Annotated in this window: 58 protein-coding genes and 1 tRNA gene (1 of these 59 only partly in view); 18 read left to right on the top strand and 41 right to left on the bottom strand. The window is 64.3% G+C overall.

Annotated features, from left to right (window positions below):
- The 3 genes in view from ABFX19_RS06435 to ABFX19_RS06425 are tightly spaced (at most 30 nt apart) and all read left to right on the top strand, a layout consistent with a single transcriptional unit that may run on beyond the window.
- A protein-coding gene (locus tag ABFX19_RS06435; protein WP_277358783.1) for a PTS fructose transporter subunit IIABC crosses the window boundary here: on the top strand, positions 1–503 show its end. The gene continues 1,540 nt to the left of window position 1, outside the view; 503 of the gene's 2,043 nt are visible here — the last part of the coding sequence; its start codon lies off the left edge, out of view; its stop codon occupies positions 501–503.
- 23 nt (positions 504–526) lie between these two features.
- Positions 527–2,245 (top strand): phosphoenolpyruvate--protein phosphotransferase, encoded by a 1,719-nt coding sequence (ptsP, locus tag ABFX19_RS06430; RefSeq protein WP_346027833.1) that lies wholly within the window; start codon positions 527–529, stop codon positions 2,243–2,245.
- A gap of 30 nt (positions 2,246–2,275) precedes the next feature.
- Positions 2,276–2,551, top strand: a complete 276-nt coding sequence (locus tag ABFX19_RS06425; protein ID WP_056545823.1) for an HPr family phosphocarrier protein — start codon at positions 2,276–2,278, stop codon at positions 2,549–2,551.
- Between the two features lie 209 nt (positions 2,552–2,760).
- On the opposite strand, the gene ABFX19_RS06420 is transcribed toward ABFX19_RS06425, so the two are convergent.
- The 3 genes from ABFX19_RS06420 to ABFX19_RS06410 all read right to left on the bottom strand — a co-directional run bounded on the left by ABFX19_RS06420 (position 2,761) and on the right by ABFX19_RS06410 (position 4,600).
- Positions 2,761–3,501 carry a hypothetical protein gene (locus ABFX19_RS06420; RefSeq protein ID WP_346027832.1) on the bottom strand — a complete coding sequence of 247 codons (741 nt, stop codon included), beginning with the start codon at positions 3,499–3,501 and terminating at the stop codon, positions 2,761–2,763.
- On the bottom strand, positions 3,498–4,232 hold the full coding sequence (locus tag ABFX19_RS06415; protein ID WP_346027831.1) for a hypothetical protein: 735 nt from the start codon (positions 4,230–4,232) through the stop codon (positions 3,498–3,500). Before ABFX19_RS06415 ends, ABFX19_RS06420 begins: the two co-directional genes overlap by 4 nt.
- Positions 4,233–4,387: 155 nt before the next feature.
- Positions 4,388–4,600, bottom strand: coding sequence for a hypothetical protein (locus ABFX19_RS06410; RefSeq protein ID WP_056545819.1), 213 nt, complete (start codon positions 4,598–4,600; stop codon positions 4,388–4,390).
- Between the two features lie 410 nt (positions 4,601–5,010).
- On the opposite strand from ABFX19_RS06410, the gene ABFX19_RS06405 reads away from it, so the two are divergent.
- Complete coding sequence (locus tag ABFX19_RS06405) at positions 5,011–5,493, top strand: tetraspanin family protein (RefSeq protein WP_277358787.1); 483 nt, start codon at positions 5,011–5,013, stop codon at positions 5,491–5,493.
- Between the two features lie 45 nt (positions 5,494–5,538).
- Here ABFX19_RS06405 and ABFX19_RS06400 read toward each other — a convergent pair whose 3' ends face one another.
- The 3 genes from ABFX19_RS06400 to ABFX19_RS06390 all read right to left on the bottom strand — a co-directional run bounded on the left by ABFX19_RS06400 (position 5,539) and on the right by ABFX19_RS06390 (position 7,708).
- Complete coding sequence (locus ABFX19_RS06400) at positions 5,539–6,807, bottom strand: endonuclease/exonuclease/phosphatase family protein (protein WP_277358788.1); 1,269 nt, start codon at positions 6,805–6,807, stop codon at positions 5,539–5,541.
- A gap of 36 nt (positions 6,808–6,843) precedes the next feature.
- On the bottom strand, positions 6,844–7,449 hold the full coding sequence (locus ABFX19_RS06395; protein ID WP_346027830.1) for a hypothetical protein: 606 nt from the start codon (positions 7,447–7,449) through the stop codon (positions 6,844–6,846).
- Positions 7,450–7,635: 186 nt separating this feature from the next.
- A tRNA-Lys gene (locus ABFX19_RS06390) sits at positions 7,636–7,708 on the bottom strand.
- A gap of 154 nt (positions 7,709–7,862) precedes the next feature.
- Between ABFX19_RS06390 and ABFX19_RS06385 the strand changes: the two genes are divergently transcribed.
- The 4 genes from ABFX19_RS06385 (at position 7,863) to ABFX19_RS06370 (ending at position 10,898) form a co-directional block, all read left to right on the top strand.
- Positions 7,863–8,510 (top strand): hypothetical protein, encoded by a 648-nt coding sequence (locus ABFX19_RS06385; RefSeq protein ID WP_277358790.1) that lies wholly within the window; start codon positions 7,863–7,865, stop codon positions 8,508–8,510.
- Between the two features lie 64 nt (positions 8,511–8,574).
- Positions 8,575–9,039, top strand: a complete 465-nt coding sequence (locus ABFX19_RS06380) for a pyridoxamine 5'-phosphate oxidase family protein (protein WP_277358791.1) — start codon at positions 8,575–8,577, stop codon at positions 9,037–9,039.
- A 230-nt stretch (positions 9,040–9,269) separates the two neighbouring features.
- A complete protein-coding gene (locus tag ABFX19_RS06375; RefSeq protein WP_204533535.1) occupies positions 9,270–9,887 on the top strand; it encodes a DUF47 domain-containing protein in 618 nt (205 codons plus the stop codon).
- On the top strand, positions 9,888–10,898 hold the full coding sequence (locus ABFX19_RS06370) for an inorganic phosphate transporter (RefSeq protein ID WP_277358792.1): 1,011 nt from the start codon (positions 9,888–9,890) through the stop codon (positions 10,896–10,898).
- Between the two features lie 21 nt (positions 10,899–10,919).
- Here the strand turns inward: ABFX19_RS06370 and pstB are convergent, their stop codons facing one another.
- The 4 genes from pstB to pstS form a co-directional block, all read right to left on the bottom strand.
- Entirely contained in the window at positions 10,920–11,699 is a 780-nt protein-coding gene (gene pstB, locus ABFX19_RS06365) for a phosphate ABC transporter ATP-binding protein PstB (RefSeq protein ID WP_056545807.1), read from the bottom strand.
- Positions 11,700–11,728: 29 nt separating this feature from the next.
- Positions 11,729–12,832, bottom strand: coding sequence for a phosphate ABC transporter permease PstA (gene pstA / locus ABFX19_RS06360; protein WP_277358793.1), 1,104 nt, complete (start codon positions 12,830–12,832; stop codon positions 11,729–11,731).
- Positions 12,832–13,764, bottom strand: coding sequence for a phosphate ABC transporter permease subunit PstC (gene pstC, locus ABFX19_RS06355; protein ID WP_277358794.1), 933 nt, complete (start codon positions 13,762–13,764; stop codon positions 12,832–12,834). Before pstC ends, pstA begins: the two co-directional genes overlap by 1 nt.
- Positions 13,765–13,913: 149 nt before the next feature.
- Positions 13,914–15,029: a phosphate ABC transporter substrate-binding protein PstS gene (gene pstS, locus ABFX19_RS06350; RefSeq protein WP_277358795.1), complete on the bottom strand. Its 1,116-nt coding sequence runs from the start codon at positions 15,027–15,029 to the stop codon at positions 13,914–13,916.
- A 246-nt stretch (positions 15,030–15,275) separates the two neighbouring features.
- Between pstS and ABFX19_RS06345 the strand changes: the two genes are divergently transcribed.
- The 4 genes from ABFX19_RS06345 to disA all read left to right on the top strand — a co-directional run bounded on the left by ABFX19_RS06345 (position 15,276) and on the right by disA (position 19,832).
- Positions 15,276–16,037 (top strand): hypothetical protein, encoded by a 762-nt coding sequence (locus tag ABFX19_RS06345; protein WP_346027829.1) that lies wholly within the window; start codon positions 15,276–15,278, stop codon positions 16,035–16,037.
- Positions 16,038–16,047: 10 nt separating this feature from the next.
- Positions 16,048–17,175, top strand: coding sequence for an FUSC family protein (locus tag ABFX19_RS06340; protein ID WP_277358797.1), 1,128 nt, complete (start codon positions 16,048–16,050; stop codon positions 17,173–17,175).
- A gap of 55 nt (positions 17,176–17,230) precedes the next feature.
- Positions 17,231–18,607 (top strand): DNA repair protein RadA, encoded by a 1,377-nt coding sequence (gene radA / locus ABFX19_RS06335; RefSeq protein WP_277358798.1) that lies wholly within the window; start codon positions 17,231–17,233, stop codon positions 18,605–18,607.
- Positions 18,608–18,755: 148 nt separating this feature from the next.
- Complete coding sequence (disA, locus tag ABFX19_RS06330) at positions 18,756–19,832, top strand: DNA integrity scanning diadenylate cyclase DisA (RefSeq protein WP_277358799.1); 1,077 nt, start codon at positions 18,756–18,758, stop codon at positions 19,830–19,832.
- A 24-nt stretch (positions 19,833–19,856) separates the two neighbouring features.
- Here the strand turns inward: disA and ABFX19_RS06325 are convergent, their stop codons facing one another.
- On the bottom strand, positions 19,857–20,537 hold the full coding sequence (locus ABFX19_RS06325; protein ID WP_277358800.1) for a hypothetical protein: 681 nt from the start codon (positions 20,535–20,537) through the stop codon (positions 19,857–19,859).
- A gap of 120 nt (positions 20,538–20,657) precedes the next feature.
- Between ABFX19_RS06325 and ABFX19_RS06320 the strand changes: the two genes are divergently transcribed.
- Positions 20,658–21,581 (top strand): HhH-GPD family protein, encoded by a 924-nt coding sequence (locus ABFX19_RS06320; RefSeq protein ID WP_346027828.1) that lies wholly within the window; start codon positions 20,658–20,660, stop codon positions 21,579–21,581.
- Positions 21,582–21,679: 98 nt separating this feature from the next.
- On the opposite strand, the gene dhaM is transcribed toward ABFX19_RS06320, so the two are convergent.
- The 24 genes from dhaM to dacB form a co-directional block, all read right to left on the bottom strand.
- Entirely contained in the window at positions 21,680–22,408 is a 729-nt protein-coding gene (dhaM, locus tag ABFX19_RS06315; RefSeq protein ID WP_277359649.1) for a dihydroxyacetone kinase phosphoryl donor subunit DhaM, read from the bottom strand.
- Positions 22,405–23,043 carry a dihydroxyacetone kinase subunit DhaL gene (gene dhaL / locus ABFX19_RS06310; protein ID WP_277359650.1) on the bottom strand — a complete coding sequence of 213 codons (639 nt, stop codon included), beginning with the start codon at positions 23,041–23,043 and terminating at the stop codon, positions 22,405–22,407. The genes dhaM and dhaL overlap by 4 nt, the downstream gene beginning before the upstream one ends.
- Positions 23,044–24,045, bottom strand: a complete 1,002-nt coding sequence (dhaK, locus tag ABFX19_RS06305; RefSeq protein WP_346027827.1) for a dihydroxyacetone kinase subunit DhaK — start codon at positions 24,043–24,045, stop codon at positions 23,044–23,046.
- Positions 24,046–24,222: 177 nt separating this feature from the next.
- Positions 24,223–24,396, bottom strand: coding sequence for a CsbD family protein (locus ABFX19_RS06300; protein WP_056545784.1), 174 nt, complete (start codon positions 24,394–24,396; stop codon positions 24,223–24,225).
- A gap of 111 nt (positions 24,397–24,507) precedes the next feature.
- A complete protein-coding gene (locus ABFX19_RS06295; RefSeq protein ID WP_277359652.1) occupies positions 24,508–25,017 on the bottom strand; it encodes an amino-acid N-acetyltransferase in 510 nt (169 codons plus the stop codon).
- Positions 25,018–25,046: 29 nt separating this feature from the next.
- Positions 25,047–27,143 (bottom strand): S9 family peptidase, encoded by a 2,097-nt coding sequence (locus ABFX19_RS06290; RefSeq protein ID WP_346027826.1) that lies wholly within the window; start codon positions 27,141–27,143, stop codon positions 25,047–25,049.
- Positions 27,144–27,263: 120 nt separating this feature from the next.
- On the bottom strand, positions 27,264–29,771 hold the full coding sequence (locus ABFX19_RS06285) for an ATP-dependent Clp protease ATP-binding subunit (protein WP_277359654.1): 2,508 nt from the start codon (positions 29,769–29,771) through the stop codon (positions 27,264–27,266).
- 107 nt (positions 29,772–29,878) lie between these two features.
- Positions 29,879–30,202 (bottom strand): histone-like nucleoid-structuring protein Lsr2, encoded by a 324-nt coding sequence (locus ABFX19_RS06280; protein ID WP_056545775.1) that lies wholly within the window; start codon positions 30,200–30,202, stop codon positions 29,879–29,881.
- Between the two features lie 94 nt (positions 30,203–30,296).
- Positions 30,297–30,482, bottom strand: coding sequence for a hypothetical protein (locus ABFX19_RS06275; protein WP_277359655.1), 186 nt, complete (start codon positions 30,480–30,482; stop codon positions 30,297–30,299).
- Positions 30,483–30,486: 4 nt separating this feature from the next.
- Entirely contained in the window at positions 30,487–31,941 is a 1,455-nt protein-coding gene (gene lysS, locus ABFX19_RS06270) for a lysine--tRNA ligase (RefSeq protein WP_346028046.1), read from the bottom strand.
- 70 nt (positions 31,942–32,011) lie between these two features.
- Positions 32,012–32,917: a pantoate--beta-alanine ligase gene (gene panC / locus ABFX19_RS06265; protein ID WP_346027825.1), complete on the bottom strand. Its 906-nt coding sequence runs from the start codon at positions 32,915–32,917 to the stop codon at positions 32,012–32,014.
- Positions 32,914–33,852, bottom strand: a complete 939-nt coding sequence (locus tag ABFX19_RS06260) for a Rossmann-like and DUF2520 domain-containing protein (RefSeq protein ID WP_346027824.1) — start codon at positions 33,850–33,852, stop codon at positions 32,914–32,916. The genes panC and ABFX19_RS06260 overlap by 4 nt, the downstream gene beginning before the upstream one ends.
- Positions 33,839–35,377 carry a PH domain-containing protein gene (locus ABFX19_RS06255; protein ID WP_346027823.1) on the bottom strand — a complete coding sequence of 513 codons (1,539 nt, stop codon included), beginning with the start codon at positions 35,375–35,377 and terminating at the stop codon, positions 33,839–33,841. Before ABFX19_RS06255 ends, ABFX19_RS06260 begins: the two co-directional genes overlap by 14 nt.
- Positions 35,374–35,886 (bottom strand): PH domain-containing protein, encoded by a 513-nt coding sequence (locus ABFX19_RS06250; RefSeq protein WP_346027822.1) that lies wholly within the window; start codon positions 35,884–35,886, stop codon positions 35,374–35,376. Before ABFX19_RS06250 ends, ABFX19_RS06255 begins: the two co-directional genes overlap by 4 nt.
- Positions 35,879–36,370, bottom strand: coding sequence for a DUF3180 domain-containing protein (locus ABFX19_RS06245; protein WP_056545763.1), 492 nt, complete (start codon positions 36,368–36,370; stop codon positions 35,879–35,881). Before ABFX19_RS06245 ends, ABFX19_RS06250 begins: the two co-directional genes overlap by 8 nt.
- Before the next feature lie 7 nt (positions 36,371–36,377).
- The gene (folK, locus tag ABFX19_RS06240; protein ID WP_277359359.1) at positions 36,378–36,872 is read right to left on the bottom strand and encodes a 2-amino-4-hydroxy-6-hydroxymethyldihydropteridine diphosphokinase; all 495 of its coding nucleotides are present in this window, start codon (positions 36,870–36,872) and stop codon (positions 36,378–36,380) included.
- On the bottom strand, positions 36,869–37,252 hold the full coding sequence (folB, locus tag ABFX19_RS06235) for a dihydroneopterin aldolase (RefSeq protein ID WP_277359360.1): 384 nt from the start codon (positions 37,250–37,252) through the stop codon (positions 36,869–36,871). Before folB ends, folK begins: the two co-directional genes overlap by 4 nt.
- A gap of 7 nt (positions 37,253–37,259) precedes the next feature.
- Positions 37,260–38,165, bottom strand: coding sequence for a dihydropteroate synthase (folP, locus tag ABFX19_RS06230; protein WP_346027821.1), 906 nt, complete (start codon positions 38,163–38,165; stop codon positions 37,260–37,262).
- 14 nt (positions 38,166–38,179) lie between these two features.
- Positions 38,180–38,797, bottom strand: coding sequence for a GTP cyclohydrolase I FolE (gene folE / locus ABFX19_RS06225; RefSeq protein ID WP_404800751.1), 618 nt, complete (start codon positions 38,795–38,797; stop codon positions 38,180–38,182).
- 36 nt (positions 38,798–38,833) lie between these two features.
- Positions 38,834–40,930, bottom strand: coding sequence for an ATP-dependent zinc metalloprotease FtsH (gene ftsH, locus ABFX19_RS06220; protein WP_277359362.1), 2,097 nt, complete (start codon positions 40,928–40,930; stop codon positions 38,834–38,836).
- 186 nt (positions 40,931–41,116) lie between these two features.
- Positions 41,117–41,668, bottom strand: a complete 552-nt coding sequence (gene hpt, locus ABFX19_RS06215) for a hypoxanthine phosphoribosyltransferase (RefSeq protein WP_277359363.1) — start codon at positions 41,666–41,668, stop codon at positions 41,117–41,119.
- A 3-nt stretch (positions 41,669–41,671) separates the two neighbouring features.
- The gene (gene tilS, locus ABFX19_RS06210; RefSeq protein ID WP_277359364.1) at positions 41,672–42,751 is read right to left on the bottom strand and encodes a tRNA lysidine(34) synthetase TilS; all 1,080 of its coding nucleotides are present in this window, start codon (positions 42,749–42,751) and stop codon (positions 41,672–41,674) included.
- Positions 42,748–43,866 carry a zinc-dependent metalloprotease gene (locus ABFX19_RS06205; RefSeq protein WP_346027820.1) on the bottom strand — a complete coding sequence of 373 codons (1,119 nt, stop codon included), beginning with the start codon at positions 43,864–43,866 and terminating at the stop codon, positions 42,748–42,750. Before ABFX19_RS06205 ends, tilS begins: the two co-directional genes overlap by 4 nt.
- A 59-nt stretch (positions 43,867–43,925) precedes the next feature.
- The gene (gene dacB, locus ABFX19_RS06200; RefSeq protein WP_346027819.1) at positions 43,926–45,353 is read right to left on the bottom strand and encodes a D-alanyl-D-alanine carboxypeptidase/D-alanyl-D-alanine endopeptidase; all 1,428 of its coding nucleotides are present in this window, start codon (positions 45,351–45,353) and stop codon (positions 43,926–43,928) included.
- Positions 45,354–45,525: 172 nt separating this feature from the next.
- On the opposite strand from dacB, the gene ABFX19_RS06195 reads away from it, so the two are divergent.
- Positions 45,526–46,092, top strand: coding sequence for an inorganic diphosphatase (locus ABFX19_RS06195; RefSeq protein WP_056546699.1), 567 nt, complete (start codon positions 45,526–45,528; stop codon positions 46,090–46,092).
- A 90-nt stretch (positions 46,093–46,182) separates the two neighbouring features.
- Positions 46,183–46,809 carry a hypothetical protein gene (locus tag ABFX19_RS06190; RefSeq protein WP_346028045.1) on the top strand — a complete coding sequence of 209 codons (627 nt, stop codon included), beginning with the start codon at positions 46,183–46,185 and terminating at the stop codon, positions 46,807–46,809.
- On the opposite strand, the gene ABFX19_RS06185 is transcribed toward ABFX19_RS06190, so the two are convergent.
- Positions 46,806–47,663 carry an HAD family hydrolase gene (locus ABFX19_RS06185; protein ID WP_277359367.1) on the bottom strand — a complete coding sequence of 286 codons (858 nt, stop codon included), beginning with the start codon at positions 47,661–47,663 and terminating at the stop codon, positions 46,806–46,808. The genes ABFX19_RS06190 and ABFX19_RS06185 overlap by 4 nt on opposite strands.
- Before the next feature lie 92 nt (positions 47,664–47,755).
- Entirely contained in the window at positions 47,756–49,021 is a 1,266-nt protein-coding gene (gene serS / locus ABFX19_RS06180) for a serine--tRNA ligase (RefSeq protein WP_346027818.1), read from the bottom strand.
- A 68-nt stretch (positions 49,022–49,089) separates the two neighbouring features.
- On the opposite strand from serS, the gene ABFX19_RS06175 reads away from it, so the two are divergent.
- The gene (locus ABFX19_RS06175; RefSeq protein WP_346027817.1) at positions 49,090–50,193 is read left to right on the top strand and encodes a diacylglycerol/lipid kinase family protein; all 1,104 of its coding nucleotides are present in this window, start codon (positions 49,090–49,092) and stop codon (positions 50,191–50,193) included.
- Positions 50,194–50,201: 8 nt separating this feature from the next.
- Here ABFX19_RS06175 and ABFX19_RS06170 read toward each other — a convergent pair whose 3' ends face one another.
- The 4 genes from ABFX19_RS06170 to ABFX19_RS06155 all read right to left on the bottom strand — a co-directional run bounded on the left by ABFX19_RS06170 (position 50,202) and on the right by ABFX19_RS06155 (position 52,945).
- The gene (locus tag ABFX19_RS06170; protein WP_277359370.1) at positions 50,202–50,585 is read right to left on the bottom strand and encodes a hypothetical protein; all 384 of its coding nucleotides are present in this window, start codon (positions 50,583–50,585) and stop codon (positions 50,202–50,204) included.
- 84 nt (positions 50,586–50,669) lie between these two features.
- Positions 50,670–51,641, bottom strand: coding sequence for a DNA topoisomerase IB (locus ABFX19_RS06165; protein ID WP_346027816.1), 972 nt, complete (start codon positions 51,639–51,641; stop codon positions 50,670–50,672).
- A 33-nt stretch (positions 51,642–51,674) separates the two neighbouring features.
- A complete protein-coding gene (gene pheA, locus ABFX19_RS06160) occupies positions 51,675–52,622 on the bottom strand; it encodes a prephenate dehydratase (protein WP_346027815.1) in 948 nt (315 codons plus the stop codon).
- Positions 52,619–52,945: a rhodanese-like domain-containing protein gene (locus tag ABFX19_RS06155; RefSeq protein WP_056545739.1), complete on the bottom strand. Its 327-nt coding sequence runs from the start codon at positions 52,943–52,945 to the stop codon at positions 52,619–52,621. Before ABFX19_RS06155 ends, pheA begins: the two co-directional genes overlap by 4 nt.
- A gap of 113 nt (positions 52,946–53,058) precedes the next feature.
- Between ABFX19_RS06155 and ABFX19_RS06150 the strand changes: the two genes are divergently transcribed.
- A complete protein-coding gene (locus ABFX19_RS06150; protein WP_346027814.1) occupies positions 53,059–54,462 on the top strand; it encodes an amidase in 1,404 nt (467 codons plus the stop codon).
- A 62-nt stretch (positions 54,463–54,524) separates the two neighbouring features.
- The coding region (locus ABFX19_RS06145; RefSeq protein WP_346027813.1) for a peptide MFS transporter at positions 54,525–55,933 on the top strand (1,409 nt) is incomplete at its 3' end.

Genomic DNA, 55,933 nt, shown 5'->3' with positions numbered 1-55,933 from the left:
GCGGTCCCATCAACAAGGTTGCCTACGCCTTCGCAGTCGCCGGCCTCGGCGCTGGAGCCATCGACAACCAGGCTCCGTGGCAGATCATGGCGGCCGTCATGGCCGCCGGTATGGTCCCGCCGCTGGCAATGGCCTTGGCCACCGTGATCGACCGCCGCCGCTTCTCCCTCGCAGAGCGCGAGAACGGAAAGGCTGCATGGCTCCTCGGCTCCGCGTTCATCTCGGAAGGCGCCATTCCGTTCGCTGCCGCTGATCCGCTGCGCGTCATTCCCGCCGGAATGCTGGGAGCCGCGGTCACCGGCGCGATGATCATGGGTACCGGAGTCACCTCCCAGGCACCGCACGGCGGAATCTTTGTATTCTTCGCAATCGGTAATGTCGTTATGTTTGTTCTATCGATTCTCGTGGGCATGGTCATCTCGGCCCTTGCCGTGGTGGCCCTGAAGCGGTTCGCCGTGCGCAAGCCGGCCCCGGCCGCCGCCTCCGAGTCGGTTGCCGCATAGTCCCTGACTGAGGAGTTGGACCATTGAGCACCTTCACCGGCGTAGGGGTAAGCCCCGGCAGGATCGTTGGACCGGTGCGGCAGATGCCGCGCCCGGTAGCTGAACCGTCCGCCCGGGAGAAATGGTCCAACACCACGGTTGATGAGGAAACGGCCAGGCTGAAGGCTGCCGCGAAAAACGTGCAGGCCGAACTTCAGCAACGCGCCGACGCCGCAACCGGTGACTCGAGGGCGGTCCTTGAGGCAACTGCCATGATGGCCGCGGACCCCATGCTTCTGAAGTCCGCGAACGCCCTCATTGTTGCCGGAACCTCTGCCGAGCGCTCGGTGTGGGAAGCCGGCTCCCAGGTGGCGGACATGCTGAGGGGCCTCGGCGGTTATATGGCCGAGCGCACCCAGGACGTCCTGGACGTCCGCTCCCGGATTGTCGCCGAGTTGCGCGGGCTGCAGGCGCCCGGTATCCCGACAGCCGACCATCCGTTCGTCCTTGCGGCGGAGGACCTCGCCCCTGCGGATACCGCCACGCTCAACCCGGAGCTTGTGATCGCCCTGATCACCAGCTCCGGGGGTCCGCAGTCACACACGGCCATCCTGGCCCGCGCGCTGGGGCTGCCCGCCGTCGTCGCCGCCCGCGGCGTTGAGACTATCGACGACGGCACTGAGGTGTTTGTCGACGGCGCCGCCGGAACCGTGCTCGCCGGCCCGGGCGATGCAGAACGGACGGCAGCGGCCATCTGGGCGGAGCAGGCACGTTCGCTCGGTAGCTACAGCGGAACCTGCACGACGAAGGACGGGCACCGGATCCCGCTGCTCGCCAATGTGGGATCGGGTGCTGACGCCCGCAAGGCGGCCGATGCTGGAGCTGAAGGCGTAGGACTACTGCGCACCGAGTTCTGCTTCCTCAACCGCGATACCGAGCCGACGGTCGAGGAGCAATCCGCGGCATACCGTGAGGTGTTCGACGCGTTCCCTGCCTGCAAGGTAGTGATCCGCACTCTTGATGCCGGCGCAGACAAGCCCCTGCCCTTCCTTACCGATGCCTCCGAACCCAACCCCGCGCTCGGTGTTCGCGGCTACCGCACCGAGCTTTCGACGCCCGGTGTGCTGGACCGCCAGCTGAAGGCAATCAGCGAAGCAGCCGACGGCGCAACAACGGACGTCTGGGTCATGGCACCCATGATTTCCACAGCGGAGGAGGCCCAGCACTTCGCTGAATCCTGTGCGGCAGCGGGATTGAAGGTGCCCGGCGTCATGGTTGAGGTTCCGTCTGCAGCGCTGACCGCAGGAGCAATCCTGCAGCGCGTGAACTTCGCGTCGATCGGAACCAATGACCTGACGCAGTACGTCATGGCAGCGGACCGCCAACTCGGGCCGCTGGCCGCCCTGAACGACCCCTGGCAGCCGGCTGTCCTCCAGCTGATCCGGCAGACGGTGGCCGGTGCCGAGACGGCGCGTGGCGGTAAACGTTCCAGCGGGGAACCCAACGGTGACAACGGGAAGTCGGTCGGAGTGTGCGGTGAGGCGGCCGCAGATCCGGCCCTCGCCGTCGTGCTGGTGGGTCTGGGCGTCACGTCGCTGTCCATGAGTTCGCGCGCACTTGCCGCCGTGGCTGCCGTGATTGGTTCAGTGTCCCTCACCGACGCACAGGGACTGGCACAACAGGCCCTGGCTGCACCCACTGCGATCGAGGCACGCACAGCGGTACGTGCCGGTTTGCCGATCCTCACAACCCTGGGCCTGTAGGCTCGCACAACAGCAAACGGAAGGAAGATCATGATCGAACGCAAAGCAACCGTAGCCAGCCGGGTTGGGCTCCACGCCCGTCCTGCCGCCATCTTCGCCGAAGCGGCGGGGGAACAATCGGCTGACATCACTATCGCCCTGGAGGGAAGCCCGGCTGACGAGGCCATGGACGCATCAAGCATCCTGTCGCTGATGAGCCTGGGCGCCGAGCACGGTGACGTTGTTGTGCTCCGCTCCGAGGACGACGGCGCCGGGGACGCCCTGGACTCGCTGGTCCGTATCCTCGAAACCGATCACGACGCCTGACAGCAGGCTTTTCCGGCGGCGGCAGCCCGGCCTGGAAACGAAATAGGTGCGTCCACCCGTTCTAATGGACGCACCTATTGCTGTGTAACCCGTTGACCCCCCACGGACACCGGGAGTTACATAATCATAATTTTGACACACCAGGATGAAAACGTGAACAGAGTTCGCGATATTGGTCGAAATAATCCGGCGAAAAGACTAACCGTGGATCAGTCGCGCCGGTGTTCATTGGCCAGGAAATTGGCGGAGCGGTTGCGTACCGAACGCCGGCGGGACAGCCAGATCATGGTGAGGCCGCTGGTGACGAGGACAATCGCGCCGAACGGCAGAATGAGGTCCGCCGCCCCGGTCCTGACTCCGGTGAACTTGAGTGCAGTGTGGGCAAGCACCATAGCGAATCCGCCCGCCATGAAGGCCGCAGCGACTCGGTGAAGGCCCCGCGCGGAGGTGTCCCGCGCACTTGCGATCGCCGGGCCCAGCAGGCATGCGCCGACATACGCCGGGTAGATTCGGCCCAGGTGGGAGTACCAGTGCACGGTTGGTTGGTCTGCGTATTCCCGCAGCCCCGTCGAGGACTCCGGAAGGTCACTGAGTCCGAACAGAATCACCGTGGCCAAAACCGTGAGTCCCAGTACAGCAGCACCTAATGGTCCACTGATCAGCCTTAACGCGCTCTCGGAGCTGAACGCTGCCGCGCCTCGAAGCCCCAGGAGCAGCATGATGGCATACAGGCTGAACCGGATGAGCAGGTTCGCAATATTGGCCCCGCCGAGCAAGCCGTCAACAAAAAGATAAATCGGCGCCAGGCTGAGGCCCACCGCCACACACAGCAGAACCAGCACAGCGAAGATGCTCCGGCCTTTACCCCGCAGGGCATCCGGGAGGCGTGTAGCCGCGAAAATGACGCACAACGCGAGCGCAAGCCACTGGATAAATGATCCTGCGCTCATCCGAGGTTCTCCCATAAGGTCTGGTCACGAGTGTTGTCCTGCTCCTGTTTACGGAGCCGCTTACCCAATCCGTCAAGCCGGTCCCGCGCTATCAGGATGAGTTTCGAATCAGGCAGGGAACTCAGCACCTGCTCACGGCCGTCATCTGCCCAGCTGCCTTCCTGCGGTGTGAGCAGCCCGGTGACAACCAGGCCGTTTGCGAGCGAAACCCCGGAAACCCTGGCCACCTCAACGCACAACTGGGTACTCAGCCGGCCGGCGCTGAGTTGCGCCGAGAGGTTTTGCGGAGCAATGCCGGTGCGCGTGGTCAGCGCCTGGCGGAGTTCACCGCCGTCGACCGCATCGAACCACGAGCGCACTGAGTAGCGATGGGGCAGTGGTGCAAGCCGGAAACTCAGCGGACTGCCCACCCAGTCTGTTTCCTCACTGCGGCCAAGGATCAGCCGCAGCAGATCCATCGGGGAAACCTGGCTGAGATATTCCTCGCCGGTGGGCGGCAGGATTCCCTCCGCGAGGTCCAGGTAGCCGTCAAACACACTCAGCGCCTGAACCGGCGGAATCCCGTAGGCGCGGGCGATGTTGATGACGGTTTCTATGGAGACTTTTCCACGGACCAGCTGCTGCGCCAGTGTGGACCGCTTGATGTCCGCCTTCCGGCAGAGGTCGGAAACCGTTGCCTCAGGTGCTATCTGGGTACGCCACAGCTGGAAAGCTTTGGCTGTGACTGCCATCATCACCCTTCAGGAACATTTCGACTGGACTTCTGACCCCTACTGTGAAGTATAGTTGGAGAGCTGGCTCCCCATTCTGCGATTCCCCCATACGCAGAACGCGGAGCCAGTTTCACTTTAATCTCTCCAGTGGCGCCTCGAGGCGGGCTGTCGCCCTACCAGCGCACCTTCTTCTCCCGCTTTCCCTGACGGTTACTGGCGTGTACTGACTTGTTCCTGCGCCCAGTGCTGTGCGCGCTGTCCAGGTCCCCGAAGGCGGGGTTCTTCCGGGCCAACGCTTCCCGCGCGCGCGGATCATCCACCAGTTTCTTTGCAGCATCTTCGGTCAGATGGACGTTGAGCGGCTGTTGATTGTCTTGCTGGGTCATGGCTCTCCTTCAGTGGCTCTGACCGGCTGGGCCACTCACCTACCGGCAATGACGACGACGGCGGCTCTTGCTGTCCGCCGGCGCTCCGCCGGTTCCGTAGGGGTCCTGTTGCGCTGATTGGCCGGTTCAGGGCGACCCTGATCCGGACTCATGCACGGGAGGAGTGGAAACAAACATGGAGACGAAGGCCTCAACACGGTCTTTTCGAATGGTTTCGTTGATATTTGGACGAGTGCGCCAGGCACGCGACCGGCACAATTACTCGAAAATTATTGTTCCCATGCACTTCAACCTACACGAGCCCCCGGAGCCTTGGCCAGAGGTGTCCCGGATTTTGGCGCGCAGACAGCGGCTACTTACCCCGACGGAGCAGAACGAGTAGATTTCCAACAAAGGGTCAGGGAGGAACAATGGGCGAAAATACGCCGAACATCGACAATCGGTACAGTTCCATCTACCAGCGGGGCGGCGGATCATCGACCACCCAGGGTGATCGCTGGCCCGCACCGAAGGAACCACCGCAGCAGCGCCGGGCAGTATCCGAGGCGCACACCGCAACCTCACCCGAGCAGCCCGCCAACGTTGTTGAAGTGATGCCGGCAGGAGCGGTCTTGCCGGACCCCGGACCGGCGCACCCGCGGTTCAATCCGTTTGTTTTGGTGCTCTGGCTGCTCGGGGCGGCCATGCTTGCCCTGGGCTTGTGGGCGGTGTTTGCACCTCTACAGGTTGATCAGACCGCAGTCAGCGGCCCGTTCCCGCAATGGATCTTCATCATCAGCCAGTCGGCGGGCGGCATCATTGTCAGCGCCAGCATTCTGCTCACGGCGGCAGGGGCACTCAGCGCGGTCTTCTGGGACCGGCGGCGCCGCCTCACCTCCAATCAACAGGGGTGACCGGCCTGACCGCGGTTCGCGGCGGTTCCTGTTGAGTCGGTCTGGTCAGCGCTTCTTGACGTCAACATCGACGTACACCAACCGGTGGTCGCTCGTGGGGAAAGGGAAAACCCCCGTGAGCTCCGCGCCGGGAGCCCCTGCGCGCGGCCAGAAGATGCCGGAGCCGCGCACCTTGAGAGTCTTGGACGGCAGCACATAATCCACCCGGAGGTTTCCCGCCTCAGCGTCCTCGAAGTCCGCCGTGTCCAAAGCCGGATTACCGCGATGCCCGGTATTCACCCGCCCCTGCAGGACTGACGCTTCGGCCGCGCCTTCCGCTGCGGGCTCCGGATCCTGGAGTTCCTTCAGCTCGAGCAACGAACTGATCGAGCCAGGGCGGGAATCGCCATCAGCCGGGTCGCTGTTGAGGTCTCCCAGCACAACGAAGTCGTCACGTCGGTCCAGTCCGCCGCGTTCGCCGTCGTCGTCGTAGATGTAGCGCGCGTTGCCGCCGCCGCGGATATAGTCCACCCAAAAGCGGATCTCGTCGCTGTTCCGTCTGCCGTTGCGGTCTTCCTCAGAGTCGAAGACCGGGGGCGTGGGGTGACTGGCGAGAACATGGACTGTCGAATCACCGATGGTCACCGGAACGTCCCAGTGCGATTTGCTGGACAGGCGGAGAGCCGCCAGTTCCTCCTCGGTGAACCAGTCCGCCGCGCCGGCGGTAGCCGGGTCATCGGGCAGGAGCGCACCCGGCATGTCCGCCCAGAGGAAATTCTGGAAGGTGCGGACATTCCTGGTGTCGATGGGGTACCTGGAGTAGAGAACCATTCCGTACTGGCCCTCGAACTGGCCGAACCCGAACGCATCGTCCGGGCCGCCCACGGTCCCGTCATTGTTCAGGTCCATCCCGCTGGGAACACCGGTGTTGGATGTGGCGGTGTAGACGTAGGGGTAGCTGACGGGGGGTTCACCGTTCTGGCTCACCTCGAGGTAGTTGGTCCTGAAGAGTTCGGCCGCCGCGTGGTCTGCGTCGTAATCGAATTCGTTGAGCAGCACCACATCAGGGTTGTTGATCTGAATCACTTCGGCGATGCGCCGCGCCTGCTCATCATGGCCGGTCGACAGGTCCTCGACGAGCTCACCCTCGGCGGACCGGTTCAGGCTTGCGTTGTAGGTGGCGAAGCGCACTTCCTGCTTGCCCTGGCCCTGCGCAGCACCGTTCGGTTCGTGAGCAGCTGTTGCCGTTGACGGCACCGCCAAGCCGGCAGCGGCGACCGCGAGCGCGACGAGAATAGCGGCCGTTCTGCGGCGCGGTGCTCGTGCTGAATCCATGGACTTCCCCTCCGGTCCCCCAGTGACCGGTCCAGCCTAACTGTCCCGGCTGGGAGGGGTCGAACGGGCTCCTGCGGCACGCTCGGCCTTCTCGAAGGCAGTCTCCAGCTCGCTGACCGCGGATTCATAAGCAGGTGCAGCTCCGTCGTCGTCAGTATCTTCCTGCTCGCGCAGCACCGCCGCGGTCCGCATCGCGCGGACCAACCCGGCAGTCTCGGGACGCTTGACGTCCGTCATGTCCGGATAGTCGATGGCGACGGCGGGATCCAGTTCATAGCTCACCCACCGCTGCAACACGGATTCATGGCGCGCCCGCAACGCTGACCGCGCCTCTTCCACGGATTGACGACGACGGCGCACAGCCCGCTCCTGCTCCCCGCGCCAGACCCAGCCGCCCGCCAACCCCATCCCGAGCATGCCTGCCAGCCCGGTCACCGCAGCTGTCTCGGGGATGAGCACCATGGCTCCCAGCATGGCGCTGAGGCACGCGAACCCGCCGGTGAAGCCGTACCAGAAGACGCCATCGCGGTCCTTGTCCGTCAGCAGCCCGCGCGAGACGGCGAAAGCGGTCAGCGCAATGAGCGCTCCGATGACGGCGACGGCTAGCGCCGTCTGAACGGGTAACGCCAATAGGCCGGGCATCGGAGTTCCTCCCGGCACTTTCCCGTGCCGCTCGATGGAAAGGATCTGCACTTCCAGTACAGGCTTCCTGTGCCCGGGAGTCAATGCTTGTTGCCTGAAAGCAACCTTGGAAAGCGGATCGGCCTTCCACGAAAAAGCGCGCCCTCACCGATACCTCGGCGGGGGCGCGCTCCTCGTACTCGCGGGTGGGCCCTGTGGGACTCGAACCCACGACCCACGGATTAAAAGTCCGATGCTCTACCAACTGAGCTAAAGGCCCACGTCACCCGGGCACGCCCGAACAACGTGTCTACTTTATCGCACCCGATCGGGCGATAAGGCAACCTGGGCCGATACGCCCTGTGCCGTGGGAGCGAACCCGCGGGTTTGGTTGGCGCCTAGCCCCCCATTAGGCGCAGGAGTATTCTCGACCCATGGACGGCGAATATGTAGACAACAGCCCTCGGCACCACAAACCCAAGCCGTTTGCGCCCGCAGATTTTGAGGTTTTCGCCGGCGGTGCAGACCCCTCGCGGGTTTCCGAAGCCGCCCACCTTGCCGCGCACGCACTGGTTCACCACGGCCGCGAGACCGATGACCCCGTGGTGACGCAACGCCTGGTGCAACTGGCTGACCAGCAGGGGCTGGAAGCCATTGCCGAGTTGTGGGCGGAAAGTCCTGCTCGTTCCCTGCCCGGCGCACTCTGGCGCCTCTACGCGCTCCGTGCCGCTACCCAGCAGAACCCGGAAAAAATCGCCGCCTTCTTCAAAGCCGGCAAGGAGGTGGCCCAGGTTTCGAAGGTTGTCGCGGGAGTCGCCGAGCCCCCCGGCGCGGACGAGGTCCAGCACATGGCGGACACCATTCTTTCCGGCGCGTTCGACGGCGAATTCGACGTAGCGCTTGAGCGCTTTGCCGCTTTCTGCCGGGTAGTGGCGCTCGGCCAAACCAACCACGCGGACGACGTCGATACCTCCAACGGCGCCCACGCCACCAAACTCACGCGCAGTTCACACCAGCTGGTCAAGACTGCGGAGGACCTGGAGCACGCTGCCGCTTCCTGGCGCCGCGGCGAGCTGGACTAGCAGCACCGTGCACTGCCGGCCACTGGCCCTGTCCTGGCGCGCGAACCCGGTCTAGGATCGCCGTATGGAAGCGAATGCTGCGGGAGTCGAAGTTTTGACCGACAGTGAATGCTGGAACTGCCTGAGGGCAGTTTCAGTGGGGCGGCTCGCCGTCGCTCTCGAAGACGGCCCTGACATTTTTCCGGTCAACTACACCACCGATCACGGAACGCTCGTATTCCGGACAGGAACCGGAACCAAGCTTGCAGCGGTGCAGGCTGATGCCCGCGTTGCGCTGGAAGCGGACGGGGTGGACTCCGAAGCGGGTGTCGCCTGGAGCGTCGTCATCCGGGGTGGGGCGGAACTGGTGAAACTCCCCGACGACGTCCTTGAGACATTCTCGCTTCCCCTCTTTCCGTGGCAGGGAGGCAGGAAAGACCAGTTTGTCCGGATCATTCCGGAGACAGTTTCAGGACGGCGATTCCCCGTAGTTGAGCCGAAGACCTGGTGGACTCCGGAGTCCAGCGCAACCCATTCGGCGCCGGAGTAGACAGTGCTCGTTGACATGCACGCGGGTCAGTAGCAGACTGAAACTGGTGTCGGACCGTGGAACCCCCGGGCTTCAACATTTAGCCGCTTCGAGCGGCCTTCCGCCGAGAGGCGCTCCCGGTTCGGCGCCACTTTTGTGCCCTCAGGGGGCCGGCCGCACAGTGCCGGCCACCTGAGTGAGGCGCAGGTAGTCTTAGGTGGCAACCGTCCGTGCGACCGTAGGTGATCCTTGTGAAGCTCCGCCTCTTTCCCCAGGAAAACGCAGGACTTGAACTGCTCTCCAGCATGGCCCAGCAACTGGTCCTCGGAGTCCGCAGCATGTCCGGCATCCTTGGTGCCGCACCCCAGGACTATGATCAGCTGGCCGAAGAGCTGCACCAGTATGAAGGCACCTCGACGGACCTGCACTTTGCCCTGCTGACCTCGATGCGCACGAGCTTCATCAACCCGCTCCCCCGTGAAGACCTCTACTCCATGTCGCGTCTGTTGAGCGAAGCCATGGAGAAGCTCGACGGCGCTGCGGAGCTCATCGCCCTCTACAAGCTGACCAAACTCAGCCGCCGCGCAACCGAGCAGCTCGAGGTGATCACCCGGCAGGCGGAACTGACCGCCGAGGCGATGCGGCAGCTCAATTCCCTCGATGACCTCGAGGACTACTGGATCGAGATCCTGCGACTGGCCAAGCGTGCCGAACGCACGCACCGGATCTGGTGCTCGGAGCTGCTCGCTGACCACAAGCCGCTGGTCTACGCGCGGCACCGTGACGTCGCCAACCAGCTCGTCGACGTCACAAAGGACATCCGCAAGGTGGCAACCCACGTCGGAGCGATCCTCGTCAAGGAATCGTAGGTGGAGGTCTTCCTCCTCGGCACCGTAGTGCTCCTCGCTGGCGGATTCGCCTTCATCAACGGGTTCCACGACGTCTCCAACTCCATTGCCACGTCGGTCCGTACCCGCGCACTGACTCCAACTGTGGCAGTCCTGCTCGCTGCGCTGTTCAACCTCGTCGGTGCCCTCATGAGCGCCAGCGTGGCGACTCTCTTCACCGGGAACAGCATCAGCCTCCCCACCGGGCAGAGCGGTCTGGGCATTTTGCTCGCCGCCCTGCTGGCAGCGTGCGCCTGGGGTATCTTCACCTGGTACCGAGGCAAGCCGTCGTCGTCCACGCATGCATTGATCGGCGGACTGATAGGGGCCGGCGGGGCGGCGGCAGTGCTCGGCGGGGAGTCCATTGCCGCGTCCGGCCGCGTATTCCTCCTGGAGATCGGACTGCCGCTGCTGCTGTCGCCGCTGATTGCCTACCTGCTCGCCTACGTGGTTGTCTTCCCTGCCACGTGGCTGCTGCGTCACAATTCCCCGCGCAAGGTCAACAACGGGAACCGGATGGCCCAGGCCGTCCTGACCGCCGCATTCGCCTTGGGCCACGGGCTGCAGGACGGTCAGCGCACCATGGCCGTGATCGTCCTGGCGCTGGTGGGAGCCGGCCTCTACTCCGGGAGCGATATTCCGCTCTGGGTCCAAGTCTTTGCCGCCGTGCTGCTGGCGGGCGGATCACTGCTTGGAGGCTGGCGCATTACACACACCCTTTCCAACCGGCTGGTACGCATTGACCCGCTCCGCGGGATGGCGGCCCAGGGGGTCAGCGCCGTCATGCTTTTTGTCGGCGCACTGTCGCTGAACATGCCGCTCTCCAGCACGCATACCATGACCTCGGCAATTGTGGGCGCCGGCGCCAACCAGCGCTACGCCACGGTTCGGGGACGCGTGGTGCGCTCGGTATTGCTGGTCTGGATTACGACGGCGCCCGCCACCGCGCTGCTCGCCGCCATCCTTTTCCTGGCGATGAGCCCGCTGCTCTAGATTGCAGGCTGAGGCAGGTCCTTATCCGAAGCGGCCGGAGACGTAGTCCTCGGTTGCCTTCTCCGAGGGCATGTTGAAGATGTTGGTGGTCTCGCCGTATTCGATCAGCTTTCCCGGCTTGCCGGTGCCCGCGATGTTGAAGAACGCCGTTTTGTCCGAAACGCGGGCTGCCTGCTGCATGTTGTGGGTAACGATGACCACGGTGTACTCGCTCTTGAGCTCGTTGATAAGGTCCTCGATAGCGAGGGTTGAGATGGGGTCCAGCGCCGAGCAGGGCTCGTCCATGAGGATGACCTCGGGAGAAACCGCGATGGCCCGCGCAATGCACAGGCGCTGCTGCTGGCCGCCGGACAGGCCGGATCCGGGACGGCCGAGGCGGTCCTTCACCTCGTTCCAGAGGTTGGCGCCGCGCAGCGACTTCTCCACCAGTGCGTCCGCGTCTGACTTCGAGATCCGCTTGTTGTTCAGCTTGACGCCGGCCAGCACGTTGTCGCGGATGGACATCGTGGGGAACGGGTTGGGCCGCTGGAAGACCATTCCGATCTGGCTGCGGACCGTCACGGGGTCCACCGCGGAGTCATACAGGTTGTCACCGTCCAGCAGCACTTCCCCCTCAACCCGCGCACCGGGAATGACCTCGTGCATGCGGTTCAGGGTGCGCAGGAAGGTGGACTTCCCGCAGCCCGACGGGCCGATGAAGGCCGTGACGGAACGTGCGTCGATGCTGATGTTCACGTCTTCCACAGCGAGGAACTTGCTGTAGTAGACGTTGAGGTCCTTGACGTCGATTCGCTTGGACAATGGAGATCCTTCTGGGTTGTGCCGGCGGGTCAGCGGCTGGTCTTGGGAGCGAAGAGGCGGGCGATGAGGCGCGCCGCGAGGTTCAGGAGCATGACCATGATGATCAGCACCAGCGCGGCCGCCCAGGCACGCTGCGTGCTGGGGTCTGTGGCCGTCGGTGAGGTGGGCGTGAGGATCTGGTAGTAGATAAAAGTGGGCAGGGTGCTCATCCAGTCACCGAAGACGTTCCAGTTGATGGAGCTGGCAAAGCCTGCCGTGACCAGAATCGGAGCGGTTTCGCCAATCACCCGGGCGATGGCCAGGGTGACACCGGAGGCGATACCTGAGATCGCCGTCGGAATAACCACACGCGTGATGGTGCGCCACTTGCGAACGCCCAGCGCGTAGGCCGCTTCACGGAGTTCATTCGGGACAATTTTGAGCATTTCCTCCGTGGAGCGCACAACAACCGGGATCATCAGCACAGACAGCGCGACGGCGGCAACAAAGCCGGTGCGCGTGCCCGGCCCGAATAGCTGGCCGAACAGTGCAGCGGCGAAGAGACCGGCCACGATGGACGGGATACCCGTCATTACGTCAACGAAGAACGTGATGGCTCGGGCAAGCTTTCCGCCCGTGGAGTATTCCACGAGGTAGACGGCGGAGAGGAGCCCGATCGGCACGGAGATGAGCGTTGCCCACAGGGTGATCTGCAGGGTGCCGACAATGGCGTGGTACGCACCTCCCAGTACCGGTGTTCCCTCTGCGACAACCTGGTTGTCAATGGCTCCGGTGACGCCGTTCATGGACGTGAACAGGAAGTTGTAGGTCAGCCCCGGGAGGCCGCGCTCCAGAACGGTCCAGATAACCGAGAGCAGCGGAAGGAGTGCGACGAGGAATGACCCGTAGATCAGGAACATGGCGAACCGGTTGCGGGCCTTGCGTGAGCCTTCGACGACGCCCGTGACAGCTGTCCCCGCACCGATGAAGATGAGCGCACTGAAGAGGGCGAAGGGAACCAGGCTGAAACCGACCAGCGCGGCCAGTGCTGCGCCAACGACGATCGACGCTGCCAGGACCACCCATAGCGTGTAGGAGGGCATCCTGCCCTTGGTCAGCTGGGAGCGGCGCGGAGTCAAGGTGGCGTTGGCCATTAGTTAGCCCCTGAAAATTCTTTGTGACGGCTGATGATCCACCGCGCCACGATGTTGACGGCAAGCGTAATGACGAAGAGGACCAGGCCGGCGGCGATGAGTTCGGCCAACCGGAGCCCGTAGGCTTCGGGGAAGTTCAGTGCGATCTCGGCCGCGATGGTCTGGTTGCCGGACTGAATGAGGCTGGCTGTCAGGGCACCGCCGGAGAGCACCAGCGCCACGGCCATGGTCTCACCCAACGCGCGGCCGAGGCCGAGCATCGCCGCGCTGATGATGCCCGGGCGGGCAAAGGGCAGGACCGCCATGGTGATCATCTCCCAGCGGGTGGCTCCCATGGCGAGCGCCGCTTCCTCGTGAAGCTTCGGCGTCTGGAGGAAGATTTCCCGGCTGAGCGAGGTGATGATCGGAAGGACCATGACAGCGAGCACAATACCGGCGGTCAGCATGGTGCGTCCCGTCTGGCTGGCGGGGCCTTCGAAAATCGGAATCCAACCGAGGTTGCGCGCCAGCCAGTCATAGGCGATGGCCAATTGCGGAGCGAGGACGGCGTATCCCCATGCGCCGTAGACCACCGAAGGTATGGCCGCGAGCAGGTCGATCACATAGCCGAGCCCCTGCGCGAACCGGCGGGGCGCGTAGTGCGAGATGAACAGCGCAACGCCGATGCCGAGCGGTGTGGCAATCAGCAGCGCGATGGCCGCGGCAATCACGGTTCCGATGACGATCGGGAAGATGTAGGTGAAAAAGCCGTCCCCGCCGGTAATTTCCGATGGCTCGGCGCCGAAAACCGGCAGAGCCTCAATGATCAGGAAGACTGCGACGCTAAAGAGCGCTGCCAGGATCAGGCAGCCTGCGGCCAGGCTCGCGCCGGAGAAAATCTTGTCTCCGGATTGACCTGCACCGCCTGCTCGTTTCAGTGCATTCGTGGACACGGGGGGACCTTTCGGCGCTGCGCGGGGACGTCTGGAACAGTGCTCACGCAACTGTCCCGCTCTTACAAGGTACCTGCAACCCTGCCGGGACGCAGACAGCCAACAGCCCCGCCAGGGCCTTCTGGGCCTGGCAGGGCGTCATTGACCTGTTAGGAGGCAACCTGAATGGAATCAATCGCTTCCATTGCCTGCTCGCGCAGGGCCTCGGAGATGGGCGCGTTGCCCGCAGAGGATTCAGCTGTGGCCTGGCCCTCTTCGCTCACTGCGTAGCTCGCGAAAGCCTTGACCAGGTCCACCGTCTCCTGATCCTGGTACGCGCTGCAGTAGATGTGGTACGAGACAAGCACGATCGGGTAGGCACCGGACTCGGTGGTGTCGCGCTTCAGTTCCAGCGACATGTCAACCTCGCTGCGTCCTTCGACCGGTTCTGCAACTTCCACTGCGCGGGAGGCTGCTTCGGCGCTGAGCGGCACGTATTCCTCGCCAACCTTGACGAGGGCCTGTCCCAGGTCTCCGACGGCGGAGGCATCGGTGTAGGTGATGGCGCCTTCCGTGGAGGAGGTGGTGGAGACGACACCGTTGGTGCCCTGGGCGTTCTCAGCGACGATTTCGGCAGGCCAGTCGCCGGAAACCTCGTAAGTCCATACGTCCGGTGCCGCGGCAGCCAGGTACTCGACGAAGTTCTCGGTGGTACCTGAATCATCTGCGCGGTGAACAACGGTGATCGGCAGGTCCGGCAGTTCAACGCCCTCGTTCTGTGAAGCGATCACCTCGTCATTCCAGTTGGTGATCTCACCGGCGAAGATTGACGCGATCGTGTTCGCGTCAAGGTTCAGTTCCTGGATTCCGGGGAGATTGAACGCCACGGCGATGGGAGAGACGTAGGCGGGGATGTTAATGGCGCCATCGGGGCCGCAGATTTCCTTGGACGCCTCGTATTCCTCGTCATCCAGGTACGCATCCGAGCCGGCGAACTGCACGCCTTCGGCAAGGAATGCCTCGCGGCCTGCACCGGAGCCGTCCGGGGAGTACTGAATGGTTGCTTCGGGGTTCAGCTCCTCGAAGCCGGTCTTCCAGGCGGTCATCGCCGCGTTCTGGGAGGATGCACCCGCACCGGTCAGGGTTCCGGAAACCGTGCTTTCGGGAGCCGCGCTTGCATCACCCTCAGTACCGGGGTTGACGGCGGCGTCGGAACCGCACGCCGTGAGGGCCAGGGCGGCCACAGAAATAACTGCCGCTGCGCGGCCAAAGCGAAGAGCCTTCACGTGAATATTGCCCCTTCCAGGGTTTGAACAGTCGGTGCTCAGATGACACCCGCGTTGTCTGTACGAGATTCGGTACTCACCACACGCTAGGCACCGCAGGTAACGAGATTGACGGGTCAAAATGAACGGAAGATGAACGCCGGTGGGACATTAGCCGTGATCCGGTTGCAAACCCTTGTGCTTTGGACGGAATGAGTTATTGAGCTGTCACCTTCGTCCTAGTGCCCAGCCGTTAGCGTTAGAGGTATGACCACGGACAGCAGCGTTGACGGCGGATACGCGAAGCACGAGGATGCCACGGCTGTGCGTCCGGGTCACCCGTTGCGGTGGCGCCGCCTGCTCATAGGGCTCGGCCTGGTGCACGCCCTGGTTGTCGGATTCAGCCTGATCTCTCCGCTGCTGACAGGTCAGGCAAGAGGTGAAACTCTCTTCAGCGTGTACTTCGACGTCAACTATGAGGGCAACTTTCCTACCTGGTGGTCCGTGGTGCAGCTGGCCGCAGCAACAACAACCCTCCTGTTCGCCGCCGTCCTCGCCAGACATCAGAGAATCAAGGGGGCCACCGCCTGGTGGATTCTGGCCGGCATGGTGTTCCTCCTGTGCCTCGACGAGGGAACCTGGCTGCATGAACGCCTCGACACCCTTGCCGGGCAGTTTGTGGACGTCGCGGACTTCACGTTCGTCTGGCTGGTGTTCGGCATACCCATCGCCGTTGTCGTGCTCGTACTGGCGACCGTCAGCGCCCGGCACCTGCCGGAAGCATCAACCCGGCTGATCGTGCTGGGAATAGTGACCCTGTTGTTTGCAGCCGTCGGGCTCGAGTTAGTGGCGGGGGAAGTCATTCGCCTCGGTGCTCCGACCGCAGTGCTGGCGGTGGTCTACCACCTCGAGGAATTCCTGGAACTGGTGGCGGGGGCGCTCTTGCTTGCAGCGCCGCTCGCGGCCGTCCGGACGCGGACTATGGGCAGGTCCACCACCTTTACCCTGATGGACCGCTCCCGGCGGTAGGGTCAGGCGTATGACCCGGCGCTCGCGACTGGACCGCGCACGTTCCTTTCTGCGCAACCGATCCCGCGTAGGCCTGCGCCGCAGCCGCTCATCCTTGCTTCCGGCCATCCAGATCACCGTCGGCGCTGTTGGGGCGTATGCGTTTGCAGAGCAGGTACTCGGCCACGATGGGCCCCTTTTTGCTGCCACCTCTTCGCTCATCGCACTAGGGTTTTCGAGGGATCCGCGGCTGCGTCGGGTGCTGGAAGTCGGTTTCGGATGCACACTCGGTATCGCTGTGGGCGATGTGCTCCTGGCGTTGCTGGGCACAGGACTCTGGCAGGCCGCCGTCGTTCTTTTTGTGTCCGTCCTGCTGGCGCGTTTCCTGGACAGCGGGACCATTTTCACCACCCAACTGGCACTGCAGTCCCTCCTGGTTGTGCTCCTGCCGGCCCCGGAAGGAGGACCGTTCACGCGAAGTGTGGACGCCGTCGTCGGCGGTGCTTTCGCACTGCTGATCACCATGGCGATGCCGCGTGATCCGCGCCGCGAGCCCAAAGGCGATGTCCGCAAGCTGCTAGGGGAGCTCTCCGCGGTGCTGCGTGAGAACGCCCGTGCGCTGTCCGCCAGCGATCCCACGCAGGCGTGGCACGCGCTGATCCGGGCACGGAACTGCCAGCCGCTGATGGACGGGCTCTCGACTTCCATGCGCGCGGCGACGGAGGTTGCGCGCCTTTCACCGGCGTACCGGCGGCACCGGGGCGAGCTGGGCGAGCTGCACGGCTCGATCAGCTATATCGATCTCGCGATCCGAAATAGCCGGGTGTTCTCCCGGCGGCTGACCTCGGTGATCAATCACGCGGCGCTCTCGGACGAAGCCGTGCAGTCGCTGGCGCAGGTGATCGAGGAAACTGCCGATGCCGTGGATGTCCTCGCGCTTGCCCTGCACTCCTCCTCCACAGCGGAGCGCGATCAACACCTACGCAGGGCGCGGGAGGATCTTGCCGCGGTGGCCACCGTCCTGCACCCCGCCCGCCTCAATGTGAAGCGGCTCGAGGGTGAGGGGCTGGTGGTTCTGTACCGGCCGCTCATCGTCGACCTCCTCGAAGCCACCGGCCTCTCCCATGAGGACGCCGCCGGGTACCTGCCCAAACTGTGAGTAGCAACAGCTGAGCCTCGACAGGACTGTCAGTTGCACCCGGTACGTTTGAACCATGGCTACAAAGACCGCGCGATCGCGCACGCAATCCCCCGCCTACCGCTGCGGTGAGTGCGGCTGGACCACCGCCAAGTGGGTGGGCCGGTGCGGCGAGTGCCAGGCGTGGGGCACGGTCGAGGAGGCAGCCGCGGCAGGCGTAGCGCGTACTACGGCGGCCACTACCGTTGCGCGCCCCGCCCTCCGGATCGCTGAGGTGGATTCCACCACGGCGTCCTACCACCCAACCGAGATCGGCGAACTCGACAGGGTGCTCGGCGGGGGATTGGTTCCGGGTGCGGTCATCCTCGTCGCCGGTGAGCCCGGGGTCGGCAAGTCCACGCTCCTGCTGGACGTCGCGGCGAGGGTCGCCCGGTTGGGACGCACGGTTCTCTACGTCACCGGTGAGGAATCAACCGCACAGGTGAAACTGCGGGCAGAACGGATCGGCGCGTTGGCGGACACGCTGTACCTCACGGCGGAATCAGACCTCAGTCAGGCATTGGGCCAGGTTGAGAAGGTGGATCCCGCTTTGCTCATCGTGGATTCGGTACAGACGCTCAGCAGTCCGGACGTGGACGGCAGTGCGGGAGGTGTCACCCAGGTGCGGGAGGTGGCGGCGTCGCTCATCAACGCTGCCAAGACCCGCGGTATGACCACGTTGCTGGTCGGCCACGTCACCAAGGACGGCTCTATCGCAGGCCCGCGGCTGCTTGAGCACCTTGTGGATGTGGTGTGCCAATTTGAGGGTGAACGGCACTCACGCCTCCGCCTGATGCGCGCGGTCAAAAACCGTTATGGCCCCACCGATGAGGTGGGTTGCTTCGACCTGACGGATACCGGGATCGTGGGACTCGCGGATCCAAGCGGGCTGTTTGTCTCCCGTACCAAGGAGCCGGTGGCGGGAACCTGCATCACCGTCACGCTCGAGGGCCGGCGTCCACTGCTGGCCGAGGTTCAGGCGCTGCTCGCCGAATCGGCAACTTCGCAGCCGCGGCGCGCCACGAGCGGTCTCGACGGCTCCCGGGTCTCCATGCTCCTTGCCGTCCTGCAGCGCCGGGCTTCGCTGCAGCTGCACAAGGATGACAGCTATGTGGCCACAGTCGGCGGCGTAAAGCTGAGCGAACCGGCAACGGACCTCTCGGTTGCCCTTGCCATTGCTTCCGCCAAGACCAACCAGGCGCTTCCCTCCCGCATGATCGCCTTCGGAGAGGTGGGGTTAGCCGGCGAGGTGCGTCCGGTGCCGGGAATTTCGCGTCGCATCCAGGAGGCCGAGCGCCTCGGGTTCACCCACGCCGTCGTACCGGAATCGCCCAACGGCCCCGGGCGCATCCCAGCCGGCTTCACCGTCAAGCAGGTCAGCACGCTCACGGAAGCCCTCGAATTGCTCTTCTAAGGCTTCCCGATGCGGTCCCAGTGCCCGCTGAACGCTGGAACGTTACGCATTTGAGTGGAAACTGGGCCGTCAGCCGATGCCGTGCTCCCATAGGATTAGGAACTGTCGGTCCGTGCATTCGCCTGCCCGGCTTCGAAGAGGGAGTGAGATGGTACGCAGTCCGGAGGACGCGCTGAAAGCAACCCTGGCGCGGGTGGCGCCGGGTACGCAGTTGCGCGACGGCCTTGAGCGGATCCTTCGCGGCCGCACCGGTGCCCTGATCGTCCTGGGGTTCGACCGCACAGTGGACTCGATCTGCTCTGGCGGCTTCGACATCGGAATCGACTTCTCCCCCACCCGGCTGCGCGAGCTCGCAAAAATGGACGGCGCTATTGTCTGTGACCGGGACGCCAGCAAGATCCTCCGCGCCGGCGTGCAACTGGTGCCGGATCACCGGATCGAAACGCAGGAGTCAGGAACACGCCACCGGACTGCCGAGCGCGTAGCCATCCAGACCGGCGTTCCCGTCATTTCCGTCAGCCAATCCATGCAGATCATCGCGCTCTACGTTGACGGCCTCCGCCATGTGTTGGAAGGGTCCGAGCCCGTGCTCGCCCGCGCCAACCAGGCGCTCGCCACCCTCGAACGGTACCGCGCACGCCTGGACCAGGTCACCGGATCACTCTCGGCACTCGAAATTGAGGCCATGGTGACTGTTCGCGACGTCGCCGTTACCCTGCAGCGCCAGGAAATGGTGCGCCGCATTTCCGAGGAAATCTCGCAGTACGTCCTCGAACTCGGCATCGACGGACGCCTCCTCTCCCTACAGGTGGAAGAGCTGACCACGGGCCTCGGCCCGGGCAGCGAGATGGTTCTTCGCGATTACTCCGGGCTCGGCGCAAGCACCATGCCGGTCGAAGACCAGTTGACGCGCCTCCAGGGTTTCAGCTCCACAGACCTCATTGATCTGGGCACCATCGCAAGCGTGCTCGGCTTCAACCCGTCCACAGACTCCCTCGATGCGGTGGTGCAGCCCAAGGGGTACCGGCTGCTTTCGGGAATCAAGGCCGTGCCTCCCACGGTCGCCAACCGGCTCGTGGACCACTTTGATGGACTGCAGAACCTCATGGCCGCCAACATCGATGACCTCATGGCGGTGGACGGGATTGGCGAACAGCGGGCACGGACTGTCCGGGAAGGCCTCTCACGGATCGCGGAGACCAGCCTCCTCGACCGCTTCATGTAGTCCGTGTAAACCTGAAGTTCATCTCTACTCAAGCGTGAAAAGAACTTCGTCGCTGGTGCGTTCACCCAGGCGGGTCCGGAACGCGTACTGGCCGGCGCCGGGCACCGCATCAACTGTTGCGCACTCGGGAGCGCTCCGGATCCGTTCCCAGGTGAAGCGCGCAGTTTCCGACTTTCCCGGCTCAATGATCACTTCCAGGTCCTCAGCGCCCTCCTGGCAGTCCCGGGACGAGAAGATCCGGTCTTCGCCGCTGGTGATCAGGAACTCCATCTGCGATGTCCCTACATTCACCGGGCAGGGAACCTCACCCGTATTGCTGACGGTGAGGGAGAGGACGGGATTCTGGTCCGGCGCATAGGTTTCGGCGTCCACGCTGCCGGTGACCTCGATGGACGCCGGATTGCACACCGGCTCAGTCGGTGTTGGTGTTGGCGTTGGGCTCGACTCCGTCGGGGAGGGGGACGAGGAGGGGGTTGCGGACGCAGTCGGGTTCGCGGCGGCGCTGGTAGGAGCCGCGGCGGCCGGCGCCGGACCCGGCTCCGAGCGGAAAAGCCCGGCAAGTGCAATCCCTGCCCAGATAAGACCTCCGACAAGCAGGAGGGCGAGCAGTGCCACCACCTGACGACGCCGTTTGTAGACCTGGGGGCTGGGTGTCCGCCGGGGACCGTTCACCCGGCTGCTGCCTGTACCTCCTGCCGAGCTCATGATTCAAGGCTAAGAGACGTGACGCCGACGCGCATGCTCACCACGCCGCGCGGCGGCCAGTTCCGCCGATGCTTTGGGTAGGGTGGATCCTGCCGATTTGTCGAACATCTGGAGTTCACCGTGGACGCCGCAGTGCTGCATGCTCGCCTGAGTGACTGGTTCGACGACGCCGCCCGGGACCTCCCCTGGCGGCTTCCCTCCCGAACCCCCTGGGGCGTTCTGGTGAGCGAGTTCATGCTTCAGCAGACTCCCGTCTCGCGTGTCCTGCCCGTATGGGAGGACTGGATGTCCCGCTGGCCTGCACCAGCTGACCTCGCTGCAGCCCCCGCGGGTGAGGCCCTCCGCCACTGGGGGCGCCTGGGTTACCCACGGCGGGCGCTGCGCCTCCACGCGGCGGCGACTGCCGTCGTCGTTCATCATGGGGGCAACGTACCCAATTCCTATGCTGAGCTCCTTGCACTGCCGGGCGTGGGCACCTACACAGCTGCCGCCGTCGCGGCGTTCGCCTTCGGTCATCGCGAGACGGTCGTCGACACGAACATCCGCCGCGTCCACGCGCGGCTTGTGGGCGGTGCCGCCCTGCCGGCGCCGGCGCTGACGGCCGCTGAGATGAAGCGGGCTGCCACACTCCTGCCCGACGACGGTCCCGCCTCGGTCCGCTGGAACGCGGCTGTGATGGAGCTCGGTGCGCTGGTCTGCACTGCGCGGACGCCCTCCTGCGAGCAGTGTCCGGTCCTCGATCGGTGCGCCTGGGTGGCGGCCGGGAAACCCGCGCCGACGTACGTACCCAAGGGCCAGTCCTGGGCAGGAACGGACCGGCAGGTACGTGGCGCGATCATGCATGTGCTGCGGCATACGGACAGCCCCGTGCCGCTTCCACTCATCCGCGAGCGCCCCGTGGACCTGGCGCACGGCACCCCCGCGGCATTTGAGAAGCTGTATGGGTTGCATGCCCCGCTTGAGCAGCTCGAGCGAGCGCTCAACGGCCTCCTCGCGGATGGCCTGGCAGAGGAGACACCACGGGGATTGCAGCTCCCAGCCTGACCTCTCCTCGGAACTTCCTGGGCCCTCCTGGCGAACTTTTGCGCACCTCTGGCGACGTCGGCCCGCCCGGAAGTCACCGTAAGTGCCCAAAAGTTCCGCTAGAGCTCGCCGAACCCTGCCTTGACCTCACCGCCGATGTACTCGATGGCCTTCTGCGCCTCTGGGCCCGTCGCCTCAGCGCGGAGTTCCTTGCCCTCGCCCAGAGCGAGCGACATGAGCAGCATCACCGACTTGCCGTCCACGCCGTTGATGGTCACTTCGGCGTCCAGGTCCGTGAGCGCCCTTGCTATGACGGCCGCGGGCCGAGCGTGCAGGCCCATCTTGTTCGGCAGGGTCCAGGCGCCCGTCACCGCCGGCTCAGCAGCTGCTTCCAGCGGAGCTGAGGGACCGGGAGCCGCCGCCCCATGGGAGACGAACGGCTCAAGTGACTCAGGGTCGATGGAAACGACAGCACGCTCGGCAGCGGAAGCGACCTCGTCCACCGTGCCGCCGGACTCCGCCTGCACGGCCGCTGCCACCGCTCCTTCGACCAGGGCGGCTTGAGGCAGGCGGATCCTCGACCGGGTATCAGGGGGGAGGAATTCAAGGGTCATTTCTGCAGTCATGACTGCAGAACCGAGGTCGGTAAGGACCACGACGCCGTCGCCCTGCTCGGCTTCCTCAAGCGCCGACTGAACCTTCTCAAGACTGGTGCCGATGCGCGACGGGGAATCACTCGTACCGCCGGCGGCGGCTATCCGGACGTTGGGGGCCATCTGCGCGGCCAGCTCAATGACCCCCTCGGCGATTTTGCTGCTGTGCGAGACGATCACCAGGCCGACCGTCACTGTTGACGCCCTGCGGTGTCAGCTGCCGCCTGAAGAATCAGGGCCGAGGACTGCGCACCGGGGTCACGATGCCCGGCACTGCGCTCACCCAGGTAACTGGCCCTGCCTTTTCTGGCGATCAGCGGCTCTGTGGCGAGGGCACCGGCCTGGGCGGCATTGGCTGCAGCCTCAAGCACCTCCACGGCCGACGCCCCGGCCGACTGCGCCGTGCCGGCAGCCTCGACGGCGGGAGTCCACGCATCGATCATGGTCTTGTCCCCCGGCTCGGCCTTGCCGCGCGCCACCACGCCGTCGCGTGCTGCAGTTAGGAAGCCAACGACGGCGGCGGGATCGATCTCAGCTGCGTCACCCAGAGCTGTGGCCGCGCGGAGGAACGCGGTACCGTACAGCGGACCGGCCGCACCGCCAACGGTGGACATCAAAGTCATGGCAGTCAGCTTGAAGACCGCGCCGGGTGTTTCCTGCCCACCGGCGTCGAGCTTTGCCACCACCGCCGCGAACCCGCGCTGCATGTTCTCGCCGTGGTCCGCGTCCCCGATCGCCCGGTCCAACTCGATCAGCGCAGTACGGTGCTCAGTGAGGACCTGTGAGCACTCCCGGATCCAGGCTTCGGCCCATTGCGCAGTCAGCGCCATCTACACTCCCCATCGCAGGGCCGGCGTCCATACCGGCGTGTCCCAGAGTTCCACCATTTCATCGTCCAGCTTCAGCACCGAAATCGACGCTCCCTGCATCTCCAGCGCCGTGATGTAGTTGCCAACCAGGGAGCGCTCAACCGAGATGCCGCGCTCGGCAAGCACCTGACGCGCGCGCCGGTACACAATGTAAAGCTCACTGGCCGGCGTGCCGCCCATGCCGTTGACGAAGAGCAGCACGCGGTCACCGTCCGTCGCTTTGAGATCGGCGAGGATCGGCTCCAGGAGGCGGTCGGTTATTCCGTCCGCATTTTCCATGGCGATCTTGTGCCGGCCAGGTTCACCGTGAATCCCGATGCCGATCTCGATTTCTTCCTCGGTCAGATCGAAGCTGGGCACGCCGGCGTGCGGCACCGTGCAGGCAGAGAGCGCAACGCCCATGGAACGCACGTTGTCATTGACGCGCTGGGCAATCCCGGTGACGCCGTCGAGGGAATCACCGCGCTCGGCTGCTGCTCCGGCGATTCGTTCCACGAGCACCGTCCCGCCGACGCCGCGGCGGCCTGCGGTGTACAGCGAATCTTCCACAGCGACGTCGTCATTGATCAGGACCGACCGGACCTCCACGCCCTCGGCCTGCGCCATTTCGGCTGCGGTCTCGAAGTTGAGGACGTCGCCGGTGTAGTTTTTGACGATGTGCAGCACTCCTGCGCCGCCGTTCACGGCAAGTGTGGCGGGAATGATCTGATCGGGAGTAGGCGAGGTAAACACCGCGCCAGGGACCGCAGCATCAAGCATCCCGCGGCCCACGAACCCTGCGTGCAAAGGTTCATGACCGCTTCCGCCGCCCGAAACCAACCCCACCTTGCCCTGGACCGGAGCGTCTCTGCGGGTGATGAACAAGGGGTCCGGATGCACCTCAACCAGATCAGCGTGGGCAGCCCCGAACCCCTCAATGGATTCAGTTACCACTGCCTGCGGGTCATTGATCAGCTTCTTCATGCGAGTCTCCTTGGACGGTGATCGACTGCTGCAAAACCGGTTCGCCCTTGAACAGTACTCTGCGGCAGGGACGGTTGCCCAGACCCTTCATGCTGAAGCACCCGGATATGACTGTGGGAAGGACCCGGACGGTCCTTCCCACAGCTGGCGGCCTGATGCCGCCTACGTTTTTACCGGCTATTTCTTGAACGCGTCCTTGATGTTCTCGCCGGCATTCTTGAGGTCGGCCTTGCTCTGGTCCTTCTGGCCCTCGGCTTCCATGTCCTTGTTGCCAGTGGCCTTGCCCAGGCCTTCCTGAACCTTGCCGCCCAATTTCTCGGCGTTGTTCTGTGTCTTGTCGTCTGCACCCATGGCGTTCCGCCTTTCGTCGACGTTCCGTCCCCCTGTCAGGAGACTCACCTGGCGTTCACATACCAAGCATCCTTAGCTTATCGGCGCAGAACGCCGCTGGCTAGCTCACCGTCAGAGCGTACGGATCATCCTGGTATTGCCGAGGGTATTGGGCTTCACGCGTGCCAGGTCCAGAAATTCCGCTACGCCTTCGTCATGCGAACGCAGGAGTTCCGAATACACAACGGGATCCACTGCCGACTGGTCCGCCATCACACGGAACCCGTGGCGGCGGAAGAAGGCCTCTTCGAAGGTGAGGCAGAAAACCCGCTGCACACCGATAGCGCGCGCTTCCTCAAGCAGCGCATTGACGACGGCGGTGCCCACGCCCCTGCCCCGCGCCGCTGCGGCGGTGGCTAGCGTACGGATCTCCGCGAGATCCTCCCACATGACGTGGAGGGCTCCGCACCCCAGCACACCGCCGTCGTCATCTTCGGCGATTTTGAACTCCTGAAGGCCCTCATAGTAGGCGACCGTTTCCTTGGCAATCAGGATGCGCTCTTCCGCGAGCGGGGCCACCAGCTGCTTGATGATGGGCACGTCGGCGGTGGTTGCCCGGCGAATATGAAAGGACTGGCTCATTCAACCCAGTGTAGGGACCCGGACGTACCTCAGATTCCCAACTCCGGGGGAAGGTCCACCTTCTCGCCCAGCAGGTGACGGGCCAGGAAGTGCTCGACGACGGAGTACCAGATCTTCGCGTGCTGCGGCTTGAGGATCCAGTGGTTCTCATCCGGGAAGTACAGGAAGCGGTGCTCAGTCTCCCCGTCCGGCCCGGCAGGCAGCTGGGACTTGGACAGGAGCTCGTACCAGAGCCGCAAACCTTCGCCGATCGGGACGCGGTAATCCTTGTCACCGTGGATCACCAGCATCGGCGTGCTGATCTTCCCGACATGCGTGTGCGGGGAGTTCTCGAGCGCCATCTCGGCCGTCATCTCCTTCTCCCAGTAGAAAGAGGCATCGGTGGTGGGCCCGAATTGGTCCAGGGCCCACAGGCTGGCGTGCGTGACGATCGCATTGAACCGGTCCGTATGCCCGGCCACCCAGTTGGCCATGTACCCGCCGAACGAACCGCCCATCGCCGCCGTGCGGCTCTCATCGATGTCCGCACGCGCCACCACGGCATCCGTTGCGGCCATGAGGTCCGTGTAGGGCGCGTCTGCCCATGCGCCCCAGCCGCGTTCGATCATCTTCTGTCCGTAACCCGTGGAGAGGGCGGGGTCCGGCAGGAGGACGGCGTATCCCTGGGCGGCCAGCAGCCACGGCGACCAGCGCCAGGTCCACGCGTTCCAGGATCCGAGCGGGCCGCCGTGGATCCAGAGCAGCAACGGCGCGGGCGCAGATGCGCCGGCTCCTTCCGGCAGGACCAGATAGGACTTCACGGCGTGCCCGTCCGCGCCGACAGCCTCCACCCGCTCCAGCGTTCCCGGCAGCGGAGGGCGCTCACTCGGCGCCGGCAGCGGCGCAACAGTGCCCGTGGCAAGCTCAATGCGCACAGCCTCCGGCGGGAACTCGTAGGAACTGCGCAGCGCGTAGGCGGCCAAACCGTCAGGCGAAATAACGACGTCGGTGTAGGCAGCAGCATCCATCGTCACCTGCCGCACCTCGCCGCTGGCGACGTCAATAACGAAAACCGGCGCCGCGCCGTCGTCGTCCGCTGTGACCACCAGTGCGCTTCCATCCGGAAGCCAGGCGGCAGGAGCAGGCCAACGGTCCCATCCGGAGGCAAGGGGCGTCAGGGAACCTCCAGCGGCAGGAAGCAGCCCGAGCTCCACGTTCGGCGGTGTATCGGGGCCGGTGCGGTGCCGGACTACCACGACGGCGGTTGAGCTGTCCGGGCTGATAGGGCCTGCGTCGTAGTCATAATCGGGGTGTTCGAGGAGAACGGAGCGCTCCCCGGTGGCAGTGTCGACGCGCACCAGCACCGACCGCTGGTCCCCGCCTCCCACGGGTACGGTCTGCCCTGTGAGCAGGAACGTACCGTCCGGACTGAGGCGCGGGCTCGCGTTCCGGAGTGCGGAGCCAATTCCGCCGGTCACATTGCGGAGCGTGACGGAGGGCTCGTCGTCGAGCGTGATCTTGCCGGCTTCACCGGGCTTACCGGGCTCACCGGGCTCAATCAGGAAGTAGCGTGGCTCGGAGGGGCCAAGATCGGCATCCCAGTGACGAACCGGGTAGCCCGTGTGCAGAATTGCGGCAACACCGGCGTCCTTGCGGGCCTTGCGGCGTTCTCCGTCGTCCGATTCATCAGTTGATCCGGCCAGCACCTCAGCAACGACGACGGCGGCGTCTGCCTCCGCTGCAGCGAGGACCGATTGCACTCCTCCCGGGCGGGTGTGCACTACCCGGGCTTCGCCGCCGGCGGCCGGAAGCTTCCAGAGCGCTGGAATCGGTTCCTCCTCCGCGTTGTCCGGGTCCGGGCGGGCGGACGTGAAAAGGAGGTCGCCGCTCCTAAGGAAGGCGGCGCCCGATTCTCCCTTCGCGCTGCGGGTGATGCGCCGGGCCGGTTGGCGGCCGGATGGGTCCAGCTCCCACAGGGCGGAGGTGTAGGCAGTGCCCTTGGAGTTGAGGGTGGCCACGGAGGTAACCAGCCGGGTGCCGTCGGCGCTTAACGAAAGCCCACTCAAACGCGGTAGGGCGACGAAACGATCCAGGTCATGGAAGGCAGTGGTGTTCGCTGGGGTGGGCGAATCTGGTACGAGTGTCATGGAACATCTTTATCATCCGATGTGCTCCAGCTCACAACCCAGGGCAGTTCCGAATGCGCTTAAAAGAACCTGCCCGTATCGGCGGACCGATACGGGCAGGTGTGCTTGAGAGTCCCCGGTTTACTCGGGAACGACCGCCTCGATTGCCGCCGGCGAATCCTCGATCTCCTTGGGAGCACCATGCCCGACGAAGGTGAATTTTGCTTCGTCACCCTCGCCCTCGACGTCCACCGAGACGAGCTCTCCGGACTTGATCTCTCCGAAGAGAATCTTTTCGGAAAGCTGGTCTTCGATCTCGCGCTGCATGGTCCTGCGCAGCGGGCGTGCACCCATTGCCGGATCATAACCGCGGGTCGCGAGCAGCACCTTGGCCGCAGGTGTGAGTTCGATGCTCATACCCTTATCTGCCATCCGCTTGCTCAGGCGGTCGAGGAACAGATCCACGATCTGGACAATCTCGTCCTGGGTCAGCTGCGGGAACACCACGGTGTCATCCACACGGTTGAGGAACTCGGGGCGGAAGTGCTGCTTCAGCTCCTCCGTTACCTTCGCCTTGATGCGGGTGTAACCCGTGTTGGTGTCAGTGCCGGACTGGAAGCCCGTCATGACGCCCTTGGAGATGTCCCGGGTGCCGAGGTTGGTGGTCATGATGATGACGGTGTTCTTGAAGTCCACCACACGGCCCTGGCTGTCAGTCAGGCGGCCATCCTCGAGGATCTGCAGCAGCGAGTTGAAGAGATCGGCGTGAGCCTTCTCCACCTCGTCGAACAGGACAACGGAGAACGGACGGCGACGGACCTTTTCGGTAAGTTGACCGCCCTCTTCATAGCCCACGTATCCGGGGGGCGCACCGAAGAGCCGGGAGACGGTGTGCTTCTCCGAGTACTCCGACATGTCCAGTGTGATCAGCGCATCTTCATCTCCGAAGAGGAACTCAGCAAGCGCCTTGGCGAGCTCGGTCTTTCCAACGCCGGTGGGACCGGCGAAGATGAACGAACCGCCCGGACGCTTCGGATCCTTCAGGCCTGCACGGGTCCGGCGGATGGCCTGGGAGATTGCCTTGATGGCGTCATCCTGGCCGATGACCCGCTTGTGCAGTTCATCTTCCATCTTGAGCAGCCGCGAGGACTCTTCTTCGGTGAGCTTGAAGACGGGGATGCCGGTGGAGTTCGCGAGAACCTCGGCGATCAGTTCCTCGTCAACCTCGGCGATGTCATCGAGACCGCCTGACTTCCAGCGGCGCTCCTTGTCCATGCGCTCGTCATGAAGCTTCTGCTCACGATCTCGCAGGCGGGCTGCACCCTCGAAGTCCTGGGCGTCGATAGCGGATTCCTTCTCCCGCTTCACGGACGCGATGCGCTCATCGATTTCCTTGAGCTCCGGCGGAGCGGTCATGCGGCGGATTCGCAGCCGCGCTCCGGCTTCATCGATGAGGTCAATGGCCTTGTCCGGCAGGAACCGATCGGAGATGTACCGCTCGGCAAGGTTGGCAGCCGATGCCAGCGCGGCATCAGTGATGGAGACACGGTGGTGTGCCTCATAGCGGTCCCGGAGCCCCTTCAGGATTTCAATGGCATGTGCCACCGAAGGCTCCTGAACCTGGATTGGCTGGAAGCGGCGCTCAAGGGCCGCGTCCTTTTCGATGTGCTTGCGGTATTCATCCAGCGTGGTGGCGCCGATGGTCTGAAGCTCTCCACGCGCCAGCATGGGCTTCAGAATGGACGCGGCGTCGATAGCGCCCTCTGCCGCGCCGGCACCAACGAGCGTGTGGATCTCATCGATGAACAGGATGATGTCGCCGCGTGTGCGGATCTCCTTCAGGACCTTCTTGAGGCGTTCCTCGAAGTCACCGCGGTAGCGGGATCCGGCAACCAGTGAGCCGAGGTCCAGGGTGTACAACTGCTTGTCCCGGATGGTCTCGGGTACATCTCCGCGGACAATCGCCTGAGCGAGGCCCTCGACGACGGCCGTCTTGCCGACGCCGGGCTCGCCGATGAGCACGGGGTTGTTCTTGGTGCGGCGGGAGAGGACCTGCATGACGCGTTCCATCTCGAGCTCGCGGCCGATGACCGGATCGAGCTTGCCCTCCCGGGCCGCCTGGGTGAGATTGCGTCCGAACTGGTCCAGTACGACGGACCCGGCAGGGGTGCCCTCCTGCTGCTGGCCACCTGATGCCACAGGTTCTTTGCCCTGGTACCCGGAAAGCAGTTGAATGACCTGCTGACGGACGCGGTTGAGGTCAGCGCCGAGCTTGACCAGAACCTGCGCGGCAACGCCCTCACCCTCACGAATGAGACCGAGCAGAATGTGCTCAGTGCCGATGTAGTTGTGGCCGAGCTGCAGTGCCTCGCGGAGAGACAGCTCCAGCACCTTCTTGGCACGCGGCGTGAAGGGGATGTGACCGGAAGGAGCCTGCTGGCCCTGCCCGATGATCTCCTGCACCTGCTCGCGCACAGCGCCGAGGGAAATGCTGAGCGACTCAAGCGCCTTTGCGGCGACACCCTCACCCTCATGAATTAGCCCAAGCAGAATGTGCTCGGTGCCGATGTAATTGTGGTTGAGCATGCGGGCCTCTTCCTGGGCCAGCACTACAACTCGACGGGCACGATCCGTAAATCTCTCAAACATGAGACACACTCCTAGCTAACGCGTAGTTCGATGCTACGTGCCCATGGATGGCTTGTGGAGCGTGTTCGCCACAGGCGAGATAGGCCAGCGGGCCCTGCTCGGAGGCGCTAGCGCTGCGCAGCCCGGTATGCCTCGATGATCTCGGAATTGACGCGCCCCCGCGAAGAGACGTTGTAACCGTTTGCCTTTGCCCATTCGCGGATCTGCGCGGCTTCCTGATTGCGGGCGGCGGGTGCGCCCTGCCGCTGTTTACCCTGGCTCTCGCGCCTGGCGGAGGAGACATAGGTGGACAGCGCACTGCGCAGTTCCTCCGCGTGCACTGAGGAAAGATCAATTTCATACTGCGATCCGTCGAGGCCGAACCTTACGGTTTCATCTGCCTCACCGCCGTCGAGGTCGTCAATCAGAATGATTTTGACTTTCTGCGCCATAACAATCTCCTCAATCGGCCTATCGAGTATTCAAGAGACATTATCGTCCGCATTAAACCCAGACGTCAAAAGAGAAAAATGATGATCAGGCTTTTTACTGCTTCCCGGGCGGCGCATCATCCGGCGACGGTGTCGGTTTTACTATTTCATTCTCCCTGTTGCGGCGTTCTGCGGATTCGGCCTCACGCTCGGCCCGGTCCGCGTTGAAGATCGACTTCATGACGAAGTAGAAGATGAGCCCAACGGCAAGGGAAGGTAGGAGAACAGCCAAATACTCCATAGTATTAACCCAACTCCGGCTTCAACAGCGGGAATAGGATGGTTTCCCTTATTCCGGTGGAAGTGAAAAGCATGACGAGCCGGTCAATGCCCAGGCCGATCCCGCCCATCGGCGGTGCGCCGTATTCAAGGGCACGAAGGAAGTCTTCGTCCAATTGCATGGCTTCCTCGTCACCGGCAGCTGCCCGCCGTGACTGTTCGGTGAGGCGCTCCCTCTGAATGACGGGATCAATCAGTTCGGAAAACGCGGTTCCACGCTCCATGCCGCCGATGATGAGGTCCCATGCCTCAATCAGCTGCGGCTGGTCGCGGTGGGGACGGGCCAGGGGCTGCGCTGACGGCGGATAGTCATAAACGAACGTCGGCTGCACCAATGTCGGTTCGACAATCTCGCTGAAGAGTTCCAGGACAAGCTTTTCCGCGTCCCAGTCCAGGTCCACGGAAACCTCCTGTTCTTCAGCTACCGTCAACAACATTTCCCTGTCAGTGTCCGGAGTGATAACACGTCCAACTGCCTCGGAGAGCCCCGGATAGACCCCGAGCCAGCGCCATTCGCCGTCCAGGTCAATGGTCCCGGCTCCGGATTCAATCTGGCGCGATCCAAGAAGGTCAGCACAATTCAGGATGATCTCCTTCATGCGGTCAGCCATCACGAACTGGTCAGCATAAGCCTCGTAGCACTCGAGCATCGTGAATTCGGGACTGTGCGTAGAGTCGACTCCCTCATTGCGGAAAATACGACCAATTTCATAAACGCGGTCGATTCCACCGACAACTGCCCGCTTCAGATAAAGCTCCAGCGCGATGCGAAGGGTCATCTTCTGATCAAAGGCATTCACGTGGGTCTCGAACGGCCGCGCGGTGGCGCCGCCATGGACCAGTTGGAGGATCGGCGTTTCCACCTCGATGTATTCATGCGAGTGAAGCGTCTCACGGATACTGCGGGTAATCATTGCCCGCGTCCGGACCATCTGGCGCGCTTCCTCGCGCACCAGCAGATCCACATAGCGCTGGCGGACTCGTGTCTCCTCGTTGACCCCGGCGTGCAGGGTGGGCAACGGGCGCAGCGCCTTCGACGCCATAGCCCAGCCCGTAGCCATCACCGACAGTTCGCCGCGGCGTGAACTGATGACTTCCCCCGAAACCTGCACGTGATCGCCCAGATCCACCGTTGACTTCCACTCCGCCAGGGGCTCCTCGCCGACGGCGGCGAGGCTCAGCATCGCCTGGAGACGGGTTCCGTCGCCCTCCTGGAGCGTCGCGAAGCACAATTTCCCGGTATTCCGGAGGAAGACTATCCGGCCAACCACGCTGACGTTCTCACCGGTTGAGTCACCGGCCTCGAGACCGGAGAAGCGGTCCCGGATCTCGCCCAGGGAAGATGTCCGCTCCGGCTTGACCGGATACGGCTCCTCACCGCGCTCCAGCAGGCGCGCGCGCTTTTCCATGCGGATGCGCATCTGCTCGTTGAATTCTTCGGTGGAGAGGGCTGGCTCAGTGGTCACGGTATCTAAGGTTACCGGTTCAGCCTTACGTGCCCGCCGGGTCCGCAAGCAGCGGTTGATTGTCAATGAGCCTGACGCTGCCCACCCTTGCGGCAATCAGCGCGAGTGCCTCCCCCGAGAAGGGAGTCTCGCGGCAGTTGAAGGCGAGCGGTTCCAAAGTATCCGGGTCCACCACCTCGAAATACTCCAGTTGCACGAGCGGCTGGCTTTCCACCAGTGCGACGGCGGATTCCAGGTCCAGCGGTTCGCAGCGGACAGCGCGCTCCGCCAGCAGGCGCAATGCGCGGGACAGGACAAGGGCGGCATCCGCCTCCTGTGCCGTCAGGAACCGGTTCCGGCTCGAGAGCGCCAGCCCTTCGGCAGACCGCACCGTGGGTACCGCACGGATGTCCGCCGTGAAGCTGAGGTCGCGGACCATCCGGCGGATCAGTGCCAGCTGCTGCGCGTCCTTCTGCCCGAAGTAGGCCCGATACGCGGCGTCGGCGGCGGGCCAGGCCAGATGCAGCAACTTGGCGACGACGGTGAGCATCCCGTCGAAGTGTCCCGGCCGGAATTCGCCCTCAAACCTTGCGCCGAGGCGTCCGGCGGAGAGCCGGACCAGCGGTTCGCCGCCCGGATACATTTCTTGCCGGGACGGCACGAAGACCAGGTCGACACCGTAGCCCCCAAGGATTTCCAGGTCCGCCTCCAGCGTTCGGGGGTACCGGTCAAGGTCTAGCGGGTCCCCGAACTGAAGAGGATTGACGAAGATGGTGGCAACAACGACGTCGTTCTCTGTCCGTGCAGCGCGGGCCAGCGCAGCGTGGCCCTCATGGAGGGCGCCCATAGTGGGGACGAGCCCCAGGCTGACGGGGCCGGGACCTGCCGCAGCCAGCTGTTCGGCGAGCGCAGCACGCAGCTGCGCCGCAGTAGTGAGAACCCGTGGCCTCATTCGCTTTCTTCCTTCTCGGGCCGTGCCAGCGCCTCAGTGATTGCGCGTTCCTGCTCCGGGGACAGGAGCCCGCGTTCCAGTGCGCGGGAGGCAGTCACCGCGGCTAATCGCGTATAGGCACGGGAAATGTCTTCGGGCGCTTCGGCGAGGGCAGCGGCGTGCGCCGCGACCGTACCGGTGTCACCGCGTGCAACCGGCCCAGTGAGTGCCCCCTCGCCCGCGGCGAGCGCGTTCTCAAGGGAGGCACGCATCAGCGGCCCGAGCATTCGGTCCGGCCGCTCCACACCAATGCTGCCGAGCAACTGTGTTGACTGCGCAGCGAGGGTGACCAGGTGATTCGACGCGTGCGCAAGCGCCGCGTGGTACAGGACGCGGTCCTCTTCCTCGATGACCACCGGCTCAGCGCCCATCTCGACCACGAGTGCCTGCGCCACCGGGAGGACGGCGGTGGGCGCTGTGACACCGAACGTGCAGTCGGGCAGGCGCGTGAGGTCCAGGCTCATGCCGGTGAACGTCATCGCAGGGTGCAGCGCTAGCGGGATGGCGCCAAGCCTCCGCGCCGGGTCCAGAACGGCCGTTCCGTAGCGGCCCGACGTGTGCGCGACGAGCTGGCCGGGCTGCCAGGCACCAACGGCGGCCAGGCCGGAGACGAGATCCGGGAGGGCGTCGTCGGGCACTGCCAGCAGGACAAGCTCCGCCCGTTCCACGATCTGCTCGATCCCAAGCAGCGGGACCCCGGGCAGGAGGTTCTCGGCCCGTTCCCTGCTTGCTTCGGAGACAGCGGAAACTCCGACGACGGCGTGTTCGGCTGCACGCAGGGCAGCACCCAGAACGGCACCAACCCTGCCTGCGCCGATCACTCCGACGCCGAGCCTCCCGGGTTTCCGGCGGGGGCCTCCAGCGCCGGGACGGACCGGACGCTCAGTAACGTTCATGATGTGGACCTTCCAGGTATGAGGGCGGTGTCGGCATGACGGGTGCGTCGGCAGCCGCATCCGTCTCTTCCATCTGCTCCTGCACCGGGACGGGCCGCATCCACTGTTCGGGACCGCTGCGGCGTCGGGCATCGGCCGCCCGCCCGGCCTCTTCGGAGAACAGCCGCCAGGCGTCCGCTTCAGGGATCTGCCGGACGCGGGGAGAGACCGGCCCGGGAGTGGTGTGCAGGATGAGGTCAGCCACCCCGAACCTGCGCGCCAGCGGGCCCTGGTGAAGGGCCAGGGACTGCGTGCGTTCATGCGGTACGACGGCGACCTGCCGCCACCACGCACCTGACCGGGCCAATAGCGCGGTGTCGGTCACCGCCACCCCGTTGCGCCGCCAGGCGAGCGGCGCGATGAGGCGTGCACGCCGCGGGGTGGTGATGAAACCGGCGTCGGCATCCCGTCCTGACAGGCCTGCCGAGAACACCTCGACGGGCGAGTCCGTTCCCGGATCGGGGAGCACCAGCGCGATTACCTGAAGAACCTCGTCCAGCGTTCCCACCGGAAGGAGGGTGGCGCGTGCCTGCGCCTCACCACTCGCGGACGCGCCGTAGCCGGCCACGTTCACGGTGACCTTGTACCAGCCCTTCAGGCGCCACAGGGGTGACTGGATCACGCCGACCGCCTGCACCCGACCGGGCGGCACCGTCTGTGTGCGGGTATCGAGAAGCCCGTAGCGGATGCGAATGCCGTCCGGTGAAATTGCTGCCCGGAAGTTGAACCCCGTGTTCAGCACGTTCCAGTAACCGCTGACCACACCGATGAGGATGGGAACGAAAGCCGCCAGCAGCGCCCCGGTCTCAAGAACGAAGGCAAAGACCACCACGCCGATCAGGCCGAGTACCACCGCGACAGTGTTGCCGGAGAGTGCCGCGGCGCCCAGCACGCGGGCAGGAGTGAGGGCAAGGACCTCGCGTTCGGGTGCCTCGGGGATGTCCTGTGGGTGCTCCGGATCCACGACGACGCCAGCTGCCCGCGCCAGGATGGTTGCCCGCAGCTTCTGAGCCTCCCCCAGTTTCAGGAAGGAGAGCCGTACCGCCGACTCCCCGGCGTCCGCCACATCGAACTTGAGCTCCGCGAGCCCAAACAGCCGCGCGAGGAACGGCTGGACAACGTCGATGGCTTGCACCCGGTCCAGACGCGCCTGCCGGTGCTGACGGAAGACCACTCCCGAATTGACTCGGACGTGCTCCTCGGTCACCTGGTAGCGCGTGTAGTACCAGGAGAGGAAGAACCCGGCCGCGATCAGCAGCACGACGCCGACGACGATGGCTATGGCAAGGGGAAGATTGCCTACCCCTTCTCCCCTGAATCCTCCAGGCTCTCCGGTCAGGAGACCCTCGAACCAATCGCGGCCGCCGAAAAAGATCAGCGCGGCAATGGCAATCCAGCCGCGGACGAGCGGCGAAATGATGTGGACGCGCTTCCATTCCTCGGGTGAGGCGGAGAGCACCGCCGGGTCAGGTACGGCGCCGGTCACAGCCCTGCCAGCTTCGCTTCACCGCGTGCCGAGAGCTGCTCCCGCAACCGCGCTCCCTCACTGGAAGGAAGCCCTGGAATTTCGGCATTGGTGCCCGGCGACGCCGTGTGCAGCTTGAGCGTGCACAGGCCGAGGGCGCGTTCAATCGGCCCTACCGCGACGTCGACATACTGCATCCGGCCGTAGGGCACCACCATGGTGCGCTGGAAGAAGATGCCCTGCCGGATCAGCAAATCCTCATTGCGCTCCGCATAGCCGATAGCGCGCACCTGACGGGGCAGGAGCAGTCCACGCCACCCGGCAAAGATGACGACGGCGGCGGGCAGCAACCACGCGAGCAGTAGCGGAAAGCGGGGCAGCACCCCCGTCAGCAACAGGACGAGCGGAACAGAGAAGATCACCAGGAAGATGAGGCTGCCTATCGCCCACCCTACAAGCCGGACCCTGAGGTACTTGGGTGACACCCGCGTCCACTCAATCCCCGCCGGGTCAATTGGTTCCCTACGCATACTCCCCCTCGCCGCTCTCACGCCTCGTCTCCGACCCGGCCTCATCATCCGGCGGAAGCTTACAGAAGCTCTCCACGATCAGTCCGACTGCAATCATGACTATGCCACCGGCAATCACCGCCAGCGAACCCCACAATGGACCGAGGTTGCTGCGGACTCCCACCAGCGTCAGCTGATCGGCGAGGATCCCCGCGTGCCAGCCGGTTGTCAGGGCACCCGCATAGGCAGTCGCCTGGGCAAGCACCACGGTGCGTGCCGCCAGGATCGGATCGAGGACCCGCTTGCGATTGCCGCCGCGCCAGCGCCTCACCCGGAGCCCGAAAATAAGTGTCACCGCGACGACGGCGGCGATGGTCAACAGCGAACTCAGCGGCAGCGACGGGGTGGGGTACCCGTTGCGGGTTGCCCACCAGTTGACCAGCCACCCGGCGGCACCGAACACCAAACCGATCAGAACCAGCCAGCCGATGCGGATTGATCCCACGGCTCTGCTAGGCCCCCTCGAACGGTACGAGGCCGGGGAGGTCTTCCGCCTGCTGGACAAGCTCCGCGACCGGGCGCCCCGACAGCGTAGCCGTTCCGTCCATCCACGCCCAGGGCTGCAGGACAAAGGCCCGCTCCGCCGCGCGGGGATGGGGCAGGGTCAGCTTTTCGTCATCCGAGACGAGATCGCCGTAGGTGATGATGTCGACGTCGAGAGTACGCGGACCCCACCGGACAGAGCGGACCCGGTGGTGCTTATTCTCAACGGCCTGACAGTGCTCAAGCAGTTCATACGGCCCAAGGTCCGTCTCAATCTCGATCACCATGTTGAGGTAGTCCGGCTGCTCCGGGCCGCCGACGGCCTTCGTCTGCACGATCGGCGACACTTCACGCAAACGCACGTTCGTGGAGTCAACGAGGTCGGCAACGGCGAGGGACAGCGTGTCGCGGCTTTCGCCGAGATTGCTGCCCAGCGCGAGGATGGAACGCACCGTTCCACTCATGAACGCTCCCGGAAGATGGAGACGGCGACGTCGCCAAACGGCACCTCGATGGGCGCCTTGGGTTTGTGCACGGTGACCTCGACGGCGTCCACGGCGAAGGCGGAAAGGATAGCGGCGGCTATGCGCTCAGCCAGTGCCTCGATGAGATCAAGCGGCTCACCCGTGATGAGTTCTACGACCTGTTCGGCGAGTTCGCCGTAGTGCGCGGTGCGCGTGAGGTCATCGCTCTCACCTGCCGGCCGCAGATCGAGGTGAAGCACCACGTCGACAATGAAGGGTTGGCCATCACGGCGCTCATGCTCGAACACCCCATGGTGCCCGACGGCGGTAATCCCCGTCAGTGTGATCCTGTCCCGCTGCGCGGGAGAACTTTGTGCCATGATCCGTCTACCTGGTCCAGGCTGCGGCGACCTTGACCGCATCCAGGTTCGGTCCGACGTCATGCACACGGACGCACCAGGCGCCGTGTGCAGCTGCTAGGGCGGAAACGGCAACGCTCGCGTCACCGCGCTCGGCGGGAGCTGCTGCCTTGCCAGCAACGCTGAGCAGGGTTCCGAGGAACCGCTTGCGGGAGGCTCCCACCAGAATGCGGTGACCGAGCACGTCGAATCGGTCCAGTGCGCGCAACAGTGCCCAGTTGTGGTCTTCCTTCTTGGCGAAGCCAATTCCGGGATCCAGGATGATCTGTTCCGGGGTTACACCGGCGGCGTAGAACTTGTCCCGGATGTCCGTGAGTTCGGAGATGACGTCTTCAACGACGTCATCATAGCTGGCAAGGGAATCCATGGTTTGCGGATTGCCGCGCTGGTGCATCAGGACGTAGTGGACTCCGCGTTCGGCAATCAGTCCCGGCATGTCCGGATCGAAATCCAGCCCGGAAACATCGTTCACAATGGCGGCGCCGGCATCAATCGCCCTAGCTGCAGTGGCCGCATGCATGGTGTCGACACTGACCAGCGCGCCCGCCTTAACCAGAGCCTCGACAACCGGAATGATGCGCTGCTGCTCCTCCTCTACGGTGATGCGGTCAGAGTTGGGGCGGGTCGATTCTCCGCCGACGTCCACGATGTCCGCTCCGGCGTAATGCATGCGCAGCCCTTCAGCAATGGCTTCATCTGCCGTTGCGAACTTGCCGCCGTCACTGAAGGAATCAGGGGTGACATTGAGGATTCCCATCACCAGCGCCCGCTCCGTCGGCAGGTCCGCGAAGGACTTGCGAACCCGGGATGGCCGCAGGACGGGAATGGGGGAGGTTGCCGGTCCGGTTCCTGGGGCTGCCGCGAGTGAATCCATAAAGTTGCTGTGTCCTATCTTCCAAGTATCAGGCTCATGGCCTCGGCGCGCGTGGCGGCTTCCCGCACCTGTCCGCGCACCGCTGAAGTGACCGTTTTGGCTCCCGGCTTGCGGATGCCGCGCATCGACATGCACATATGCTCACATTCGATGACCACGATCGCGCCCTTCGGCTGCAGGTGCTCCATCATCGCATCCACGATCTGCGTGGTGAGGCGCTCCTGCACCTGCGGACGCCGCGCATAAATCTCCACCAGCCGCGCCAGTTTGCTCAGGCCTGTGATTTTTCCGTCGTCTGAGGGAATGTACCCGATATGCGCTGAACCATGAAACGGGACAAGGTGATGCTCGCACGTCGAATAGAACGGAATGTCTTTGACGAGCACCAGCTCTTCGTGGTCCAGATCAAAGGTGGTCGAAAGGACATCCTTGGGATGCTGGTGAAGTCCCGCGAAGAACTCCGCGTACGCGCGGGCCACCCGTTTGGGTGTTTGCACGAGGCCGTCCCTGTCAGGATCCTCGCCGATGGCGGCGAGGATCTCCCGGACTGCCCGCTCGATTCTCGGCTGGTCCACCGTTGAACCGCTGGCCGCGAGAGCCACATCAACCATTTGATCGTCAAAATCGGTCACGCCAAGAATCCTATCCCGGCCCCTGTGGCCGACCTGCTAGCGGTTACGACGCTGGCCGTACCCGTCCTGGTCATTGTTCCCGGTGGTTCCGCCTTTGTTGTCCGGCTCAGTCTCCGGCTCCGGCAGGGCATCGCCCGTGACGTCGAAACCGCTGGGCAGATTGGCATCCGCAATCTGATCCTGCGGCGAAACGTTTTCGGGGTCAGGCTCTCCGGCTGCCTCCGCTTCCTGGCGTTCCTTGGCGGAGACCACGGGAGGGAGGGAGTGCACCGGCCGGCTATCCTTCGAGAGCCAGATGCTGCGCGCGTCCCGCTTGCGGATGTCGGTGAAGACCTCTGCAATCTCCGCCTGGTTCAGGGTTTCACGTTCCAGCAGTTCGAGAGCCAGCCGGTCCAAAACGTCTCGGTTTTCGGTAAGGATGGCATACGCCTCATCATGGGCGTTGTCCACGAGCCGACGCACCTCCTCATCGACGATGTAGGCGATGTGATCCGAATAGTTGCGCTCGTGGCCCATGTCGCGGCCCAGGAACGGCTCGCCGCCGCCCTGGCCGAGCTTCACGGCACCGATCCTCTCGCTCATCCCGTACTGTGTCACCATCTTCCGGGCAGTAGCGGTTGCCTTCTCGATGTCATTCGATGCACCTGTCGAGGGATCGTGGAACACGATCTCCTCCGCCACGCGGCCGCCCATGGCATAGGCCAGCTGATCGAGGAGTTCGTTGCGGGTGATGGAGTACTTGTCATCCGCGGGCAGCACCATGGTGTAACCCAGAGCCCGGCCCCGCGGAAGGATGGTCACCTTGGTGACCGGATCCGTGTTGCGCAGTGCGGCGGCAACCAGGGCGTGGCCGCCCTCATGGTACGCCGTGATTTTCCGCTCCAGCTCCTTCATGACCCGGCTGCGCTTCTGCGGCCCGGCGATGACGCGGTCGATCGCCTCGTCGAGGGCGCGGTCGTCGATGAGCTGGGCGTTGGACCGGGCGGTGAGCAGCGCTGCTTCGTTCAGGACGTTCGCGAGGTCAGCACCGGTGAACCCGGGAGTCTTTTTGGCTACGGACTTCAGGTCCACGCCGGGCGCCATGGGCTTGCCCTTCGAGTGGACCTGCAGGATGCGCAGACGCCCGCCCATATCCGGGGCTTCGACGCCGATCTGCCGGTCGAAGCGACCGGGACGCAGCAGCGCAGGATCCAGCACGTCCGGTCGGTTGGTCGCTGCGATGAGGATGACGTTGGTGTTCGCGTCGAAGCCGTCCATCTCCACCAGAAGCTGGTTGAGGGTCTGCTCACGCTCGTCGTTGCCGCCGCCCACGCCGGCACCGCGGTGGCGTCCGACCGCGTCGATCTCGTCAACGAAGATGATGGCCGGAGCGTTGGATTTTGCCTGTTCAAACAGGTCACGGACGCGCGAGGCACCGACACCCACGAACATCTCGACGAAGTCGGATCCGGAGATTGAGTAGAACGGCACTCCGGCTTCACCCGCAACGGCGCGGGCCAAGAGGGTTTTACCGGTTCCGGGAGGGCCGTAGAGAAGCACGCCCTTGGGGATCTTCGCGCCGAGCGCCTGGAATTTGGCAGGCTCCTGCAGGAATTCCTTGATCTCGTGGAGTTCCTCGACTGCTTCATCAGCGCCTGCGACGTCATTGAAGGTGACCTGGGGCATGTCCTTGTTGATGAGCTTGGCTTTGGATTTGCCGAACTGCATCACCTTGGAGCCGCCGCCCTGCATCCTGCTGAGCAGGAACCAGAAGATTGCACCAAGGATCAGGATGGGCAGGATCAGGCCGAGGATGCTGGTGAACCAGTTGTTCTCGACCGGCTGGTCCGTGAAGCCGTCCACGTCTGAGGAGTTGATGGCGTCGACTACGTCCTCGGCACGTGCGGCGCTGAAGAAGAAGGAAACGCTGCGGCCGAGCTCTTCATAGTCCTCGCGCAGCGTGAGATCAACCCGCTGCTCGCCGTCGTAAATCTTTGCCTGCTCCACCTGATCGCTCTCGAGGAGTTCCAGGCCGATATTGGTGTCCACTCGGGCACCGCTGCTGTTGAACACGGAGGGCAGGATGACCAGAAGTGCGGCAACTGCCAGCACAATCCAGAAAATGGGTCCTCTGAACAAGCTCTTCAATTTCATTCAACTCAGGGCGCAGTGCCCTGTCCCTCCTGATTAACTGCCACATAGCGCTCGTCCACCTGCGGATCGCCCAAAGCGGCGCGCCCGAAATGTGCTACCAGCTTTACATTCTCTTCAGAATCCACGCGCACCCGCGGTGGAAAGTTCCCTCTGGGCGTACAGGCGGGTTCCCGCCCACCTGCGGAGCTATTCGTAGACGTGCGGCGCGAGGGTACCGATGAAGTCCAGATTGCGGTACTTCTCGGCGAAGTCCAAGCCGTAGCCCACCACGAACTCGTTCGGGATGTCATAGCCGACGTACTTCACGTCGATCGCTACCTTTGCGGCGTCAGGCTTGCGGAGCAAAGTGCAGATCTCGACGGAAGCGGGACCGCGTGAGAGCAGGTTGGCTTTCAGCCAGGACAGGGTGAGCCCCGAATCAATGATGTCCTCGACGATCAGGACGTGCTTGCCCATGAGGTCTGTCTCGAGGTCCTTGAGAATCCGGACCACACCGGAGGACTGCGTTCCCGAACCGTAGGAGGAAACGGCCATCCAGTCCATGGTGACGTGCGAGTGCATGGCGCGTGCCAGATCAGCCATGACCATCACCGCACCCTTGAGCACTCCCACGATGAGGACGTCCCGGCCGGCGTAATCGCGGTCGATTTCCGCGGCCAGTTCCTGGACCCGTTGCTGAATCTCTTCCTTGGTGTAGAGAACGTGCTTGAGGTCCGACTGGACGTCTTGTGAATCCACCAATTACTCCCGGATTGTGAGGTTTTTCCTAAGGACAAGACTGCCATAGCTTGAGTGGCCTTGGGGAACCCCTGCACCCCTGACCTGCCGGTAGGCGCTCACGCTGCCGCCGAGCTGCACTGGACCCGCTGATCCGGTGCGCCGCAACAGGTTCTCTGCGGCCAACAGGCGTTCGAAGCTTGGTTGAATTCCGCCGAGTTCGACGACGGCGAGCGCCAGGACCCGCTGCCGGAGAGCGGGCGGAAGGGCGCGCAGGCCCTCTTCGGACAGGAGGAGGCTGCCGCCGTCGTGCTCTTCTTTCCCCGGCTCACTACTGCCTGCAGTCTTTCTGAGCCGGCCGTACTCGACCTCTGCGAGCTCGTCCAGGTAGGCGGCGTCCTGGGAGAGGATCCGCGACGTCCGGTACAGGGACTCTGCGATTCCGGGGCCTAGCTCGTCCTCCAGGAAAGGCAGCACCCGGGTGCGTACGCGTGAGCGCATCAGGGAAGGGTCCGCGTTGGTCGGATCATGCCACGGGTCAAGACCAGTGAACCGGCAGATCTCCTCCGTCTGAATGCGCCGGAGGGCGAGGAACGGTCGAAGGTAAACCCCTCTGCGCGGGGGCATGCCGCTCAATGAGCGGGTTCCCGAACCCCTGGAGAGACCGAGGAGTACCTGTTCGGCCTGGTCATCGAGGGTATGGCCGAGCAGAACGGCGGCGGCGCGGTGCTGTTCGACGGCGGCATCGAGCGCCCCGTATCGGGCAATCCGTGCTGCGGCTTCCGGGCCCATTCCAGCTGTTGCCACCTCAACCCGGCGCACCTCCACCGGTGCAAGGCCCAGAGCCGCCAGTTGGGAGCGCGCGGCCTCCGCTACGTCCGCGCTGCCCTGCTGCAAACCATGATCGACGACGACGGCACCCACCCGGTACTGACCGGTCTGCGCGAAGTACGCCGCCGTAACGGCTAGCGCGAGTGAGTCGGTTCCGCCGCTGCACGCAACCAGGATCAGCGATCCCTCGGAAACCTGCGCATCCTCGAGCGCGGCGCGGATCAGGTTTCTCGCCGTGCCGACCGTAGGGCTGAGCCGCGGCCGGCGGCTCACAGTCCCATCCGGGTGATCCACTCCCTGGGCGCGTGGATCTCCTTTTCGGTGGGCAGGTTCTCCGCTTGCTCCCACACCCGGTTGAACCCTTCCATACCGACGGCGTCCACGACCGCGCGGACGAAGCGTGCCCCGTCGCTGTACTGGCGCATTTTCGCATCCAGGCCCAATAGGCGGCGGATGAACTTCTCGACCGGTCCACGGGTTTTCCCTCGTGCGTTGAACCGGCGGCGGATGGTCTTCACGGTGGGCACGATGCTGGAATCAACGGCGTCCATCACCACATTCGCGTGTCCTTCGAGCAGGCTCATGACGGCGGTGAGGTGGGAGAGCCGGGCCTTGTCTTCAGGTTCCTGGAGCAGGGAGAGGATGCCGCCATCGCTCGGGGGCACGCCGTCGTCGTCCTGGTCCTTACCGTTCTGGCTGCGTGTTGGCAGCGACTTCAGCGCGTTGGTGAGCCGCTCCGCCAGGGTTTCGGCCTTGTCCGCCAGGCCGACGGTGAGTTCGGAGATGTGCTCCAACATGTGGTCCTTGAGCCACGGTGCGGCAGCGAACTGCACCCGGTGGGTCTGCTCGTGCAGGCACACCCACAGCCGGAAGTCGGCGGGCTCCACATTCAGTTCACGCTCAACGGAGACGATGTTGGGCGCCACGAGCATCAGGCGTCCGCCGGGCCCCCGGCTGGAGGCAACAAACGGATCATACTGCCCGAGGACCTTGCTCGAGAGAAAGGCGAGGATGGTGCCCATCTGGGCACCGGTCACTGCGCCGCCGAGGGCCGCATTGGCCGCCTTCAGCTGCTCGCCTTTGGTCTGCGCAAGGTGCTCGATCGCCGGCGCCATCAGCACCTTGAAGCTCTGGGTGTTGGCCTTGGCCCACGATGCGCGGTCCACGATGATCAGCTCCGAATCCCGCAGGTCCCGCGCCGCCTCGAGGCCCGTGATCCGATGAACGTGCTCAACGGAGAGATCTGCCAGTTCCCGGAGGTTCGCTACGGCGTCCCGCACTTCCCCGGCGCTCAGTTTGGGGCCCGGAGGCGCCAGTTTCGCCGCGCTGCTGGCGGCCAGATCCCAGTTGACGAGCTGAAGGGGGGCGTTGCTGTCCATGGTGGCCATTCGACCACATTAGTCTGGGAGGCCGCTTGGCGGAGTCCACCCAGAGCGCACACCGGGGTTCAGCGGCACCCGCAGGTGGCAAGGACAGCGGCTGCTCTGTCCACCGCGGCCCGTGCCGGCTCCGTGGTCCCGTCAAGGCCGCTCGCAATGAACGAGAACACCATCAGGCGGCCATCAACTGACACCACGTGACCGCTGAGGGCAGTCACCGCGTTGAGGGTTCCGGTCTTGGCGCGGACCAGGCCCGCGCCCGCAAAAGTGGGGGCGTCGTCGTCGTTGTAGCGGTCCGCCAGCGTGCCGGAGAGGCTGGCCACGGGAAGGCCGTGCAGCACGTGCCGCAGCGCCCGGTTGTCGGAGCGGAGCAGCGTGCGCACCACGTCCGAGAGCTGCCGCGGGCTGATTCGGTTCCTGGGCGAAAGGCCTGAGGCATCTCCAAGCACCATTTCCTCTGTCTGCACTTCGAGCCCGGCGATCACCTCGGCGATCGTTTCGAGCCCCCCGCCAAACGACGCCGGCCTGCCGCTGGCCTCTGCCGCGAGCCGGGCGAGCACCTCGGCGAGGTAGTTGTCCGAGGTGCGGAGCATGTGTTCAACCAGCGCTTCGACCGTCGCCGACTCGACGGACGCCACCTCCTCCGCGTCCTCACCCGTAACCTGCCGCTCGATGCCCTCCTCAACCTGCACGCCAGCGGCAAGTAGCGCCTCCCGGAATACGGTGGCCGCAGCCAGTGCCGCATCCGCCGCCCTCGCGCCGGACTGCTTCGACTCATCCGTCCAGGACGAATTGATGGCGAGAGGATAGATCGGCGCAATCTCGCCGGCCTGCACGTCACCGGGCTGCCAGCTGGGGTTGAGGACGTCCCCGACAAAGAGCGAGTCGTCAATCACGACGCGGTACGGGCCATCGCCGTCGAGCTGGGCTGCCGTCTCCCGGGCGAGTGTAGCAAGACCGGCATGGCCGATAACGCTCTCGGCATCGGACTCCCCGGAGCCGAGGAGGACGTCCCCTCCTCCACGCAACACCAGGACGCCTTCCCCGCCGGCGCCTCCCGTGAGCACAGAGGTGGTCAACCGCTGATTCGGATCGAGTTTGGCCAGCGCCGCGGTGGCAGTGAGGATCTTGATGTTCGAGGCGGGAAGCTGCGGTTCCCCTCCGCCCCGGTCAAAAAGCACCTCGCCGGTCAGCGCATCAAGAACGACGCCGGTCACCGGGGTACCGCCCGGAACCTCCAGTGCGGCGGCGAGCAGGGGGGCAAGAACGTCCGGAACCGGCGCCGGCGCCTGTGCGTCCAGCTGGCTGACGAGCGTGGGGGCGGCAACGTCGTCCGGAGTTTGTTGGATGACCGGGATTTCCGGTTCCACCTGCGGAGGCGGGCCGGTGACCAGCTCCGCAACCTGCGGGCCGTAATGGAAACCGACAGGGACCGCTAGCACTCCGAGAACCAGGGCAAGCAACAGGGCAGTGAACACCCTGGCGCTGCGGTTCATGGCGTCCTCTCGAAAGGCTCATGCTGGGAACTGAAGGGATCGGCTCCGGACACGAATCGATGATGCGCGCGGCGGCCTATATCTTTAACAGTAGATGGGGGCTGCGGGTGGTTCGGCAGCCCCGCCAAGGTTTTCACTTACCAACCGCTGACCGCAGGAGTTCCACATGGCAATGAAGCTCGACGTCACCATTGAGATCCCCAAGGGATCACGCGTCAAGTATGAGATCGACCACGAGACCCACCGCCTCCGGCTGGATCGCGTGCTCTTCACCTCGATGCAGTACCCCACGCATTACGGCTACTTCGAGAACACGCTGGGCGAAGATGGAGATCCGCTGGACGCCCTGGTTCTGCTGCAGGACTTCGACCTCATCCCGGGAGTCCTGGTTGAGTCCCGCCCGATCGGCGTTTTCAACATGGTGGACGACGGCGGCGGAGACGCCAAAGTACTGTGTGTCCCCGTTGATGCCCGCTTCGACCACATCCAGGATCTCGGAGACGTTTCCAAGTTCCTGCTGGATGAGATCGAGCACTTCTTCCGGAAGTACAAGGATCTGGAGCCGGGTAAGTGGGTTGAAGCCGCTGATTGGGAGGGCCGCGAGGCCGCAGAGGCAGAAGTTGAGGCATCACTGAAGCGTTTCCAGGCTCTGGGTGAAGCAAGTGAAGAGGACGAGCCGCAGGGGCGCGCTGTCGACACCGACACCGACAACGCTGACAATGATCCGCAGGGCCGGTAGCTCCTGATCAATAGTTCCACACCAAACATTGCCCTCGAATCAACGCAAATCGGTTGATTCGAGGGCTTCCTCGGTCATACTGGGGTCATGCTGTTCGTGGTCACCATCAATCAGCGCGATTCCCGCGACGTGGGTGACCTGGTGCCCGAGCTGCTGCGTGAGTTCCGGTTCATCGACACGGTGGTGCCGTTTCAACGCTCGGTGGGCGACGAGCTGCAGGGCGTTGTGGGCAGCGCCGGGGTTGCCGTCGATGTGGCGCTGAAAGCGATCCGGTACCGGCGCTGGCACGTCGGGATCGGCGTCGGAGAGGTCCATTCCCCCCTGCCTGAACGCATCACCGACGCCGAGGGGTACGGACTGGTGTACTCGCGCAGGGCGGTGAACCGGGCGCAGAAGACTGGTGAGCGGATCCCGCTCGCGGTGGAAGGCCCCGACTCGGAGGTTTCGGCCGAGGCGGAAGCGGTGCTGCGCCTTTTGGGGCAGATTGTCCACACGCGCACCGACGCGGAGTGGAATGTCCTGGACCTCATGACACCGGGAGCCCGCGGGCAGCAGAAACTGATAGCCCAGGAGCTGGGAATCACCACCCAGGCAGTGAGCAAGGCCGTCATCCGTTCACACTGGATGGAAGAGTGGGCCACCCGTCCCGCAGCCGCCCGGCTGCTGGACCTGGTGTACGGCCCGGCGGCGCTGCCGCCGGCAGCGCTGGCGTACTAGCGCTCGTCCTGTCCCGCCCGGGTGAGGGAGCGCAGGATCTTCGCGGCGCCGTCGTCGTACACCGAAGCCGTCACCTCGGAAGCCGCGGCCAGCACCTCTTCAGGGGCCTGGCCCATCGCAACCCCGCGCGCTGCCCAGGAAAGCATCTCAATGTCATTGCGGCCGTCACCGATGGCAACGGTTTCGGAGGGATCGACGTCCAGCCTCCGACGCACCAGCTCAAGCGCGCTGGCCTTCGTGACGCCCGCAGCTGCAATGTCCAGCCAGGCGGTCCACCCTACCGAGTAGGTAACACCGTGGAGTCCGATGGATTCGACGGCCTCGCCGAACTCCTCGGCCGTGCTGTCCGTACTGAACACCACCACCCGGACGGCCCGCGCCCGCAGCATCCGCTGGAAGTCAACGCTTTCTGCCTCTGCTCCGAAACTCGCATCCTGGAACCGCTCGGTGGAAAGGAAGCGGCCCTCATCATCCTCGAGGGCGAACTTGGCCGAGGGAAGGCACTTTCGCAGGGCCACCAGCGCCGGTCGCGGGTCGAAGACCACCCGGTTGACGACTTCATAGCCGTCCTCGAACTCGTCCACATCGATGCGAAGAGTGACGCCGCCGTTGGAGCACACGGCATGACCGCGAGTAAGCCCGATCTTCTCGATAATGGGCAGGGTGGCGCCGAGCGATCTGCCGGTAGCGATCACCACCTCGTGGCCGGCATCCACGACGGCGCTGGCCGCGGTGCGGACCTCGTCCGACATGAGCCCCTCGTGATCCACAAGGGTCCCGTCAACATCGAGGGCAATGAGTTTCCGTGTTGTCTGCTGCTGGTCATCGATGCCAGCGGAAAATGTAGTTGTCATCGTTAAAGTGAACCAGAAAGCCAGTAATCGCGGGTAGGTTTTTGATCACAACTAAGCCAACGGCTGGTTACGTGTGAGGGCTGAACCTGCCTCTACAGGACCGGGAGAACCTCCAGGCCTCCGAGATATGGGCGCAGTGCGGCCGGCACGTTGACCGAGCCGTCAGGGTTTTGGTGATGCTCAAGGATGGCGACAATCCACCGGGTTGTCGCGAGGGTACCGTTCAGCGTTGCCACGGCGCGGGTAGCCTTGGCGCCCTGCACGCGTTCGCGGATGTTGAGCCGCCGAGCCTGGAAGCCGGTGCAGTTAGAGGTGGACGTGAGCTCGCGGTACGCGTTCTGGGTGGGCACCCAGGCTTCGCAGTCGAACTTGCGCGCGGCTGACATCCCGAGATCCCCGGCGGCGGTGTCGATGACGCGGTAGGGCAGCTCAACCTTTGCCAGCATCTCCTCTTCCCAGGCGAGCATGCGCTCGTGCTCCGCTTCTGATTCCTCAACCGTGGTGTAAGTGAACATCTCCACTTTGTTGAACTGGTGCACCCGGATGATCCCCCGGGTGTCCTTCCCATGTGAACCGGCTTCCCTCCGGTAGCAGGAGGACCAGCCGGCATACCGCAGTGGCCCGGCCGAGAGGTCCACGATCTCATCCGAGTGATACCCGGCCAGCGCTACCTCGGACGTGCCGGTCAGGTAGAGGTCGTCCTCCGGAAGGCGATAGATCTCCGCGTCGTGGGCGATATCGAAACCGGTCCCCTGCATGGTCTCGGGCCGCACCAGTGTGGGCGTGATCATGGGTGTGAACCCGGCACTGATTGCCTGATCCATAGCCATGTTGAGCAGGGCAAGCTCCAGGCGCGCACCTACGCCCTTCAGGAAGTAGAAGCGGGACCCGGAAACCTTGGCGCCGCGCTCCATGTCGATCGCGCCGATCAGCTCGCCGATTTCCAGGTGGTCCCGCGGATCAAAATCGAACTGCCGGGGCTCTCCTACTGTTTTGAGGACCACGAAGTCTTCCTCGCCACCAGCCGGCACGCCATCGAGAATGGCGTTGGGCAGCCGACGCAGAAGGGCGTCCGCCTCGGATTTCGCTTCCTCGGCCTGCGCTGCGGCAGCCTTCACCGACTCCGCCAGTTCCTTCACCTCGGCAAGAAGTGCCTGCTTTTCCTCGCCCTGCGCCTTGGCAACGCGCTTGCCGAAGGAGTTCTGCTCAGCCCGCAGCGACTCCGCACTCGTGACCGCCTCGCGACGCCGGGAATCAGCCGCGATGATCGCATCCACCAAAGACTCGTCGGCCTTCCGCGCACGCTGCGAAAGGCGGAATTTTTCAGGATTGTCGCGGAGTTCGTTTACGTCGATCACCTCACAAGACTACCGAATGGGATCTGCGCGCCCGGCACCCGTGCGCTGAAGGATAGTCTGGGGAAATCATGCCCCTTGAGTGGATTATCACCGCCCTTGCGGTTGTCGCCGCAGCCGCGTCAGCGTTCAGCTGGTGGGGCGTTCGAAAGCTGCGCCGTGAACGCTCACTGCAGTGGGAGGAACCGCGCCCCACCCTTTCGGCGACCGGGGAACAGCAGCGGGTTGCGTTGGTCCTCAACCCGGTCAAACTCAGTGCGCCGCTCGCCCGCGAGCAGGTTGAGCAGGCCTGCTCAGACGCCGGATGGGAACCTCCCCTGGTGCTGGAGACTACGGTTGCGGAGCCGGGTGCCGCCCAGGCGCGGCGCGCTGTCGCAGAAGGTTACGACGTCGTTCTTGCTGCAGGTGGAGACGGCACCGTCCGCGCCGTGGCAACCGGGCTGGTTTCCAGCGATGCCGCGCTGGGACTGCTGCCGCTGGGGACCGGTAATCTGCTGGCGCGCAACCTCGGTATAGCCGTCAACGACGTGCCACGCAGCGTCAGGCAGGCGCTTCACGGGGCTGGCCGGCGGATCGATATGGGCCGTGTCGAGCTCCGCAATGAGCGGACCGGTGTCAGCGGTGAGCATACGTTCCTGGTGATGGGCGGCGTCGGGCTTGATGCTGTGGTGGTGGCTGCCACCAAGGACGCCCTGAAGAAGAAATTCGGTTGGCTGGCTTACAGCGAAGCCGGCGTGCGGAGCCTACCCGGAAAACGCCAACGCATGTCGATCAGCATTGACGGCGGGCCCGCGCAGACCCGGAAAGTGCACAGTGTCCTGTTCGCAAATTGCGCACGGCTGCCCGGCGGCATCACCTTCGTCCCCGACGCGACAATAGACGACGGCTATCTCGATGTTGTGATTACCAGTCCGCGGAGCATACTCGGCTGGCTGTGGGTTGCCGCGAAGATCCTCTTCCGGCACGCGGGGCCCATTCCGGTGATCACCTACCACCGCGTGAAGCGGGTGGACGTCCGTGTCTCCGAGGCAACGGGCACCCAGCTCGACGGCGACACCTCCGGCGATGTGACCTCCCTGAGCGTGAGCGTGGCTCCCGGCGCACTGATGGTCCGGGTCCCTGGACGGGCAACCGGACCATCAGCTGGAATGTTCAGCGACGCGCCTGCGCAGTAGAAACGCTGCTAGTGGCGCTCAGTTCCCTCGGCGTCGCCGCCTTCCTGGAGGGACGGGACGGAGTCAGCATCGGTGTACTCCCCCTCAATGTTGGAGTCTGCGTCTGTGGTGCCGTCCTTGTCGGTGTACTCACCTTCATCAAGCTGGTCCTGACCTTCGGTGTACTCGCCGACCCCGTCAGCGCGCTGCGCGCCGGTGTAGCCGCCCGTGGCTGCGCCGGTTGTCTCACCCACCGCATCAGCGTTCTGTGCCTGGCTGTTGATGAGCTGCTGCTCCTCCGCGAAGCGCAGGTCATTGCCCTGGTCGCCGGCATCGCCGTGCCAGTTCGGGTCAGAGGTGGATCCGTCATCCTTGTTTGGGTTGACCTCGTTGTTGTGTGGCTGCTCGCTCATGGTGCCTGCCTTTCCAAAAGGGTCGCCCATTGGCCGGGCGCTCACCATCAGCCTACTTAGCGACCGGTCCGTGGGAAAGCATTCCTACGCTTTAAGCAGCTCGCGAACAGCCTTCTCCGACGCGGAGTAGCTCGCCACGGGTATGGCCTCCCCGGACATGAAGCGGTCCACCACGCGCGGGTCCACATACGAGCTGCGGGCGATCGCCGGAGTATTGCCGAGGTGTTCAGCGACCGAGCGCATGGTCGCGGCGACTGCCTTCTGCCGCGCCGTCCGGCTGGTGGCCTTCAGATCCATCCGGGCGAGCTCCATGGCCGCGACGACAGTAGCCTGCCAGGTGCGGAAATCCTTCGCCGTAAAGCCTCCACCCGTGACCTGGCGAAGGAACTCATTGAGCTGGGAAGCGTCAATCGAATGCCAGGATTCGTCTGCGGCACGGTACGCGAGCATGGTGTCCGCGCTTTCCCTGCGCATCATCGGGCGCAGCGCCGCGGCGAGATCCGGGTCCTCGATGGTGGTGTCCCACTGCTGGCCGCTCTTTCCGGGAAACTGCAGGGTAATCACCGGTCCGCTGAGAGTAACGTGCTCAACCCGCAGGGTTGTCACCCCGAAAGAACCGTTCTCGGCTGCGTACTGCGCCGATCCAATCCGTAGCGCGCCGGAGTCAACAATTCGCAGCGCAGCCGCGAAGGCCCGCTCCCGGCCGCTGCCGTTGCTGCGCAGGTGCTGTGTGATGACCCGCCGCGCGCTGGGGAGGCGTTCGCCGAAATCCAGCGCCCGGTCAAACTTCTCGCGGTCCTTCTTCTCCCGCCAGGCGGGGTGATAGATGTATTGCCGCCGACCGGCGTCGTCTGTGCCTAGCGCCTGGATATGGCCATTGGGATAGGGGCTGATCCAGACATCACGCCACGCCGGCGGAATGACCAGGTCTTTGATCCGCTCAAGTTCATCGCGTTCCAGCGGCTCACCCTGCTGGTTGCGGTAACTGAAGCCCTTTCCGTGGCGACGGCGGGTGTAACCGGGCTTGTTGCAGTCACTGCGTCGAAGTCGTGGCACGCCGCCTCCTCTGATACCGCCTGCAGGGAAGACCTAGCCTATGCTCTCCGGATCAACCGTGGGGGAACGCAGCAGCGAGTCAACCCACTCCTGCGCTGACTGGAACGCCTGGTCGGAGGTATGCCGGGCAACGTCATATTCACGCCGGTCCGCGCGTGCATAGGAACCGAGGAACCGCAGCCCCGGGCTGATGCGGTGCAGTCCCTGGAGGGCGTCGGCAACGCGGGCATCCGCTACGTGGCCGTCCGCGTCGATGCTGAAGAAGTAGTCCCCCAGGAACAGTCCCGTGGGGCGGGATTCAATCCTGCTGAGGTTGACTCCGCGTGCAGCGAACTGATCGAGAATCTCCATCAGGGCGCCCGGATGGTCTTCCGGCAGGGGAATGACCAGGGTGGTCTTGTCCGCCCCGGTCCGTGCCGGCAGGGTGTCCGGCCTGCTGACCAGGATGAACCGCGTCACCGCGTCGGCAACATCACCGATGTGCTCCGCGAGGATGCGCAGGCCAAGGCGGTTGGCCACGAGAGGTGAGCAGATCGCGGCATCGTGGCCGGCGCCGTCGTCGAGCAGGGTGTGGGCTGCAGCCGCTGTTGAGGACGCCGGAATGTATTCCGCGGATGGAATGTTCTGTTCGGTCCAGCCCCGGCACTGCGCCCAGGCGTGGCCGTGGGTTGCCACGAAGCGGATGTCGGCGAGCTCCAGCCCCGGGCGCCCCACCAGCACAAAGGAGACCGGAACGAGGATTTCCCGGATGATGCGCAGAGGGTCCCCGTTGGCAATCGAATCAAGGGTGGCTGATACGCCGCCCTCCACCGAGTTTTCGATGGGCACCATCGCTGCCGTCACCCGGCCTGTGCGGACCATGTCCAGAGCGGAGCTCACCGTGACGGCGGGTACCCTCTCGGCCTTGTCCGCCCCGGGCACCTGGAGGAGCGCTGCCTCGGTGAAAGTGCCCTCGGGGCCGAGATATGCGTAGGAGCTCATAGAACGCGCGGCTCCTCACCGGTTTCAGAGACCATCGGCCTCGAGGCCTCCACCCAGGCGTCCATTCCGCCGCTGACATTCACCGCAGAGTATCCGTTGGCGACCAGCCATTCGCTTACCCGGAACGAGCGTCCGCCGGTCCGGCAAATGACGTGCAGGTCTTCATCCGGGTCAAGCTCGTCGAGCCGCGCCGGAATATCGTTGACGGGAATGTGCCGGGCTCCTTCGATGTGCCCGGCCTCCCACTCATAGTCCTCACGCACGTCTAGGACGGCGGTGCCCTCACTGATTGCGTCGATGGACACGTTTTCGCTGTTGGTCACTGCAAGCTCCGTCTCTGTTCCTTGTCCGACTCCGACATTCCGACTCCAGTACGCCTTGAATCCAAGCCTATAGTGGGGACCGCAGACACCCCACCCCTGAGGAAGGCCCTCCCATGAGTTCCCTTTCCGAGCTGACCGCTCTTGAACAGCGGGACCTCCTCCGACGCGGTGAGCTCAGCTCCCGGGAACTCACTACGCATTATCTGGACCGAATCCACGCCCGAAATATGGAGCTGGGCGCCTTTGTCACCGTGACTGCTGACGCGGCACTGGCGGAAGCCGGCGCCGCTGACCAACTGCAGGCAAGCGGGGCGGACCTGCCTCTGCTACATGGCCTGCCGCTTGCGCACAAGGACCTGACCGACGTCGCCGGGGTTGTGACCACACACGGAAGCGCAGCGTTGCAGCACACGGTGGCGGCCGCAGACTCGCCGCTTGTCGCCGTTCTCCGGCGGGCCGGCGCGATCAGTGTGGGAAAGACGCAGGTTCCGGAGTTCGGTCTGAGCTGCTACAGCGAGAATTCCGTTGCACCGCCGTCGCGGAATCCGCTCAACCCGGCGCTCAGCTCGGGTGGTTCGTCCGGCGGCAGCGCAGCGGCTGTCGCGGCAGGCCTGATCCCGTTTGCGCCGGGCACGGACGGCGGCGGCTCGGTCCGGATTCCGGCCGCTGCCACCGGGCTGATCGGCCTCAAACCCAACCGCGGCAGGGTGCCTTCCGGTGCAGGCCAGAGCGATCTCGGTCAGTTTGTGGTGGCCGGACCGCTGGCGCGGACGACGGCGGATGCCGCCCTGCTGCTCGACGCCATGGTGAACGAGCCGAACTTCCACGCAACCAGCGCCGCCGCCCATGGTTCGTTCCTCGACGCAGCGCTGCGGGCTGACGGTAGATTCCGGATCGGGGTCAGCACCGCCTCGCCTTTCGCCGCGGCCTTTCCCATCGAGCTCGACGACGCCGCGCAGGCCGGTTTCGACGCCGGGGTAAAGGCGCTCGGCGCCGTCGGCCACGACATCCTTGAGGCAGACCTCCGGTACGATCCCCGCTATCATGAAGCTTTTCAGACGGTGTGGACCGCAGGCCTGGCCGTCGCACGCATCCCGGCCGACCGGGAAAAAGACCTGACGACCCTCGCCCGTACCCTCCGGCGCCGCGCGCAAGGGAAGTCTGCGACGGACCTTGCCTCCGCCGTCGACATCCTGCGGCAATTTGAGCAGGACACCATCGCGCAGTACTCCGCCTTCGACATCATTGCGACGCCGGCTCTCGGCATGGTCCCGCGTCCAATCGGCTGGTACACCGATGCGGATGCTGACACCGACTATCTGCGCCAGTGCCAATACTCGCCCTACACGTCGATGGTGAACGTGTGCGGGTTGCCTGCCATCTCGGTGCCTATCTTCACCACAGCCGAGGGTCTGTCCATGAGCATCCAGTTGATCGGAAGGCCCAGCGCTGAGGCGGACCTCCTTACCGTGTCAGCTCAGCTTGAGGACCACTTCCGCGCCAACCAAACCGATTAGCATAACTGTTCGATCGCGATTTGGATATGACAGTCCAAAACGTGACTGGCATCATGGAGTGAATGAGCACAACTCACAACGACAAAGCCACAACGGAGGGCAAAACATTTCTGGGTCACCCCCGAATGCTTGCCAACCTGTTCAGCGTAGAACTCTGGGAGCGCTTCTCCTTCTACGGCATGCAGGGAATCCTCCTCTACTACATGTACTACTCCGTGGCCGACGGCGGCCTCGGCATTGACCAGGGAATTGCCACCGGCCTGGTGGGGGCCTATGGCGGCGGCGTCTATCTCTCCACCATCCTTGGAGCATGGCTGGCTGACCGGGTTCTGGGGTCCGAAAAGGTCCTCTTCTATTCCGCCATCATGATCATGTTCGGCCACATTGCGCTGGCGCTGCTGCCGGGCGGAGTCGGCCTCGCGGTGGGTCTGGTCCTCGTCGGTGTCGGTTCCGGCGGCCTGAAAGCCAACGCGACCTCGCTGGTTGGAACCCTCTACGCCGAGGGTGATGAACGGCGCGACGCCGGTTTCTCCATCTTCTACATGGGCATCAACATCGGCGCCCTTATCGGCCCACTGCTGACGGGCCTGGCCTGGACGGAGTTCGGTTTCCACTACGGCTTCGGGCTCGCGGCCGTCGGCATGGCGATCGGCCTGACGCAGTACGCGCTGACCCGCAAGAACCTGCCGGAGACAGCCCACGCGGTGACCAACCCGCTGCCGCCCGGTCGGCTGGCGCGAATGGGGCTGATTGCTGCGGCCGTCGTCGTTGTGATCATCCTTGCCTTCACCACCGGCCTGGTGACGCCCGCGAATCTCGCCCAGACCATGGCGTACGTCGCCATCGCGGCCTCGATCGCCTACTTCACGGTGATCCTGCGCAGCAAGCGCGTTAACGCCGTCGAGCGCAAGCGGGTGTACTCCTTCATTCCACTGTTCATTGCCAGCGCTGCGTTCTGGGGGCTGTTCCAGCAGCAGTTCACCGTCGTCGCGATTTACGCGGACCGCAGCCTGGACCGCAACCTGTTCGGCTGGATCATGCCGCCGAGCTTTGTGCAGTCGATCAACCCGATCTTCATCATCATCTTCGCCGCCGTATTCGCTGCGCTGTGGACGAAGCTCGGAAACCGGCAACCGTCATCACCGTTGAAGTTCGCTCTCGGCCTGGTGTTCATGGGCGTCGCGTTCCTGCTGTTCATTCCGTTCTCCGGCGGCGGACCGAACAGCACTCCGCTGATGGCTCTCGTGGTCATCCTGCTGTTCTTCACCTGGGCGGAGCTGTTCCTGTCGCCGATCGGGCTCTCGGTTGCAACGAAGCTTGCGCCGAGTGCCTTCCGAACCCAGATGGTGGCCCTGTTCTTCCTATCGATCTCGCTGGGAACCACGGTGGCCGGCATTCTGGCGGGATACTACAACCAGGACAACGAGGTGCCGTACTTCTCCTTCAGCGGCATCACGGCAATCGTGCTCGG

This window comes from Arthrobacter parietis (genome assembly GCF_039530425.1).
GTDB lineage: Bacteria > Actinomycetota > Actinomycetes > Actinomycetales > Micrococcaceae > Arthrobacter_D > Arthrobacter_D parietis.
The sequence above is the reverse complement of the archived record's forward strand: the minus strand, read 5'-3'. Positions and strand labels throughout refer to the sequence as shown.

Coding starts and splice junctions, on each gene's coding strand:
- panC (WP_346027825.1), bottom strand. CDS start 32,917: ATGAGGCCACGGGTTCTCACTACTGCGGCGCAGCTGCGTGCTGCGCTC.
- ABFX19_RS06340 (WP_277358797.1), top strand. CDS start 16,048: ATGACCCGGCGCTCGCGACTGGACCGCGCACGTTCCTTTCTGCGCAAC.
- lysS (WP_346028046.1), bottom strand. CDS start 31,941: ATGCGCATCCGCATGGAAAAGCGCGCGCGCCTGCTGGAGCGCGGTGAG.
- ABFX19_RS06425 (WP_056545823.1), top strand. CDS start 2,276: ATGATCGAACGCAAAGCAACCGTAGCCAGCCGGGTTGGGCTCCACGCC.
- ABFX19_RS06380 (WP_277358791.1), top strand. CDS start 8,575: ATGGAAGCGAATGCTGCGGGAGTCGAAGTTTTGACCGACAGTGAATGC.
- dhaL (WP_277359650.1), bottom strand. CDS start 23,043: ATGGCGCTGACTGCGCAATGGGCCGAAGCCTGGATCCGGGAGTGCTCA.
- folB (WP_277359360.1), bottom strand. CDS start 37,252: ATGGCACAAAGTTCTCCCGCGCAGCGGGACAGGATCACACTGACGGGG.
- ABFX19_RS06395 (WP_346027830.1), bottom strand. CDS start 7,449: ATGCCCGGCCTATTGGCGTTACCCGTTCAGACGGCGCTAGCCGTCGCC.
- ABFX19_RS06205 (WP_346027820.1), bottom strand. CDS start 43,866: ATGGCCACCATGGACAGCAACGCCCCCCTTCAGCTCGTCAACTGGGAT.
- ABFX19_RS06290 (WP_346027826.1), bottom strand. CDS start 27,143: ATGACACTCGTACCAGATTCGCCCACCCCAGCGAACACCACTGCCTTC.
- ABFX19_RS06150 (WP_346027814.1), top strand. CDS start 53,059: ATGAGTTCCCTTTCCGAGCTGACCGCTCTTGAACAGCGGGACCTCCTC.
- ABFX19_RS06295 (WP_277359652.1), bottom strand. CDS start 25,017: ATGAGCCAGTCCTTTCATATTCGCCGGGCAACCACCGCCGACGTGCCC.
- pstA (WP_277358793.1), bottom strand. CDS start 12,832: ATGGCCAACGCCACCTTGACTCCGCGCCGCTCCCAGCTGACCAAGGGC.
- ABFX19_RS06175 (WP_346027817.1), top strand. CDS start 49,090: ATGCCCCTTGAGTGGATTATCACCGCCCTTGCGGTTGTCGCCGCAGCC.
- folP (WP_346027821.1), bottom strand. CDS start 38,165: ATGGATTCACTCGCGGCAGCCCCAGGAACCGGACCGGCAACCTCCCCC.
- ABFX19_RS06195 (WP_056546699.1), top strand. CDS start 45,526: ATGAAGCTCGACGTCACCATTGAGATCCCCAAGGGATCACGCGTCAAG.
- ABFX19_RS06170 (WP_277359370.1), bottom strand. CDS start 50,585: ATGAGCGAGCAGCCACACAACAACGAGGTCAACCCAAACAAGGATGAC.
- dacB (WP_346027819.1), bottom strand. CDS start 45,353: ATGAACCGCAGCGCCAGGGTGTTCACTGCCCTGTTGCTTGCCCTGGTT.
- ABFX19_RS06280 (WP_056545775.1), bottom strand. CDS start 30,202: ATGGCGCAGAAAGTCAAAATCATTCTGATTGACGACCTCGACGGCGGT.
- ABFX19_RS06410 (WP_056545819.1), bottom strand. CDS start 4,600: ATGACCCAGCAAGACAATCAACAGCCGCTCAACGTCCATCTGACCGAA.
- ftsH (WP_277359362.1), bottom strand. CDS start 40,930: ATGAAATTGAAGAGCTTGTTCAGAGGACCCATTTTCTGGATTGTGCTG.
- ABFX19_RS06420 (WP_346027832.1), bottom strand. CDS start 3,501: ATGAGCGCAGGATCATTTATCCAGTGGCTTGCGCTCGCGTTGTGCGTC.
- ABFX19_RS06385 (WP_277358790.1), top strand. CDS start 7,863: ATGGACGGCGAATATGTAGACAACAGCCCTCGGCACCACAAACCCAAG.
- dhaK (WP_346027827.1), bottom strand. CDS start 24,045: ATGAAGAAGCTGATCAATGACCCGCAGGCAGTGGTAACTGAATCCATT.
- ABFX19_RS06405 (WP_277358787.1), top strand. CDS start 5,011: ATGGGCGAAAATACGCCGAACATCGACAATCGGTACAGTTCCATCTAC.
- ABFX19_RS06325 (WP_277358800.1), bottom strand. CDS start 20,537: ATGAGCTCGGCAGGAGGTACAGGCAGCAGCCGGGTGAACGGTCCCCGG.
- folK (WP_277359359.1), bottom strand. CDS start 36,872: ATGAGTGGAACGGTGCGTTCCATCCTCGCGCTGGGCAGCAATCTCGGC.
- ABFX19_RS06275 (WP_277359655.1), bottom strand. CDS start 30,482: ATGGAGTATTTGGCTGTTCTCCTACCTTCCCTTGCCGTTGGGCTCATC.
- ABFX19_RS06260 (WP_346027824.1), bottom strand. CDS start 33,852: ATGAACGTTACTGAGCGTCCGGTCCGTCCCGGCGCTGGAGGCCCCCGC.
- ABFX19_RS06185 (WP_277359367.1), bottom strand. CDS start 47,663: ATGACAACTACATTTTCCGCTGGCATCGATGACCAGCAGCAGACAACA.
- ABFX19_RS06400 (WP_277358788.1), bottom strand. CDS start 6,807: ATGGATTCAGCACGAGCACCGCGCCGCAGAACGGCCGCTATTCTCGTC.
- pheA (WP_346027815.1), bottom strand. CDS start 52,622: ATGAGCTCCTACGCATATCTCGGCCCCGAGGGCACTTTCACCGAGGCA.
- ABFX19_RS06285 (WP_277359654.1), bottom strand. CDS start 29,771: ATGTTTGAGAGATTTACGGATCGTGCCCGTCGAGTTGTAGTGCTGGCC.
- ABFX19_RS06345 (WP_346027829.1), top strand. CDS start 15,276: ATGACCACGGACAGCAGCGTTGACGGCGGATACGCGAAGCACGAGGAT.
- disA (WP_277358799.1), top strand. CDS start 18,756: ATGGTACGCAGTCCGGAGGACGCGCTGAAAGCAACCCTGGCGCGGGTG.
- ABFX19_RS06300 (WP_056545784.1), bottom strand. CDS start 24,396: ATGGGTGCAGACGACAAGACACAGAACAACGCCGAGAAATTGGGCGGC.
- radA (WP_277358798.1), top strand. CDS start 17,231: ATGGCTACAAAGACCGCGCGATCGCGCACGCAATCCCCCGCCTACCGC.
- ABFX19_RS06250 (WP_346027822.1), bottom strand. CDS start 35,886: ATGCGTAGGGAACCAATTGACCCGGCGGGGATTGAGTGGACGCGGGTG.
- ABFX19_RS06415 (WP_346027831.1), bottom strand. CDS start 4,232: ATGGCAGTCACAGCCAAAGCTTTCCAGCTGTGGCGTACCCAGATAGCA.